Origin of the sequence: Gilliamella sp. W8123 (assembly GCF_016101085.1) — a bacterium.
Lineage (GTDB): Bacteria > Pseudomonadota > Gammaproteobacteria > Enterobacterales > Orbaceae > Gilliamella > Gilliamella apis.
Genome location: NZ_JACFRE010000010.1, coordinates 1 through 54,480, shown reverse-complemented (window position 1 = coordinate 54,480; position 54,480 = coordinate 1). Strand labels below are relative to the sequence as shown.

Below are 54,480 nucleotides of genomic sequence, written 5' to 3'. Positions count from 1 at the left end.
GTTTGCCATGCTAACCTCACTCAGTTGTCAGCACGTTGCCAATGTCGCTAAATTAAATACACCAAACTTATTTGCCAAAATAAACGTTTATGTTTATAGCAAGCTAATTTTAGTTTTAAAACCAATTTCGGTGAATTGTGGATGGGATTTTGGCTTTAAAAACCCCGTTCCTCAATTTTTTTATAGCTCTTTTTTTACAGTAAATCACTTCAAAACACCATTAAACCTAACTTTAACGACTTAATTTTTTTATTGGCTATCGTTATTAATGATAATGTCTTCTTGTTTATAGACTTATTTCATGGCATGATTTAGCGCTTTATTGATCTAATAAAAAAATAGTTAGGCTTTTGCTGATACTAAAGTTAAATATTTAATCATAACTCTAGGGAAAATAAATTCATGAGTACAGGTACTATGAAGAAAAGTCATTCACAGTGGAGCTCTCGCATGGGATTTATGCTTGCAGCTGCTGGTTCTGCTGTGGGATTAGGTAATATATGGAAATTTCCATATATGGCAGGTGAAATGGGTGGTTCAGCATTTGTGCTCACCTACTTACTATTTATGTTTGTAATTGGCTTGCCTATTTTAGTTTTAGAATGGTTAATCGGCCGTCGCGGACAAAAAAATCCAATTCATACCATGGAAGATGTTGCAGCATCAGAAGGCCGCTCAAAATTATGGCGTTGGGTTGGCATTATTGGTGTACTTGGCTCGTTTTTGATTCTCTCGTTTTATAGTGTAATTGGTGGCTGGGCAACCGATTATATCTTTTTAGCTATTAATGGTACGTTTAATGGCGTAGATGGCAAAGCCACTGGTCAAATCTTTGATAGCTTCCTTGGCAATACCAATAGCTTATTAATCTGGCATACCGTATTTATGGCAGCTAATACCATTATTGTTGCAATGGGTGTTGGCGCTGGTTTAGAGCGTGCTTGTAAAGTAATGATGCCAGGTTTAGGGATTCTATTATTAATCTTAGTTGCTTATGCGGCAATTGTAAGTGGACCATCATTTGGCAAAGCATTTGATTTCTTATTCACACCAAACTGGTCTGCATTAAATGGAACAGCAATTTTAGCGGCTTTAGGGCATGCATTCTTTAGCTTGTCATTAGGTATGGGGATCATGATGGCTTATGGTTCATATCTTGGTAAAGATGTAAATTTACTATCAACAGCTCGCACTGTAGTTATTTTAGACGTTATTGTAGCCATGTTATCTGGCATGGCGATTTTCCCACTCGTATTTGCCAATGGTTTACAACCAGATGAAGGAGCGGGTCTTATTTTTGTTACTTTACCAATTGCCTTTGGTAATATGGCTGCCGGTTCGATTTTAGGTTGCTTATTCTTTATTTTTCTAACTTTTGCCGCATTAACTTCGTCAATTTCACTACTTGAACCAACAGTAGAGCTTTTAGAAGAAAAAACTCACATGGGCCGTAAAACGGCAACCGTAGTAAGTAGTGTGTTAATTTGGGCTTTAGGTATCGCTTGTATTTTATCATTCAATAAATGGGCGGATGTTAAACTATTTGATAAAGGTATTTTTGATCTACTTGATTATCTAACTAGTAAAATTATGTTACCTGTGACAGGATTAGGTACCGTTATCTTCGGTGCTTGGATGATGAATCAAAAAGTTATTCGTAAAGAACTTAACTTAAGCAACTTCTGGTTTGGTGTGTGGACAGTGTTAACTCGAGTCGTTATTCCAGTTGCCGTAGTTCTAATTTTAATTTGGGGATTTTTACCAAAAACTCGATAATTTAATTATCAACAGTAGCCCTGATAACTATCAGGGCTTTTTTTTGCATAATGAATTAAAAAATCAGCAATCAATTATTTATAACCATATTGTCTCTTGAAATTACTTTTTTCATTCCCATATTGCAATACAACAATTAATCAAATTATTATGTCAATATTAATCAATTAATATTAACGAGATAACATGTTATTTATCACTTGAAAGTGAGCGTTTTGTGGTTAATATTAATTGTATTTGCAAATATAGCTGAGGTATTAGTCAATGAGTAAGCAAGGAACTGAAACACGTGGATTTCAATCCGAAGTTAAACAAATTCTTCATTTAATGATTCACTCTTTATATTCTAATAAAGAGATTTTTTTAAGAGAATTAATTTCAAATGCTTCAGATGCAGCTGATAAGCTTCGTTTTAAAGCACTTGAAAATCCTGATTTATACGCTGGTGATGCCGAGCTTGGGGTTCGTATTTCAACCAACAAAGAAGCCGGCACCTTAACCATTGCCGATAATGGTATTGGTATGACTCGTGATGAAGTCATTGAGAATTTAGGAACAATTGCTAAATCAGGCACCAAAGCATTTTTAGAATCAATTGGTAGTGATCAAGCTAAAGATAGTCAACTTATTGGTCAATTCGGGGTTGGTTTTTACTCAGCATTTATTGTTGCTGATAATGTTACCGTGACAACTCGTGCGGCAACGGCCAAAGCCGATGAAGCTGTTATGTGGCAATCTGCTGGTGAAGGTGAATACACCATTTCTGATACTAACAAAGAAACACGTGGTACTGAAATCGTCCTACATTTAAAAGATGATGAAAAAGAGTTTTTAGATGATTGGCGCTTACGTTCAATTATTAGCAAATATTCAGATCACATCTCATTACCAGTTGAAGTACAAACTACTGATGAAGAAAGCAAAGAAGTTAAATGGGAAAAAGTTAATAAGGCGCAAGCACTTTGGACGCGTAGCAAATCAGAAGTAACTGATGAAGAATATAAAGAGTTTTATAAACATATTTCCCACGATTTTGCCGATCCACTAAGCTGGAGCCACAACCGTGTCGAAGGTAAACAAGAATATACTAGTTTGCTCTATATTCCATCTAAAGCACCATGGGATATGTGGAATCGTGATAATAAACACGGTTTAAAACTATATGTGCAACGTGTATTTATTATGGACGATGCTGAACAATTTATGCCGAATTATTTACGTTTTGTGAAAGGCCTAATTGATTCAAATGATTTACCATTGAATGTATCGCGCGAAATCTTACAAGATAACAAAGTCACGCAAAACCTACGTAATGCATGTACTAAGCGTGTTTTACAAATGCTTGATAAACTTGCTAAAGATGACAAAGAACAATATCAACAATTCTGGAGTGAATTTGGTCTGGTGTTAAAAGAAGGGACTGGTGAAGATTTTAGCAATCGTGAGTCGATTGCTAAGTTATTACGCTTTACTACCACTAACAGCGATAGCGAGGTACAGAGCGTATCATTAGATGATTACATCAGCCGTATGCAAGAAGGTCAAGAGAAGATCTACTTCATTACTGCCGATAGTTATGGCGCAGCCAAAAATAGTCCTCACCTTGAATTATTCCGTAAAAAAGGTATTGAGGTATTATTACTTTCTGATCGTATTGACGAATGGATGATGAGCAATTTAACTGAATTTGCAGGTAAACAGTTCCAATCTATCAGTAAATCTGACGAATCAATCGAGAAGTTAGCCGATCAAAATAGTGATGAACAAAAACAAGTTGAAAAAGAACTTGAGCCATTTATTGAGCGTGTGAAAAAAGTTTTAGCTGACAAAGTTAAAGAGGTTAAATTAACCCATCGTTTAACTGATACACCGGCAATTGTGACGACGGCTGCTGACGAGATGTCTACCCAAATGGCTAAATTATTTGCTGCAGCAGGACAGAAAGCACCAGAGATCAAATATACATTTGAGATTAATCCTGATCATCAATTAGTTAAACGCATCGCTAATACTCAAGATGAAACAACATTTAGTGACTGGGTTGAGTTATTGTTAGATCAAGCGCTTCTTGCTGAAAAAGGATCATTAAGTGATCCAAGCAAATTTATTCAGACTATGAATAAATTATTGGCTCAATAGTTAATTTTCTATTTCTAATATTCAACCCGACAAGGCTTGCCTGTCGGGTTGATTGCTATTTTTTACTGCAAAAGATCAATAAATTTTAAGCCAAATTTTGATACCTATCACACTTTTTCATTTTATTACTTTCTATTTTTGTTAAGCCAGACATAATAATTTAACCTTTAATTTAGACTGTAACAGATGAAAGTTCATAAAATATTAAATAATAATGTTGTGGTAACATTAGATGCAAAGGGAAATGAATTAATTGTTACTGGACGTGGGGTAGGATTTAAAAAAAGGGAAGGAGACAAAATTGACCCCCAACTTATTGAAAAGCAGTTTTCATTGAATAATCAAGAATTACTGCCAAAGTTTGCTGAGTTGCTTTCGGAAATACCTATCGAAATTCATACAACTTCAGATATCATTATCAATTATGCTAAGAAGCAGTTAGGTGGCAAATTACAAGATAGTATTTATATTTCTTTAACTGATCATATCTATTTTGCTATTGAAAGGCATAAGCAGGGATTTGATATTCCGAATAATTTTATTTGGGAAATAAAAAAATTCTATCCAAATGAATATCAAATTGGTTTACATGCTTTATCAGTGATTAAACAGCGCTTAGGCGTCGAACTGCCCGAAGACGAAGCAGGTTTTATTACCTTACATATAGTCAATGCTCAACTAAATGATACTATGCCGAATATCGTTAATATGACGAAGATCATGCGCGAAATTTTGAATATTGTTAAATACCATTTTAGATTTGAGTACGATGAAAACAGCCTTTCTTATCAACGATTTGTCACGCATTTAAAGTTTTTTGCTCATCGTATTTTGAGTCATGGCAAACCAGCGCAACAAGATACATCATTATATGAAATTATTCGGCATAAATATGAACAAGCCTATTTGTGTACAAAACAGATAGACTTACATTTAATCCAACAATATCAGCATCCATTATCCGATGATGAAAGTTTGTATTTGACTATTCATATTGAAAGATTAAGAGCCGAGCTAAAAAATAATAGTGTGATCGAAATCACAAAATAATTAACTAGTTGCAACAATATTATAAAATTTATGTTAATTTAATTAATACTAAAATTTTGGATTGTTATTGCATCAAATGTTTTTTTGATGCAAGCAAAACCTAAACTCTCAATGGAATGGGGGTTTAGGTTTTTTTTTGCGCTTAAATAAGGATAAGCTATGAAAAACAAACAACTTGCCGAAGTAATTATTGAGCATGTAGGTGGTAAGGATAACATTACCAGTCTAGTACATTGTGCAACTAGACTTAGATTTGCGTTGAAAGATGAATCAAAAGCAAACGCTGAATTTTTGAAAAAACAAGCGGGTATTATTACCGTTGTACAAAGTGGTGGACAATTCCAAGTCGTAATCGGTAACAACGTTGCAGATGTGTTTAATGACATCATGCAATTAACTAATCTTAGTGAAAAACCGACCAACGATGTTCCATCCGCTGCACCTAAAGGTATTGTATCAAAACTGATTGATTTAGTTTCAAGTATCTTTATCCCTGCGCTAGTTGTACTTGTTGCTGGTGGTATTTTTAAAGGAATAGTAGCAATACTACAGGTTATGGAACTTGTTCAAGCCGGCTCACCAACCCTTAACTTTTTAAATGCGATTGCAGACGCTCCATTCTATTATTTACCAATCATTCTAGGCTTTTCAGCGGTTAAAAAATTCGGTGGTAATCCTTATGTAGGTATGGCATTAGGTGGTGCATTGGTTCATCCTAGTGTGGTTGGCATGTTAGGTAATGCATTTGAATTACAGACAGAATTTTTTAGCATTCCAATTAAATTAATCCCTTACCCTTCTTCGGTTTTTCCGATAATTTTAGCTGCATGGTTTTATTCATTATTAGAACGCAATTTTAACAAGATTATGCATGATTCGTTCAAAAAGTTTATTGCTCCATTATTTGGTTTGATAATTACCGTACCATTAACCTTTGCTGTTATTGGTCCAGTTGTGTCATTCTTAAGTGATACAGTTGCTAATGGTATCATCTATGTTTATCAACTTAACTCTGTCATTGCTTCTATGATTTTAGCTGCTCTTTGGCAAGTGATGGTGGTATTTGGTATCCATTGGGGATTAGTACCATTTGCGATGAATAATATCTCGGTTTATCAAGAAGATTTTATGATCCCAATCTTATTCCCTGCAGTATTTGCTCAAGTTGGTGCGGTATTAGCGGTTATGTTACGCAGCAAAGATCCACAAGTTAAAACATTAGCAAGTTCATCGGTATTATCAGGAATTTTTGGGGTAACCGAACCGGCCATTTATGGTATTAACTTACCATTAAAACGTCCATTTATTATCGGCTGTATTTCAGCAATGATTGGTGGTGGTATTGTTGGTTATTATCATTCGGTTATCTATTCATTCAGCTTTATTAGTATCTTCTCATTTTTACAATTAATTCCACCTACAGGCATTAATGAAAAGTTTTATGCGGTAGTATTTGGTTCACTTATTTCATTTGCAGTAGCAACATTAGTTACTTATCTATTTGGTATCCCAAAAGATAAAAAACAAAATAATGGAAATGAAACAGAAAATTCTGATTCAAATAACAATAAAACTGATAGTGATGAACTTGTAAAAACAATCACTATTGCCAGCCCATTAACTGGTCAAATTATAGACTTAAAGGAAGTTAATGATGCTACTTTTGCGAGTGGTTTAATGGGTAAAGGTACTGCAATTATTCCAACTATTGGCGAAGCTGTCGCACCAGAAGATGGTGAAGTAGTGTCACTATTTAGAACGAAACATGCTATCGGTTTCCAAACTAAATCAGGTGCAGAAATACTTATCCACATTGGTGTTGATACAGTGAAGTTAGATGGCCAACATTTTGAAGCTCATGTAGAAAGTGGTCAAAAAGTGAAAAAAGGCGATCGCTTGGTAAGCTTTGATATTGAAGCAATAAAACAAGCCGGCTTTGAAGTCACTACACCAATCATTATCACTAACAGTGATGACTATATCGATGTGCAGTGCATATTTAATCAAGATAATATTCAACATGGTGACGCACTATTAGCGTTAAGTGCAAACAAGGAGTAAAAAATGGCTAATACTTTTCCTAATGATTTTTTATGGGGTGGCGCAATTGCTGCTAACCAAGTCGAAGGAGCATATAATGAAGATGGTAAAGGTCTTTCAACATCTGATTGTACTCCTAATGGTCTATTTGGCGATATAGTTGATCGTAATAATGTTGAAATTACTAGTATTAAAGATCGTGCTATCGACTTTTATCATCGCTATCCAGAAGATGTAGCCCTGTTTGCTGAAATGGGATTTAGTTGTTTAAGAACATCAATCGCATGGACACGTATTTTTCCTAATGGCGATGAAGAACAACCAAATGAAAAAGGTTTAGCATTTTACGATAAACTGTTTGACGAAATGTTAAAACATAACATTACGCCTTTAGTCACCTTATCACATTATGAAATGCCCTATTACCTAGTTACTCAATATGGTGGTTGGGGAAACCGTAAAGTGATTGAGTTTTTTACTCGCTATGCCAAAACTGTTTTCGAACGCTATAAAGATAAAGTGAAATACTGGTTAACGTTCAATGAAATTAATATGTCACTACATGAACCATTCACCGGTGTCGGTTTAGCTAGAAATAGCAGTAAAGCAGAAATCTATCAAGCTATTCACCACCAATTAGTAGCCAGTGGTCAGGCTGTTAAACTTTGTCATCAAATTATACCCGATGCAAAAATTGGTAATATGTTACTTGGTGCTATCGCTTACCCTCTTAGTCCAAAACCAGAAGATGTTTGGGCAACGCATTTAGAAAATCATGGTTGGTTGTTCTTTGGTGATGTGCAAGCACGTGGCTATTACCCAACTTATATGAATCGTTATTTTAAAGAAAACAATATTGAATTAACGATTACCGATCAAGACCGTGAAGATTTGAAAGAAACTATCGATTTTATCTCGTTTAGTTATTACATGAGTTGTTGTGGTACAGCTGACGACTCACTTCGCCAAAAAGGTAATATTCTTGATATGGTACCTAATCCACATCTCAAAGCGTCTGAATGGGGCTGGCAGATCGACCCAATCGGTATCCGTTACTTATTAAACTTGCTTTATGAACGTTTTCAAAAACCACTATTTATTGTTGAAAATGGCTTAGGTGCTAAAGATAAGCTTGAAGCAGATGGCACCATTAATGATGACTATCGAATTAATTATATGAATGATCATTTATTGCAAATTCGTGAAGCGATTAATGATGGTGTTGAAGTGATGGGATATACCAGTTGGGGGCCAATTGACCTAATTAGTGCATCTAAAGCAGAAGTAACTAAACGATATGGTTTTATCTATGTGGATTTAAACCAAGACGGCTCTGGTACGTTAAAACGCTATAAAAAGAAAAGTTTTTATTGGTATCAATCAGTCATTTCATCGAAAGGTGCTAATTTAAAATAATGATGATTCCGGTAGGTCCTCTGCCCTACCGGTAATTTTACTCATCATACTAATGACAATGCTATATGAGGCTAATGATGAAAAATAAAACAATTAAAGCAGTATTCCTTACTAGTGCACTATTATTAACAACGCTTGCTACTGGTTGTAGCAATAAAGCAAATAATGCCACAAGCAATAATAGTGATGATGCCATTAACATTTATTTTGCTCGACACGGTAAAACTTTATTTAATACCTATGATCTTGTACAAGGCTGGGCTGATTCACCATTGACTGACAAAGGTATTGAAGTTGCTCGTTATTTAGGTGAAGGTTTTAAACAGCAACACATTCAATTTGATGCTTATTACACCAGTGATGCCGGACGTCAGCGTGAAACAATGCAAGTTTTGTTACAACAAAAAGGGGTTAAAGATTACCAGATCCAAGAATTAAAGGGTTTACGTGAAGTTTTTTATGGTGGATTTGAAGGAGGAAGCAATGCCAAGATGGTATCTGCATCCATGAAATCTCTTGGTTTTAAATCTGTTGATAGCTTTTATAAAAGTTATGTGCAAGGACAAATTCCCGTGGCAACTCTAACTAATGCCATCGCTAAGAGTGATCCTAAACAGCAAGCGGAAAATTTTGACCAGGTTAAAGAGCGTACCCAAAATGCTCTACATAGCATTGTAAAAACAGCTCAGGATAAACATCAAAAAAATATTTTGGCTATTTCATCTGGTATGTCAATGCAAGCTATGATTTCTGATTTAACCGATAACCCAAATAAAAACAAACCATTGTCAAATGCTACTGTGGTTAAAATTGTGTATCAAAATGGTAAATATAGTGTAGTTGAAATTGGCAGTATGGACTATGTTAATCAAGGTAAATTATCACTAAATAAATAAACAACTGGAGGCAAACAAATAACCATAATCTGAATAAAATTAGATGATTAGTAATTAAATTAGTAAAATAGGATTGTTACTGCTTAGGCAGGCAAAACCTAAATATCAGCCCAACCGATAGGTTTGTGGGCGGTATTTAGGTTTTTTTTTGGGAAAATAAAGATAGGATATAACAATGAAAATAAAGTACCTTTCGCTAGCACTTCTTAATATTATGTGTTTTTCAGCTGTTGCGGCTGAAGCAAATTCGCTAAATACTGATAATAGTTTTTTCAAAGATAGCAAATTTGAATTTTCAACACGTAATCATTGGAAGTATTTAAAAGAAAATGCATCGCAACCCAAAGAAGTTCACAGTGCATGGGGACAAGCATTAACACTTAACTATAAATCAGGTTATTGGTTAGATATCTTGGGATTCGATGTTACTTATGACAATGTCATCAAACTTGGAGCCAGTGATTATTTTGCAACTCGTAACTTACTTTATAATGATGGTAAAAAAGCTGATAAACACAATGCACACGGTTTTAACAAATTTACACAACGTTATGCTAAAGTCAAATTTGGCAATAAAGATGTCAATTTTAATGGTAAAGCTGGTTGGCATAGTTTAAAAGACATGGGGGTAATTAGTTCATCGCAAAATTTAACCCGTAACAGTTATCTCGGTTATAGTGGAACATTTAAATACTCTAATTTGGCGTTATCGCTAGCTTATATTGATAGTGCTCTACCACGTGAATCGGCCAAAAAAGTGCATTTTTATAGTTTAGATAGAAAATCTGAAATTGATAATATCAAAACAGCTGAAATCGCCTATAAAGATAAAGTAATTAAACTTGACTACTCTTATGGTGTAGCAAAAGATTATATTAAACGTCATGCGATTGAGTTTTCTTATAAACCGATAGAAAAACTAACCGTTGGCTCACAAATCTATGGCAGTACTGCTCTTAAAAATCATGACAAAATGAAAGCCAATGTGCGTGATTTTGATGATTCAGCGTGGCATTATGCAGCCGATGTTGAATGGAAAGAAGCAGACTGGAGTGCCAAATTCGGTATCGCTTATACCGACGCCAATCGCAAAGGCGCTATCGGTTATTATGGCCGTCACATAGGTAAAAATAACCGTGGACGTTATAATGGTATGGCTGCGGCTGGTGCAGACTATATGCGTGACGGCGAAGTAGTTTTATCAAGCGTGTTAGGTTATGACTTCTTTAAAGATAATACCACTGGTTTATATCTAAACTATGGTGAATTTAACTATAAACACGAAACCCTAAAAAATGGTGAAATCAACGTGTTTAATATCTGGAAACCAACCAGTGGAACATTTAAAAATCTATCTATTTTGTCAAAATTTGGTTATGGTTGGTCTTATAAAACCATGAGCAGTAAAGACATTACCCCTAAATTGAGAGACGGCCATGCGCAACGTTCACCAACATTATCAGCAGAAACCGTTATTGATTATCGATTCAACTTGTTATAAAAGGACGAAACTATGAAAAAACTTATTAAACTTATTGGCTTAACCGCAATTCTTACCGCATCACTAGCACAAACTGTTGCTGCCGATGTGAATATCTATTTTACTCGTCATGGTAAAACTATGTTTAATAACGTGCATCGTGCACAAGGGTGGTCAGACACACCTCTTACTAAACCTGGTATTGAAGTTGCAGAGCAACTTGGCCGAGGTTTAAAAGATGTTGATTTTATTTCGGTATATTCAAGTGACTCTGGTCGGGCCAGACAAACAGCAAGAATCGTACTTGAATCTAAAGGTGAAACTAAATTAAACATTAATGAAATGGAAGGCCTGCGTGAAACTTGTTTTGGTGATTTTGAAGGTGATCTTGATCCAAACATGTGGAACCCAGCAGCACAACATCTAGGTTATGAGTCTGACAAAGCCCTAATGGCTGATTTAGCTAAAGGTAAAGTTACCCTTAAAAAAATGATGGATGCGATCAAAGCTGTTGAGAAATCAGGTCAAGCTGAAGACTATAATGCTGTTAAAACTCGTATGCAAGCATCATTAAAAGCTATTGCTAAATCTGCTCAAGAACAAGGTGGTGGTAATGTATTGGTGGTCTCTCACGGTATGGCTATTATGGCAATGGTTGAAGAGATGTTAGACAAACCAATCACGAGTGGACTTGGTAACGCTAGCGTAACCAAAATCCGTTATACCGATGATGGTAAATTTATCGTTGAATCATTAGGCGATATGAGCTATGTAGAAAAAGGCAAAGCTAGCAAATAATCTTTACAAAAAGACTCACTAACGTGAGTCTTTTTTTATTATTGTTGAGTCATATTGTATTCACTCTACTTTGTTTAATCACTTTACTTTCGATATTAATACATAAAAATAATAAGTTAGTTTACTCATACTCATTATTCGTAATAGTCTTATAATATTTTTATTAATCAATTTGTTAACAAAAATAATTTTAATAACTACTGAATTGAACAATCTAAAATAAACAACTATTTTTACTACTTAAATTACATTAACTGGTTATAATAAAGTATCGCTTAATCGGTAATATTAGGATTTTTCATGTTTTATATTAGCCACTATTCGTCACCAATGGGATTGATAACTTTAGCTAGCCAGAACAATAAATTAATTGGTGCTTGGATTGAAGGACAAAAATATTTTGGCCAAATTGTTAATTCTGTCAAACAAGAAAAATCTAATTTAGTAATATTTAATCAGACTAAAAAATGGTTAGACGACTATTTTCTAGGAAAAAAACCATCTATAAAGCAATTATCACTGGCTCCTCAAGGTAGCGCATTTAGGCATATGGTATGGGACATATTAGCGCAAATTCCTTACGGTGAAGTCATTACCTATGGCTATATCGCAAAACAAGTGGCATTGCAATGTAATAAGCCACATATGTCCAGTCAAGCCGTTGGTGGAGCGGTTGGTCACAATCCTTTATCAATTATTATTCCTTGCCATCGGGTTATTGGTGCCAATGGTAACTTAACTGGTTATGCCGGTGGAATTGATAAAAAGATCTGGTTGCTAGAACATGAACAAGTAGATATGCAGAAATTTTTTCTGCCTAAGAAAGGCTCTAAAGCTCAATAATAATGGTATTCTTGCGAATTAGAGATTTCAAAAAAAACAGATTCTCAACTTATTTAGTCTTTATGTCGCAGCTTAAATCCCACCATAATTAAACAGAGTCATAAATATTGGCATTATTAACGTTAATAAAAAACCTTGCACGATGGCTGGTGGTACAATACTTACCCCTGCACCTTTTTGCAGCATAGGTAAGGTAAAATCCATAGAAGTTGCGCCACATAAACCTAGTGCAGTAAGTTTATATCGTTTGATTAAGGTAGGAATTAAGATAATGGCACATAATTCTCGTAGAATGTCATTTAAGAAAGTAGCACTACCAATGATTGGACCATGAGCTTCGGTCATTAGTATTCCTGACAATGAATACCAACCAAATCCTGATGACATTGCCAGCCCCACTCGTACTGGTTGTGCCAATATCAAGGCGGCAATAATACCACCTAAAAAGGTACTTAGGATGACAATAATGGCCGTAGCAATACCCACTTTATTCAATAAAATCTGTTTTAACGAAATATTATTACTACGCAACTGAATACCAATAAGTAATAGTAAAAAGACTAAAACCACTTTGGTAATATCTTCACTATATTGCCAAATAAAAAGTGGAAAAAGTCCTGCAACAAATCCTACTATCAATGCAATACAGACCCGCAAAGATTCCAAGATCATTTTAAATCGTGATTGATAAGTTGCATCATTATGTGAAGTACGCCATGGTAAAAAAAGATCAACAATAGCTAAAAAAATAAAGTTACCGCCAAAAGTGCAGATAAAAATAATACCAGTATAAAATAAGATAATTTTTAAATTAGCGGCAAGATTATCTAAATGAGCTAGTTCGGTTCCCATTATAAATAATATAAAATAGACCATCCAGCTTAGGACTTGGTTTATTTTGGCGATCCATTTTTGCTCTTTAAATCTAATCAAATAACCTAGACATAACGGTACTAAAGCAATAAGAATACCAAAATACATATTTCATTCCTTAATTATCATTTTTATATTAAAAGTATTAGATAGATTTGGATCTTGATTAATATCGCTTGCAATATAATGCAAGCGATAGATTAAAAGATTATTTTAATAATGCTAATTGTGTTTCAATATTGTTCTTGAGCTCATCTAGTAATGCATAACGATTGCGATACTCAGAACGCTTTTTACTGGCAACCTCTTCAAGTGATTTGCGGTTAATCTGGTTTGGCAATATAAATAACGATCTTGAATCTTGCTTACCATCAATAGTTAACCAAAAATCATCATAGTCAGATAAGATTCTCTCTTGTCGGCTATTATAACGCCAGTTGTTGTAGACATGAGTTTTATTACCCACCGCTATAATCTGTTCAAGTTGAAAATAACCAGCAATAATTAACGCAGCCTCAACTGCCACACGTTTAGGAAAAAGCCCATAGCACTGTTTTGTTGCCTGTTGTACTCGGGTTCGAGCTTCATGATGCCCTGTTCCTTGTAAGCCGGAAATAAAAAGTGTCGACTTTTGTTGATATTGCGCGATAGTAAAAGTTAACGTCGCTAAATCAATGCCATCATTATCATAAAAATAGAGGCTGAGTTCCCCTTCCCGAGCATATTTATTACGTGCTTGAATCGCAATTTTTATATTGGCGTCATTTTTTGCCCTAATACTAGCCAATTCAAAGGGAGTATCTAAGTTATAGAAGGCTTTTGTCATGCTATCAGGACGATTAGCTAAAAAATCATAATGATAAGCTAATGCCTCGTACCGCTCTTGTTGACTCAAACAAGAAGCTAAATAAGGTCGTTGTAGTTTACATGGTAAATTAGTTTGGCATGATAAATAGTAACCAAGTAATTTGTATTGTCTTAATTTGTCTAATAATTTAAACGTAATAGGACTTAAAAATAGAGTTCGAAGAAAAAATTTATAACGATAAGTCGGTTTAAGCCATAATTCGTTAAGTGGTAATTTACCTGAACAAAGCCAGTTAAAAAGTTGCCATTTACTTTTAGGCTGGGACATATTCGTAATATTATTCATAAGCAGAAAAAAGTATTCGTATTAGTTAATATATAAAAGAGTTATATGTGGTTAAATTATAAATTATCAATTAGATATTTATGATTATTTTCAAATTTAAGGCACCATTTAACGTAAGAGCCTAAGAGTACAACACAACCCAAAGCAACGCAACCCTTATGGTGTTATGTCACCGCTTGAGTAATAAAAATAAGCAATAAAAAACGGTGAACTGAGTCACCGTTTTATTAAAAGGCATCGTTTATAAAAACGAATTATTGACCTTTAACTTCTTTTAAACCGTTAAATGGTGCTTTTGAACCTAAAGCTTCTTCAATACGGATTAATTGGTTGTATTTAGCAACACGATCAGAACGGCTCATTGAACCAGTTTTGATTTGACCAGCAGCTAAACCAACAGCTAAATCAGCGATAGTTGAATCTTCAGTTTCACCTGAACGGTGAGAGATAACCGCAGTATAACCCGCATCTTTCGCCATTTTAACAGCTGCGATAGATTCAGTTAAAGTACCGATTTGGTTAACTTTAACTAGGATTGAGTTAGCGATACCTTTCTCAATACCTTGTTTGAAGATTTTAGTGTTAGTTACAAATAGATCGTCACCAACTAATTGGATTTTGTTACCTAATGCTTTAGTTTGGTATGCCCAACCTTCCCAATCGCTTTCGTCTAAACCATCTTCGATAGATACGATTGGATATTGTTCAGTTAAACCTTCTAGATAGTGAGTAAATTCTTGAGCTGTGAACTCTTTATTACCTTCACCTTTTAATACGTATTTACCAGTTTCTTTGTTATAGAATTCAGAAGCTGCACAGTCCATCGCTAAAGTAATGTCTTTACCTAATACATAACCAGCTTTTTCAACTGCTTCTTTGATGCAAGCTAATGCTTCAGCATTTGAACCTAAGTTAGGAGCAAAACCACCTTCATCACCAACAGCTGTGTTCATGCCTTTAGCGTGAAGTACTTTTGCTAAATTGTGGAATACTTCAGAACCCATACGGATTGCTTCACGTACTGTTTTAGCACCAACTGGTTGAATCATAAATTCTTGTAAGTCGATGTTATTATCAGCATGTTCACCACCATTGATGATGTTCATCATTGGTAATGGCATAGAGTATTGACCTGGAGTACCATTAAGATCAGCGATATGTTGATAAAGTGGTACACCTTTAGCTGCTGCTGCTGCTTTAGCTGTCGCTAAAGATACAGCAAGAATTGAGTTAGCACCTAAGTTTGATTTGAAATCAGTACCGTCTAAGTCAAGCATTACTTGGTCGATAGCTGCTTGATCTAACGCATCTTTACCAACAACTGCTTTAGCAATTGGGCCATTTACGTTTTCAACAGCTTTAAGTACGCCCTTACCTAAAAAGCGAGATTTGTCACCATCACGAAGTTCTAATGCTTCACGTGAACCTGTTGATGCTCCTGATGGAACGATAGCAAGACCAACGAAACCACCTTCTAAATGAACTTCAGCTTCAACAGTTGGGTTACCACGAGAGTCGATGACTTCACGACCATGTACTTTAACGATTTTTGCCATGTTATTTTCCTCTATATGACAGATATGTAACTATAATGTAAATATAAACTATTTTTACTGCTGATCTTGATGATCTTTGGCAGCTTTAATAAAACTACTAAATAATGGATGTCCATCACGTGGTGTTGAAGTGAATTCCGGATGGAATTGACACGCAACAAACCATGGATGATCAGGAATTTCAATAATTTCTACTAGTTTTTTATCAGTTGATAATCCTGTTACTTTTAATCCAGCTTTAACCACTTCTGGTAATAAATTGTTGTTTACTTCATAACGATGGCGATGACGTTCGGTAATCGATTCTTTTTTGTACATACCTGCAACTAATGAATCAGGCTCTAAATGACAAATTTGAGAACCTAAACGCATAGTACCACCAAGATCACTATCTTCACTGCGTTGAACCACTTTTCCTGATTCATCGCTCCATTCAGTAATTAATGCAATTACTGGATTTGCGCAATCTTTAACAAACTCTGTTGAATTAGCATCTTTTATGCCAGCAACATTACGAGCATATTCAATTAATGCCACCTGTAGACCAAGACAAATACCTAGGTAAGGGATCTTGTTTTCACGAGCATAACGTGCCGCCATAATTTTGCCTTCAACGCCACGATAGCCAAAGCCACCTGGGATTAATATTGCGTCTAAACCTTGTAATATTTCGCTGCCGCGAGATTCAAGATCTTCTGAATCAATGTAACGGATGTGAACGGTTAAACGATTTTTTAAACCACCGTGTTTTAGTGCTTCATTCACTGATTTATAAGCATCTGGTAAAGCAATATATTTACCAACCATACCGATAGTTACTTCACCAACTGGATTAGCTTCTTCGTAAATCACTTGTTCCCATTCAGATAGATCCGCTTCTTTGCATTCAAGATGGAAGCGATTGCACACAAAAGTATCTAAATTTTGTGATTTTAATAATGCAGGGATTTTGTAAATCGAATCAACATCTTTAAGTGAAATTACCGCACGTTCAGGCACATTACAAAATAGCGCAATTTTAGCTCTTTCGTTAGCTGGAATAGCCCGATCTGAACGACAAATTAATACGTCAGGTTGAATACCAATTGATAATAACTCTTTCACTGAGTGCTGTGTTGGTTTAGTTTTTACTTCACCAGATGAGGCAAGGTAAGGCACTAATGTTAAGTGCATAAATAATGTGTGTTCACGACCAACATCTACCGCTAGTTGACGAATTGCCTCTAAAAATGGTAGTGATTCGATATCACCAACTGTGCCACCTACTTCAACGATAGCAACATCATAACCTTTTGCACCATCAATAACTCGATCTTTGATGGCATTAGTGATATGAGGAATAACTTGGACTGTCGCGCCTAAATAATCTCCACGACGTTCTTTGCGTAAAACGTCAGAATAAATACGTCCAGTTGTAAAGTTGTTTTTTCGGCTCATTTTAGTGCGGATAAAACGCTCATAATGCCCCAAATCAAGATCGGTTTCGGCACCGTCTTCAGTCACAAAAACTTCACCATGTTGAATTGGGCTCATTGTTCCCGGATCGACGTTGATATAGGGATCAAGTTTTAGCATGGTGACTTTTAAATTGCGGGCTTCTAAAATTGCAGCTAGAGATGCTGCGGCAATGCCTTTACCTAAAGAAGAAACGACACCGCCTGTTACAAAAATATAATTCGTGACCATTAATACCAGACCATTATTAATTTAATTGAACAATATCACATAAGTTTAAACCATAAAAACTAATGCAATATATGATGAATCAGACGGGAAAATAGTATAACAGAATATGGCTTAGCTCACAATTGAATAATTATGTTTAATCGATAAGTTACTCACTTTGCTTAATGAAATAAGATCTATTATTTAGATAATCCGTCTAATATTAATTCCAATATAGTTAATATTTTTTTGATATCTTTTTCAGTAGAACGTTTTATTGGCGATTAACGATATAATTTAAATTACTTAGCGAATTTCCCCTTAAATTCGATAAACTCTTTAAGGTTATCGATATTTTTAATTTCTAATTTACCTGCAACTTTATGTACGATATCTAAGTTAATTAACTCATTAACAGCACGACGATAAACACGGTCAGTAGTACCAAAACGTTCTGCTTCTAAATAGTTTTTTTGAAAATTATTAACCGGGTGAATATTAAGGTGATGTTGATACATATCAAAAGCAATGTTGTAACAAATTGAATATAATGTTCTTTTTAAGAAGATATCTAAGGTTTCTTGATAATCAAAGGCGATAGCACTAGCGAAAAACAGTGCTAATTTAGGATGTTCAAGTAATGATTGATATAATTTATCAATACTAACGACAGCGATAGTTAATGCTTCTTCGGCGATAATATCAAATTGACATAAATAGTTGGTGAAGAACTCCATTTCGCCAAATATATGCTCATCGCAATCTACCGTACCTATATGAAATCGACGTCCATTATTGGCCTGATAACGTATTGAAATCGTACCATTATAAACAACAATTAAATTATCGACTTTACATCCTTGACGAAAAAGCGTAGTTTTTTCATCTACGATTTTTTTTTCAACAATACATTGCTCAATAATTGAAGCAAACAACTTATTATTATCTTGCCAATAATGACTAAAACGACCTTTATTTAATGATTTTAATTGCATATCACTCACACATTAATATTCGATAACGTATAGATACTTAATGATCTACAGCGTTATCTTTTTCTAATTTGGTACAATTATTTTCAATAATAATAAAAGATATGCCATTTCAATCTAATCTATTATTTTTAATTATTGACCCTTTTCTTTAAAAGAATTGAAATCACCAACATAACAATAATAACAGCATAAAGTATAGGTATCGCATTCATGATAATTTGAATACCCAAATAGTTATATAATTTCGAGCTTATAGCTGGACTAAACATAGCCCCAGCACTACCACTAATTAAAATGAATGAAACATTTTTACTTGATGCTTTTTTTACAAAGGTCACGCCATAAGCCACAAAAGCGTTATATAAAGCAGAGCATACAAATCCATATCCATAAGTATAGTAACCAATATAATCAATATGTTCAGTATTGACGATCATCAGTGTCATTATGAAGGCTAATAAAATGATAGAAATAAAAAAGTGCTCAATTTTAACTCGCGTTACAATCGCCGTCGAAACTAATGCTCCGATTAAGGCTGCTGTCCAGTATTGAGTAATAATGTTGCCTGCATCTTCAAACGAAATTAAAAATTTTTGGCTAACAAATAGAGGAGCCCAAGTTAAAAACGTATATAACGCTAACATCGCCAAAAATAAACCGAAACCAGAAGATAAAATACCAAAGTTCCATTCAGATCGCTGATGCTTCTCTTGTTTTGCTTTAGGCTGATTAATTAAATCAAAATTAGTAAATAAAATAATGATTAACATCAATACTGCAACTATTCCAACCGTTAAATAGCTACTAGCCCAAGATAGATTATGAGTTAAAGCATAGGTAGTGATTAGCGGGAAAATGATGCCAGCAATATTAAATGTAGCATCTTGTACCACTAACATTGTACTTTGTATCTTATCTTGCCAAGTCGATACCACAATAGTACCCGCGATACACAACCCTATTCCACCACACAAGCCTATCAAAGTCATACAAACTTCAAGTATTATTAGCGAGTTGGTGATATATAAAATAAAGGAACTAATAACAATAATTGTATAACTAAGTAAGGTAATTCGTTTAATCCCAATAATATCGATTAAAAAGAAAGCCAAAATAGTTCCTATTAAAGCCCCACCATTTAATAAAGAAAAAATGAATGCAACACTGTTTACATCTGCATTAAAATTTTGCGCTATTGGTTCTATTAGCATACCAAACTGAGAGGCAAAACCAGCCATAATAAAGTTAGCTAAAAAACTAATAAGTGTGAGCGATAATTTATTTTTCATATTTCCATCCGAAAAAGGCAATAAATAACCAATTAAGATTTAATAGCCACGTTTAAAGCAAGTTTGATCATATTATTAAATGTCATTTGCCTTTCTTCCGCCGTTGTCTCTTCACCAGTTAAACAATGGTCTGAAACCGTTAAAATGGCTAACGATTCGACATTAAACTGTTGCGCAATTCCATATAAACCAGCAACTTCCATATCAATTCCTAGTACTCCTGATTTTTCTAATGTGTTAATCAACGTTTCATCAGGGTCATAATAAAGATCGCCACTAAACACATTACCTACTTTAACTGGTAAATCCATAGTATTAGCCATTTCATAGGCACGATGTAATAACGAGAACGTCGCCGATGTGGCAATATTATAACCATTAGCTCTTTTTTGATTAGTCATTGAATCCGTCCCTGCAGCCACGGCTAATATGACATCACGCATTTTAACGCTTTGCTGTGTGGCACCTAAAGAACCCACTCGGATAATACGTTTAACATTAAAGTCATTAATTAATTCATGCGCATAAAGGGTTATTGATGGAATCCCCATGCCATGCCCCATTACTGACACCGCAACGCCCTCATACAATCCAGTATATCCTAGCATATTACGTACATTACAAACCTCTTTAACATCGGTTAAGTAATTTTCTGCAATAAATTTTGCGCGTAAAGGATCGCCGGGCATGATAACAGTTTGAGCAAAGTCATTGGGATTAGCATTAATATGTGCAGTCATAATATTTCCTAAATAATAAATAAATTGCTCCAATTATAATAAAGATATTTTTGTTTCAACTAGGACATAAGTCCGAACCTGATGCGTTATACCACATTTTTAGGAAATTATTTGACGATTACTTTTTCATTTATAAAAAAAGCGCCTAGCGCGCTTTTCATTTTATTTAGATGATAACTTATTTGACCGTTTTTTCACTGCGTGATAAACCAATAATACCAGAGCGAACAATTTCTACTATATTACAAGTCTCACGAATAGAGGATAGAAATGATTCTAATTTTTCACTAGTACCTGATAATTGGACAATATAATGTGTTGCTGTCACATCAACAATCGAACCTCTAAAAATATCAGCACAACGTTTAACTTCATCACGTGCATCAGAGCTTTTAGCGGCAACTTTAACTAACATTATTTCACGTTCAACATGTGGGCCTTCAGTGAGGTCATTAACGCGATAAACATTGACTAATTTATGTAACTGTTTTTGGATCTGCTCCAAAACATGTTCATCACCTGAAGTTTGAATCGTCATACGACTCATTGTTGGATCTTCAGTTTGTGCGGTAGTAATGGATTCAATATTAAACCCACGCTGTGAAAATAAACCGATAATTCTTGATAATGCACCAGGTTCATTTTCAGTTAAAATTGATAATATATAACGCATTAGGTTCTCTCCGTTTTACTAAGCCACATCTCATTCATTGCCCCACCGCGAATTTGCATTGGATAAACATGTTCTGTGGCATCAGTCATGACATCAATAAAAACTAAACTATCTTTTATAGCAAGCGCTTTTTTAAGCTTAGGTTCCAGATCTTCTCGTTTATTAATTACCATCCCAACATGACCATAAGCTTCGGCAATCTTGGCAAAATCAGGTAGTGACTCCATATAAGATGATGAATGACGACCAGCATAAATCATATCTTGCCATTGCTTAACCATGCCTAAAAAACGGTTGTTAAGGTTTAATACAATTACAGGTAAACCATATTGCAAGGCTGTTGAAAGCTCTTGAATATTCATTTGAATACTACCATCACCTGTTACACAAACTACATGCTTCTTAGGGAATGCAAGTTTAACACCCAATGCAGCAGGTAAACCAAAGCCCATGGTACCCAGACCGCCAGAAGTAATAAAATGACGAGGTTTGTCAAAGGGATAATAGAGCGCAGTAAACATTTGATGTTGACCAACATCGGTTGCAATATAAGCATCACCTTTGGTCAGCTTATATAAAACTTCAATCGCTTCTTGTGGCTTGATACTTTCACCTTCATGGCTATAAGCAAGACATTTGCGAGCTCGCCAATGCTCAATCTGCTTCCACCAATCAACTAAAGCATCTAGGTCACGTTCAGTACTAAGATCTTCAAGTTGTGTTAACATGGTTTCAACAACTTGTTTTGCATCACCTACTACAGGTATAGTTGCAGAAACAGTTTTGGATATAGACGTTGGATCAATATCAATATGAATAATTTTGGCTTTTGGACAATATTTTTCAACATTGTTAGTAGTTCTATCATCAAAACGAGCACCTATTGCAAAAATAACATCTGCATTATGCATTGCCATATTAGCTTCATAGACACCATGCATACCAATCATGCCTAAATATTTTTTATCTGTTCCGGGAAAAGCACTAATTCCCATTAACGTTGAGGTCACAGGCAGATTGAGTTTATCTGCTAGTGATTTAACCACATTGCTAGCGTCAGCACTAATTACCCCACCACCAATGTATAACACAGGTTTTTTAGCTGCTAATAAGGTAGTTAATGCTTTTTTAATTTGCCCTTTATGTCCTTGAGTCGTTGGATTATAAGATCGCATTGTCACTGACTTTGGATAATTATAATTATATTTGTTAGCTGGATTAACTATATCTTTCGGCAAATCAATAACAACTGGACCGGGGCGACCAGTAGAGGCAATATAAAACGCTTTTTTAATCGTTTCTGGAATATCTTTACTATCTTTGATTAAAAAACTATGTTTAACAATTGGACGTGAAATCCCAACCATATCACACTCTTGGAAGGCATCATTACCAATTAAATTACTCGCAACTTGGCCAGATAAAATTACTAATGGCACTGAATCCATATAGGCTGTTGCAATACCAGTAATAGTATTAGTTGCCCCAGGACCTGAAGTAACAAGTACCACACCAACATCACCTGTTGCTCTGGCATAACCATCAGCCATATGTACTGCAGCTTGCTCATGACGAACTAAAATATGCTCAATACCACCTAAGGTATGAATTGCATCATAGATATCCAGAACACTACCACCTGGATAACCAAATATCTGCTTAACTCCCTGATCAATCAACGATTGAATGACCATTTCTGCGCCTGACAGTTTTGCCATGGTTGTTGCCTCCATTTATAACTTATTTGTCATTTTTGATTTATTTTGCATGAACTAATACAGAAAATCAATAAAGTCAATAATATGTGCGATATACTTATCTTTTTTGGATACTAGGCCTCATTTTTGAAAGAAATAACTTGTAAATATTCAATTAATCGATTTTAATTGGATTAATGTCAATTTTTAATTGATTGATAAATAATATCCTTATGATTTATTAAGAATTATTTATTATTTTTTGTTTGTTTTTTTTATGCATAACTTATACTAGTTATTTTGTACTCGAGTCCTTTATATTAAAAAGGTGTTTTTAATGAACAATTCTTATTGTAAACCAACTTCCCTATCTGATTGGCAATTAGTCAAAGTATCAGGTACTGACAATCGTACATTTTTACAAGGACAAGTGACTGCTGATATTAATCATCTTAATGAATATACAGCACTATTTGCAGCCCACTGTGATGCAAAAGGCAGGATGTGGAGTAATTTAATATTATTTCAACGAGGTGCAGATATTTTTTATATTGTGCGAAAAACAGTTGCCGAAAAACAAATTGCCGCTCTTAAAAAATTTGCCGTTTTTTCAAAAGTGACAGTTGAACCAGTTACTGATCTTAACCTAATTGGCTTAGAAAATAATGCCATAGAACAATCGATTATTGCAGAATTAGGTGATAATAGTTGTCTCACAAGGGGAGATGTAACGTATATCAAAATTCCATTACCTGAAATTCGAGTAATAAAAGTATCAAATGAACCATTACCAACCGACTTACAATCTGCTGATCATTGGTTAAAACTCGATTTAGAAGCAGGTTATGCCATTATTGATGAGCCAAATATTGAAAGTCTTTTACCACAGGCTTGTAACTTACAACATTATAATGCCATTAGTTTTGATAAAGGCTGTTATTGTGGACAAGAGATGGTAGCTAGAGCTCAATTTCGCGGCGCAAATAATCGTGGACTTTATCTGTTGGTTGGAAAAAGCAAGACTTTGCCAATAATTGGTGACAAGCTTGAATATGAACTTGATGGAAATTGGCGAGAAGGTGGTCAAGTATTAGCTGCATTAAAACTTGAACAAGATAATCAAATCTATGTGCAAGTAGTGTTAGCCAATGGCATTGATATTGAAACAAATTTCCGTGTTAAAGGCCAATTAGATAGTCTGTTGAATTTCTAAATTGAACTTCTAGATGGTTTAGAACCAATAATATTAATTCAGCTGGAATAAACCTATTCCAGCTGATTAAAATTTACTGTCCTAATTCTTGATATACAATTTCGATAAAATAGCGCGCACCAGTTGTCAGAATTTCATCATTAAAATTATATGAAGGATTGTGAACATTTGTGCCTTCACCTGCACCAATTTTAATATAAGCGCCAGGTATTTTTTGCAACATAAAGGCAAAATCTTCTGATCCCATCGTTGGTGGTGAATCCACAATAATCTTATCGTCACCAACAATTTTTTGTGCAGCTTTAATGGCAATATCAGCTTGTTTAGCGTGATTAATAGTTGCTGGATAACGTCGCTGATAATCGACCTCTGCTCTGGTATTGAAGGTTAAAGCAATACCTGTCGAAATATGTTTAATGCGCTCTTCTGCTAAATTTTGATCTTCAGTATTCAATGCTCTAACAGTACCGCGAATCACCGCATGTTGAGGCAGTACATTCCAAGTATCGCCACTGTGAATTTGTGTCACACTAATAACCAATGAATCAATTGGATTTAGATTACGACTAACAATCGTCTGTAAACTATTAACAATTGTGGTGGCAGTTAAAATCGTTTCTTTGCCTAAATGTGGTGCAGCTGCATGGGCACCCACCCCGGTTATTTTTATTTCAAAAACATCATAAGATGCCATCACTGCACCATGATTAATTAAAAAATGGTTTAATGCTAGATTAGGTTGATTATGCATACCATAAACAGCTTCGATGGGAAATTTATCAAATAAACCATTTTCGACCATGACTCTACCGCCACCTTCGTTTTCTTCAGCAGGTTGGAAAATAACCACAACTGTGCCAGAAAAATCTCGATGAACGCTTAAATATTTTGCTACACCTAATAAAGTTGCTGTATGTCCATCATGTCCACAGGCATGCATTTTGCCATGAATCATTGAACAGTAATCAATATCATTTTCTTCAATAATATCTAATGCATCAATATCCGCTCGTAATGCAATAGTTCGACCATTATTTTTACCATGAATAATGCCTACCACCCCTGTCGGTGCAAATTCTGTATATAGTTCAGTAATACCAAACGATTTTAATTTTTCGATAATAAACTCGGTAGTTTGTTTTTCTTCAAAAGCGGTTTCTGGATGAGCATGAATATAATGACGCCATTCGGTCATTTCATCTTTTAATGCGTTAATGCTGTTGGCAATAATATTCGTCATTGATCATTCCTTAATTACTTAACTACAAATCTGAAAGAGTTAATTGCACTATAACGTTTATTGAAAGTGAATATAAATAACGATTTTTACTAACCTTATCATTTTTAGTTATAAGCAAAATTTGACAATAGAATCAAAAAATAACTAATTAAAATCATTTAAGATAGAAACAAGAAAATTGTTCAGTTTAAGTAGAGAATAAAATACCCTGAGATTAATAAAAAGGGACCAAAAGCGATTAATTGATAGCTTTTTTTAAATAGATATTTTGAGAAAACGTAATAGATGATAGCCAACGTCGATGCAATGATTAACATTAACGGTAATAACTGGTAAGGTAACCACGCACCTAAAGCAGCAATTAACTTTATATCACCACCACCTAATCCCTGTTTACTTGTTATACAAAAAAAGATGATTGCCGGTAATTTAAGCATTAAATAGCCGAACAAAATACCTACTAGTGCATCATTGATAGTAAATGAAGATAAATTAAAGTAAGCCATTATCAACCCACCCCACATTAATGGTTGAGTAAAAAAATCTGGCAATAATAAATAGTTAATATCAATTAGTGCTAATAACAAGAAAATAACTGCAAGTAACATAAGTAAAGCACATCTAAAATTTAGCCCCTTATCCAAATAAATCAGCAAAAATAATATTGCTATAGCTAGCTCAAAAATAGCATAGCTATTGGTTATTTTATGGTAACAATAATAACAACGTCTTTTTAACATCAACCATGACAATACAGGAATTAACTGCCAAGCACTAAGTTTATGATGACAATTTTGGCATGAAGAACGAGGAATAGTAATAGCGAGCAGATATTCATATAAAGACTGCGTAGGTGAATAACGATGATAAGCAACTCGCAAAAAACTACCTATAGCAAGTCCGAGGCAAAAAAAGAGTATAGCCATTAGCTGATCACATCAGCCATTTGGAATATAGGTAAATATATCGCAATAATTAAACTGCCGATTATTGTAGCTAAAATTAGCATTAATGAAGGTTCAAATGCTTTGACTAGATTATCAGTTAAGGTTTGGTTTTGTTGTTGATAGTAAAGAGTAATATTATCCAACATAATATCTAATGAACCAGACTCTTCACCGGCATGAACTAGTTGCACACAAAGCTTCGGTAAAGCTGGATAGCTAGCTAACATTTGACTAAAGCTATTCCCCTGTTCAATCCCCGTCATAATTTGCTTGATGATATCACGGTAATAAAAATTACTTATAGTTTTAGAAGAGGCTGTTAATCCTGTCAAAAGTGGGATACCTGCTTGTTGAGTTATTGCTAATGTATGAAAAATTTGCATTAGACATTGAGATTGGATTATTTGACCAATTAAAGGGAGCTGTAATTTATGCTTATCCATAATAAATTGATAACGTACTTTAACAACATAATGAAAAAACAAATAACATAACGTAATAGCTAATAATATAAATAACCCATCTTGTCTAACATTATTAGCTACATCAATCACTAATTGCGTAAAATAGGGTAACTCTGCATCAAAGCTCTGATAAATGTCGGCAAATTTTGGCAGGACAATAAATATCATAACCATAATCACTATCACCGATACAAATAATAAAAAAAGTGGATAACGCAGCGCCTTTTTAATCTGATTTTGTATTGATAATGTTCTTTCTAGGTGATAGGTTAATTGTTCAAAACTCTGTTCTAATCTTCCCGTCAATTCACCAATGGCAATAATTTCACAATAAAGTTCTGAAAATACTGAATGGTGCTGTTTTAATGCAATCGATAGTGATTCACCTTTGGTTATTTTCTGACTAATATCGGTTAACAGATATTGCCATTGCGCTTTAGGTTGATCATCAATCAGTAATCGTAAACTCTCTACAATTGATAATCCGGCTTTTAACATTGTAGCTAACTGTTTAGTTATAATAAGCAGTTCACTAAGTTTAAAACTTTGTGAGGTAATTAAGTTACCGGAACTAATTTTAATCGCAAGTTGGCCTTCTAATAACAATTTTCTTCGCACATCTTGCTTAGATATGGCGATAATTTTATTTTGATGAAAGTTAATATCATACCAATAATAGAGTCGCTTCATGCATTATCTCCAAACTATCACTCAATTATTACCTAAAACACGATTCAATTCCGCTAGCGTAGTAATGCCTTGTTGAACGAGTTTATTGCCTACTTGCCTAAGCGATACCATATTTGGTGAGGTAATCGGTTGATTGGTTAAAATCTGTTGTTGTACTTGTGGTGTGATAATTAACAGTTCATATAAGCCTATCCGCCCTAAATAACCACCCACACATTTTTCACAACCCATGGCGATAAAATGTGGTGACGGTTCGTTATTTATCAACGTAAGCTCACTGGCTACCATTTTACAATGTTGGCACAATTTACGAACTAATCGCTGCGCAATAACTAGTTTTAAACTGGATGATAACAAGTAATTTTTAATCCCTATTTGATTTAAACGAATGATAGCCTCAATACTAGAATTGGTGTGTAGGGTTGATAACACTAAATGCCCCGTTTGCGCTGCTTGAATGGCAATCTCAGCCGTTTCAGGATCACGAATTTCACCAATCATCATCACATCGGGGTCTTGACGCAAAAAGGCTCGTAATATCACAGAAAAACTTAAACCTGCCTTAAGATTAACTGCTGTTTGATTAATACCATCTAATGGAATTTCGATCGGATCTTCAACACTACAAATATTACATTTGGGTTTATTTAATCGCTTTAAAGCACTATATAACGTCATAGTTTTACCACTGCCAGTCGGTCCTGTTACCAAAATCAAGCCTTGTGGATAATCTAATATTTGTTTAAAGGTTAATAGATCTTCCCCTGTTAATCCTAAATCATCGATGCTCAATTCTGAGTCATGATTATCCATAACCCGTAATACAATCTTTTCACCATTAATGACAGGTAAAGTAGCTATGCGCATTGCATAATTATTAATCACCAGTTGACCATCTTGCGGTAGCCGTTGTTGAGCAATATTTAAATTAGCCATAACCTTTAGTCTAGCTGCAATCTGTTTAGCTAACATTAGCGGCGGTGTTAGCATATTTTGCAAAACGCCATCAATTCTCATGCGAATTCGATAATGATTTTGATAAGGCTCAAAATGAATATCTGATGCCCGCTTATCCAATGCTGAAAGCAATAATTTGTCTAAGCTTTCGACGAGATTCTCTTCTTGCATAGCGGTTATCCTATTTATACGATATTAATCACAATTAAAATTTAAAAATATCTTCACAAGCTGTAACTAAAGTTGGCTCTGGTGGATTTGTTAGACATGTACGTGACCAATCTAAATTACCTAAATTAGCATTCAAAGTAGGGGTTAAGGTTACAGTTAGACTTGATAAAGCGCTTTTACCGACTAAATTTATTATCCCATTGGTGACATTAATTGAAGTCACATAATTGGTCGTTCTAGTCGTTGGCACACCGTTATTACCACTACTACATTTGCTTAAAGCGCCTTGCTCTATAGCACAAATTTCAATGGCTGTTTTATATGCAGTCATTGATTGCAACATATCGGTTAAGGCTGCTTTTTTTATATAACCTTGGTAAGCAGGTAAACCGATAGCAGTTAAAATTGCTATCACGACAATAGCGATCATTAATTCAAATAGAGTAAATCCAGATTGGTATTGCATAACAGCCTCACAAATCAAATAATTGTTTGATAGTGTGACTTTATAGCTAATTTAAAAAATGAAATAATATATAGAGAAAATTTTAGAACTTGAAATACAAAATGATCACCACAATCATCACAGTGGTAATTAAAATTGTGAAACAGATCGAAATTTATAGCAAATCTAAATGTATCGGAGCTATTATGCCTTTAAAAATTGTTGATGGTTGGATTAAAAATATTAAGCAAATAAAATCGCCTTATTATAATGACCGTCCAGAAGATCAACCCATCTCATTACTGGTTATTCATAATATTAGCCTACCACCTAAGCAATATGGTGGTCCTTATGTCGAACAACTCTTTACAGGTAAACTAGACCCAAACGCACACCCCTATTTTGCTGAAATTTATCAATTACAAGTATCAAGCCATTTGTTCATAAGACGTGATGGTGAAATTATTCAATTTGTCCCTTTTGATAAACGGGCTTGGCATGCAGGCAAATCTATCTTTGCAGGCAAGGAAAATTGTAATGATTTCTCAATTGGTATTGAAATGGAAGGTTGTGATACTGAGGACTTTACCGAAATACAATATCAGCAACTGGCCATAGTAACCAAATTATTACAACAAACCTATCCAATTAAACATATTACTGGCCATAGTGATATTGCCCCAACAAGGAAAACAGATCCAGGACCTTATTTTAATTGGCAGTATTACCGATCACTAATTAATTATCATAAACAAATAGATTTAATGACTAATCAATTAAGATTGATTAAAGATGAATTACAAAGATTGACACTTTGGCAACCTTCGCCTCCAGCAGCTGAGGCGTTTTTGAGTGAACAGCCATTTGCGCTTGATACCATGCAACCCTATGAATGGTTACAGTGGATATTTATCCCACGAATGCAAGCGTTGATTGATGCTAATGCTGAATTACCAAAATTTGCCCTTCATCCTTATTTTGAAGAAGCATTTAAACAGCAAGAAATGGATGTTGATGACTTATTAAAGTTGATAAAGGAACTTGATGAATTATCAACTAACCAAAGAATGGATAATTGAAAGTATTTTAGCTAAAAAAACAGCCACAAAGTGTGGCTGTATTATTGAATAAATTAATTATTATTCGTTAGTCGACGATATTCATTCACCGCTTGTTGATGGTTACTATAAGTGCTGCTGAACGTATGCCCACCGGTTCCATTAGCAACAAAAAACAGATATTTGGTTTTTGCCGGATGAGCCGCTGCCTCAAGTGAAGCCAAACTAGGCATCGCAATCGGTGTCGGTGGCAATCCTTCAATTACATAGGTATTATAAGGATTATTGGTATCAGTCAAATCAATACGCCTAATTGTGCCAGTATAATTCTCACCCAAACCGTAAATAATGGTTGGATCAGTTTGTAACTTCATATTTGCTTTTAGACGGTTAACAAAAACAGAGGCAACGTTCGCACGTTCAGAACTGATACCTGTTTCTTTTTCAATAATTGAAGCAATAATCAACAATTCATAAGGGGATTTATAAGGTAGATCACTATCGCGATTATCCCATACTTTTTGTAGATTAGTCTTCATAGTTAAATATGCCCGTTTCAAAATATTGATATCAAGACTATCTGCAGTATATTGATAAGTATCAGGTGATAACCAACCTTCTAATGGGCCATCAATACCTAACAACTTAGCAATTTCATCATGAGACTTACCTGTTAATGTTTGCTGAATATAAGGCGTATTACTAAGCACATTTAACCAATCTTTAGCACGCTTTCCTTCAACAAATTGTACATAAAAACTGCTTTCTTTACCCGATACAAGTAACTTTAAAAATTCTTCAACGGTCATATGAGGATGTAATTGATAAGTACCTGCTTTTATGGAGCTTAATGATGGATCGAGTTTATATAAATACGGAAGCAAGTAAGCTTGTTGCATCAAATTACTAGTCTTTACTTGCTCAACTAATTGATGTAATGAGGTTCCTTTTTTTAATACAAACATTTGATTATCCGTAGTGATATTCATATGTTGTTGTGAAAATTTCTGTAAAAAATAGTAACCAATACCTAATGAACCACCGACAATTAAAACTAACGTCAGTAATGTGTACACAAATAATTTTTTAATCATAACTTAATCTTTATAACGAATTTTTGCGCGTGATGTTAAGCGCGTTAATAACTCATAAGCACTAATCCCTGTATGCTCGGCAATTTGTTCAACGGGTAACTCTTTGCCCCAAAAAATAACTTCATCACCCGGTTTATCTTGGCTATGTTGTCCTAAGTCTACCACAATCATATCCATTGAAACGCGACCGACAATAGGTACAATTCGACCATTAATACATACAGGGGTATTAGCGGGAATACCTCGTGGATAACCATCACCATATCCCATTGCAACAACGCCTAAAGTGGTATCACTTTCACTAGTCCAAGTTTGTCCATAACCGACCGATTGTCCTTTTAGGTGTTTACGAACCGTAATTAACTCTGATTTAAGTGTCATAACTGGTTCGATATCTGCAACCTGATCAGTAAATGGTGAAACTCCATATAAAGCAATACCTAGTCGAATCATATTACGATGAGAATTAGGCCAAGCAAGTATACCGCCAGATGCAGCTATTGATTGCTGACTACCCACCAAATTAGCATCAAGTAAATGAATAAACTCATCAAACAATGCCATTTGTTTATTGGTTTGTGTTGAGCTTAATTCATCAGCGCTACTAAAATGGCTAATAATATTGATTGGATGACGAATAACATTGCAGTCGGCCAATCGATTAAATTCTGTCACTGCTTCATCAAGATGAAAACCTAAACGATGCATGCCTGTATCAATTTTGAACCAAGCTGTAATTTCATTTGCAAAGGGAATGGTATTTAATGCATCAATTTGCCAACTAGAATGAATAACTGGTTGTAGATTAAAATCCAGTAAATCATTGATATCATCGTGAGGAAAAAAGCCTTCTAAAAGTACAATAGAACTTCGAATACCTGATTGTCGTAACGCTATGGCTTCAGAAATACGCGCAACGCCAAAACAGTCAACCCTATCTTCAACTAACTTAGCTACACCTTCCATACCGTGGCCATAAGCATTTGCTTTGACCACAGCCATTAAAGTGCTATTTGGAGATTTTTTCCTAAAAAATTCAATATTATGTAGAATCGATTTACAATTCACTTCTACAACAGCAATAGACATTTTATATAACCTAACATATAAATTAAGTTTCTATTGTAAAATTAGTTACCAATAATCACAAATAAAAAATCAGTAATTTACAAGATTTTGTCTGAATAAATAAAATAATTATAAAAAACTCATTTAGTAATAATGCTAGTTAGTATTTTGTTAAATAACGATAATTTTCAGCCAAAATTTTTACTCCACAAAATTTTGATAAAAGTTATAAACTAATTTTTTGGTAACTGTTGTTTTATACTTTCTATAAAATTTTCCATGATAATTGGCAAACAATTCCCTCTTTGCCATTTGTATAAAAATTTCAATTGTTGTTGGGTTAGTTGAATATTAAATTAATCTCTACAGCCCTCTTGTTTGCCGTCTTTTATGATTAGCTGTTATAATCAATTTTTTCTATCTCTTTTTGGGTATATAGCTATGTATATTATTTATGGCATTAAAAATTGTAATACCATGAAAAAAGCGTTTACTTGGCTTGATGAGCATCAAATTAATTATCAATTTCATAATTATAAAACTGATGGCTTATCAGCAGAATTATTAAACGATTTATTAAAATTAGTTGATTGGCAAAGTTTACTAAATACTCGAGGTACAACTTGGCGTAAATTGGATGAAGCACTACGCAATCAAATTGATAATCAAGATGCTGCAATTAAAGTTATGTTAGCCAACCCATCAATTTTAAAACGACCATTGCTTATCGATGGTAAACGAGCATTATTAGGCTTTTCTGAAGAAAGCTATTCAGAATTTGTTAAACTTCAACAATAAAATCGAGATCACCATGACTGAACCCGTTATTGCCCTAACCAAAGCATTGATTGCTGAAAAATCAATAAGCCCTGATGACAAAAATTGCCAACAAATAATTATCGAACGCTTAAAACCACTCGGTTTTGTTATTGAAGAAGTCAATATCGGCAATACTAAAAACCTATGGGCCTATCATGGTGATTTAGCAGGAAAAACCCTGATGTTTGCTGGTCATACTGATGTTGTACCAGCTGGTGATGAAAGTAAATGGAACTACCCTCCTTTTGAACCTACTATTGATGAAAATGGCATACTCTATGGTCGTGGAGCTGCAGATATGAAAAGTGGTGTAGCTGCTATGGTTTGTGCTGCTGAATCATTTGTCAAAAAATATCCTGATCATGCCGGACGAGTCGCTTTCTTAATTACTTCAGACGAAGAAGCTGATGCCTGTGATGGTACTGTTAAAGTAGTTGATTTATTGATAAAACGCCAAGAACATATTGACTATTGTATTGTCGGTGAACCATCAAGTGATAGTGTATTCGGCGATCAAATTAAAAATGGTCGACGAGGTTCTTTAACGGCAAATTTAGTCGTGCATGGTATTCAAGGCCATGTTGCTTATCCTCATCTTGCAGATAATCCAGTGCATAGATTTGCACCAGCGCTAAATGAGTTAGTCGCAACAGTATGGGATAATGGTAATCAATATTTCCCTCAAACCACGATGCAAGTGGCTAACATTAATGGTGGAACTGGTGCTGAAAATGTAGTACCTGGTGAGTTATCTGTTCAATTCAACTTCCGTTATAGTAGTGAGTTGACCGATGAGATGATTAAGTCAAAAGTCGATGCTATTTTACAAAGACACAACTTAAACTATACCTTGAACTGGCGATTGTCTGGACAACCGTTTTTAACCCCCCAAGGTGAACTGACCAATGCAACAGCTAGTGCCATTAAAGCATTTACAAAGATTGATACCAAACTATCAACCAGTGGCGGTACTTCTGACGGCCGTTTTATTGCTAAATTGGGATGTCAAGTTATTGAATTTGGTGTAATCAACAAAACCATTCATAAAGTAAATGAAAATGTTAATTGCCAAGATATCATTACATTACAAGCTATTTATATCGATATTTTAGAAAAATTGTTACTTGCTTAAATATTTGCTCAGTTAATTGACATTTGCGTGTTGCGTGAATCTGAATGACAATACACGCATATCAACTAATTAGTAGTAAACTTATAATGCTAAGGAGATAGTAATGGAATGGCTTAAAGATTACTGGTGGCTAATTATTATCGTGTTGATTGGAATTTTTATTAATACCATTAAAGCACTAAATAAACTGAGCTATAAACATTATTTAGAAAAAAAGAAAGGGATAAAACCTATCCCATATAGTGATGATGATGAAGATGACGACTGGCCATCTCAACCTAAGCAAAACTAGTTTATCTATTGTCGAAAATCATTACTTTGACTAGCAAAAACAGCTTGGTGACGATAACGATCTACCCACATTGCTGTCGCACCACAAACCGCAATTGGCATAATAATTAAATTAAATAACGGCACCATGGTAAAAAAGCTAATTAATATGCCAAATAATAAATTATCTCCTCGATGTTGTTTTAATAATTGGCGCATACGCACAAAAGATACCTTATGATTATCAAATGCATAATCAGCATATTGAATATTGATCTGCCATGCGGTAAATAAAAACCAAACTATTGGGGTAACTGATTGGCCTATGACAGGAATAAAGTAGCTAAGTAAAATTGGAATTGCCCACAACAAATAATTAGCTAACTTTTGTAATTCCCGTTTTAAAATTCGTGGCAGATCTTTAATCAAACTGATCCATGAAGTATCAGGTGCCGGAATTCCGGTTAATTGTGCTTCGACCTGCTCAGCAAGCAAGCCATTAAAAGGAGCTGCAATAATGTTAGTGATAGTACTAAAAAAATAACAAAATAAGATTACCAAGGTCAAAATCACAATAAAACTGATAATATAACCTAACCAATGTAGCCAACTAGGTAAAAATGATAAACCCCAGTCAACCATGCCAGTAATTGAGACAAAAAACCAATAAAAAAGTGCCGACATAATAATGATATTAGCAAGTAATGGTAAGAAGACAAACCGTTTTAGGCCAGGGCTAAATGCTAATGTCCATCCTTCAAAAAAATATTCAATACCACTTTTTGGTTTTCGACTTTGGTTAGGATTTGAATATTGATGATTCGATTGTTGTTCTAACATAGATGTTGTCACAATTTATTCCTTTTACATTAATTTGGCGACATTTTAAACGTAGATTAAATTCGACAGCAATACACTTTACGCTTTTTAGTATTAAATTAATTGATTTACATACAGTCAGGTTGGTTATTCGTAAACCATGATTTGACTTCATGTTTAATTGACTTAATTAATTGATTACGGCCAGTTAATTGATATTGTTTTATTAATTCTGACTCACTAATCTTGTGCAGCACTAATGCTTTAAGTAATGGCATTGGTGTTTTACTATGGTTAACATTTGTATTAGCCAAACGACACAATGAAGCATAACAAGCTTCAAACGGTCGATGATAATCACAAAATCCCTGTAAAACTTGATAATCATCTAAAGATAAATTTTGCTGATCATCAATTGTTAACAATTGATTAAACGGCAAATCAATAATCGACGCAAGCCAATAGGCATTACGTTGTAAACGTTGTACTAAACGTTGTGTAAGCAGATGGCCTTGCTGAGTAATTGGCTTTATTGCCATCATAGAATAACTACCTGAATTAGCTTGTTTATGGCTAGCAATGTGTACCAATACAAAACCACAAGCAAGCCAAAACTGATAATTTGCTTCACTGTAAGCAAAACTAACTGAAATAAAATCATTATCATTTATCGTTGCATGTTGATAAATATGCTGTACTAAATGTCTTGCTATCTTTTGACGTCGATAAGGTTCAATAACCGCAATACGGTTAATTCTAACCGACTTAAGTTTAGCTGCCAGTTTTTCACCTGCATGAGCTACCAGTGATTGTGCAACTAAATTACCTTTAGGTCGGCGAATACCTCGCCATACATCATCAATTAACTTATTTGGCAAATTACCTTCATTAATCGTTACTGCTGCTGCAATAAGTTGTTCGTTATGGTTGACTTGCCAAGCCGATAAATTTTCTGCATCAAATAACCTTCTTAAATCAACTAATGTTGTTTGATAATGCGCCATTTTCAATAAATAAAAAATTGATTTTAGTGCGTCAATATCATGCCTTTCAGTGATAGAATAGCTAATTGTATGTTCATCAATTTCCGATTTTATATCGCTAGTTGATACGCCATTGAGTAATAACTTATCAGTTAACCGTTCTAAATCATCGTTATCTTGCCAACGGATTGGTTTATCTAAATAAAATTTCTTAGTGAATTGTGTTTTCAATAGCTTTAATAAAAAACCTTGCCCAGTACCTTCATAACCTTCTACTGTGGTTGTCAGTAAAATTTTGCTTTGTTTAGACAATGCCAATTGCAATATTTTTTCTAGCATTGGTAATGGAATCATGGCAGCTTCATCAATAATTATCCAATCAGGAAATTGATGATCATTCATGACCGTTAATTGATCAGGTGCATAGAATGATATATCAGCCTCAGCAAACTGGAAAAAAGTAACTAATGCATTTTTATTGGGTGCTGTTACCCAACATCTCCGATGATGAGTAAACAACCCTGCTAATGCTGATTTTCCACGACCTCGTTTAGCTATTAATATATTTAGTGAACTATCACTTTGCAATAATTGTGTTAATACTATTTGCTGTTGAGTTACATCACTATCTTGATTATCCAAGGATTGAATAATTGGCATATCAACATCTGCAAATTCCAACAATGTTTGCTGTAAATGGCGAATAAAATTAGGTACCATAATTGGGGTGATTGATTCATTCCAACGTAAACTATCTCGATCAACCCAATTAGAATAACTTTCAGGTAGAAGTAAAATAAGGACACTATTTTTAATTAAGGTACCTGCTAACATAGCAAAAGCATCCAGATTAAAACCGTCAGTAGCATCAAAAATGGCATGCTTGAACTCTTGCCCAAGTAAAGATTTAGTTTGATTTGGATTAATATAATGGTGAATAGAGTCCGATAAATCAGTCTGCATAGTGACCGTAATCCAATCACCAGGATATTGATTAATTATAGCGTTAATTTGATTAAGTAATTGGGTACGACAACCTTGTAACACCCATAATTTTCTGGTGCTATTAGGATTTAGCATTAATTAACTTTTTCCAATTAGTAGTGACAATATACCAGCTGCAATTAAAGGTCCAACTGGCACGCCTTTGAAAAAAGCAACCCCAATCAAGGTACCAATAATTAAACCATTAACAATAGTGGGATGTGCACCAATTAATGATATTCCTCGAGTACCTAACCATGACACCAAGATACCAACTAAAATCGCTAAAATCGATTGCCAAGTAGTAAATGATTTTAAAATTTCAGTGATTTTTAATGATCCATCAGCCAAAGGAACCATCATTGCTGCGGTTAAGATAACAATACCAATGGTTAAGCCATATTGATTTAAGAACGGAAAATAGCTTGCTAGTGGTGTTAATTTAAATAACAACAGTAGCAACACCGCAAAGGTCACTGTGTTATTATTCGTAATATAACACAGTGCAGCTAAACCTAATAAAAGAAAGAAAGAGATATCAAATTGGGCAAACATTAAAGTGGAACACCAATACGTTTGGCAACCTCTTCATAAGCCTCAATAACACCACCAAGGCCTTGACGGAAGCGATCTTTATCCATTTTTTTCAAGGTTTCTTTTTCCCATAGACGACAACCATCTGGCGAGAACTCATCACCTAAAGTAATTTCACCCTTAAATAAACCAAACTCTAACTTATAATCAACCAGAATTAAGCCCGCTTTATCAAATAGTTCAGTTAAAACGGTATTGATTTTAAAGCTAAGCTCCTTCATGGTAGCTAACTGTTCGTCAGAGGCCCAACCGAAGGATTTACAGTGTGACTCATTAACCATTGGGTCATGTAGTGCATCATTTTTTAAGAAAAGTTCAAATGTTGGTGGATTAAGGATTTTGCCCTCTTCAACACCTAAACGTTTAACTAATGAACCAGCAGCACGGTTACGCACCACACATTCAACTGGTACCATATCAAGTTTTTTAACTAATACTTCATTGTCTGATAATAGGGCTTCAACTTGAGTTGGAATACCTGCTTCTCGCAACTTTGTCATAATAAAATAGTTAAATTTATTATTCACCATCCCCTTACGATCTAACTGCTCAATGCGCAGTCCATCAAAGGCCGACGTATCATTACGAAACTCAAGTATTAATAAATCAGGATTGTCAGTGGTGTAAACAGTTTTTGCTTTACCACGATAAAGCTCAGCCAACTTCTTCATGTTTATAACCTTATATCAAATTGCCAATAAATAATTAAGGAGCTATTCGCCCCTTAATTTCAAATCAAGTATTGTTACCTTATTGTATAATCTTCCATTATAGTATCAATAAAGTTAACCAAAAGTTACTCCACTATTGGGTTAAATAGGTTTTATGCTGTTTTAACTCATTTAGATGATAAATAATCGGATCGTTAAATTAGCGATCGTTTCTGATGCTATCACGGATCTCATCTTTAAGATCTTCTTTTAACGTTTTATTTGGATCTGATTCTTTATCATCTTTTTTGTCTTCATCTGTTTTTTCTTTAACCGGTACGGTTCGTAGCGATTCAGGAGCGACATCATCCATTATTTGATTAAATAATCCAACGACATAACGCTGAACTTCGATCGGTTGCGACATAAGATTTTCATTACCGCGTGTTAATGTATCCAACACCATGGTAATTGTTTCTGTTTCACCTAATATTTGACGTTTAAAAATATATGATGCATCAACCGGTTGTTGTTCATCACCTCGAGCAATAATAGAATTACCTGTTTTAATCGTATTATTGTCACTTGTGATAATCGAAATATTTTGTTTCGCTAATGAGTTTGGGATATTATTCCAAATACCATAACTAATTGGTGCATTGAACGTTACCGTTCCATTATTATAAATCACAAACGCATCATCAATTGTAGGAATCGGCACCGTCGGTGGACGAATATCAAGTTGTTTACCTAATGCACCTTCAATATCGTTGTTATCGACATAAAAATCACCGGCTTCTACTGGTACAGAAACACCTTCAGGAATAACTAACGCTTTTAAGGGCGGTGAGTTAAGGTAGTCATCATTACCTTCAACTTCTCGTTTATAACTTTGATCACTACTACAGCCAACAAGAAATATAGAAGCAAATGCAGATAAAATAGCTATTTTTTTAAAGGCTTTGCATTTTAATACAGTTTTATTCAACATAAATTCCTGCTTATAAATTAAGGGTTATAGTTAATTTTACAGTAAATTAGCATCTTTTAATGCTTGCTCAACTACCGGAATAGCTGCATCACTTAATGGGACTAATGGTAAACGTATAGTGCCATTTGCCATTAAACCTAATCGGGTACAAGCCCATTTTGCAGGAGTTGGATTAGGTTCAATAAATAAATTTGTATGTAACGCCATTAAAGTATCATTTAAAGCTCTAGCTTGTTGAATTTGATTATTAATTGCCAACTCATAAACCGTTGCTACTTGTTTGGCTGCCACATTAGCGGTAACAGAAATAACCCCATTACCCCCTAAAATAATGAAATCTAAGAAAGTTGCATCATCACCACTTAATAACTTAAACTCATCGCCAACCAATTTACGCGTTTTGTATACACGAGAAAGATCGCCTGTTGCATCCTTTAATGCCACAATATTGTTAATTTTTGCTAACCGACCTACAGTTTCTGGCTTAATATCACTACAAGTTCGACCTGGTACATTATAAAGGATTTGCGGTAATGCGGTATTCTCTGCGATAGCTTTAAAATGTTGGTATAGGCCTTCTTGGGTTGGTTTATTATAATAAGGTGCCACAGTTAAACAGCCTACCACACCAATATTTTCAACTTGACGAGTTAATTCGATCGCTTCTTTGGTAGCATTTGAACCAGTACCAGCAATAATATTAATGCGACCATCAGCATAATCGATAGTCCGTTTAATAACATCAATATGTTCATGATGATTGAGTGTTGCGGATTCGCCAGTAGTTCCTACTGAAACAATAGCAGAAGTACCACTTTCAATATGATATTCGACCAATTTTTTTAAGCTTACATGGTCGACATTGCCTTTCGTATCCATTGGAGTAACAAGTGCGACCAGACTTCCTGTAAACATAAAGCAACCTCTCATATTTTTGGTTGTTAAAACAACTTAAAGATTAAAAAAACTGCGAATAAGTATGCGATATTTCTTATTTAAATTCAACATTTGTTATGCAGGATTATCAATATCAACGAAAATAATTTCTAACTCATAGTGTTCTGATAACCATTCGCCTAATTTTTTGATACCACAACGCTCAGTTGCATGATGACCAGCGGCATAAAAGTTAATACCATATTCACGAGCAATATGAATAGTACGTTCAGATACTTCACCAGTGAAAAAAGCATCAACGCCTTGCTGAGCAGCTGATTCAATAAAATCTTGACCTCCACCACTACACCATGCCACTCGATTAATTACCGCTGGCGCATTATCACCACAAAATAGCACTGAAGTTTGGCCATTATGCAATTTTTGCTCGAGTTTCTGTTTGAACTCAAGCGCAGTAAGTGGATTATGTAAAGAACCTTTGAATAACAGATCGGTAATATCCTCACGCTTATCAACTGCAATATCCAACATTTGCCCTAGCAATACATTATTACCTAAAACAGGATGGCCATCTAATGGCAGGTGATAACTATATAAATTAATATCATGTTTGAGTAAGGTTTTCATACGATGATATTTAATTCCGGTAATAGTTTGTGGTTCATTCTTCCAAAAATAGCCATGATGAACCAACACCGCATCAGCATTAAGTTCCACGGCTTTATCTAACAATAATTGGCAAGCAGTGACCCCTGTCACAATTTTTTTAACTTCCGATCGTCCTTGAACCTGTAATCCATTTGGTGCATAGTCATGATATCTTGTCACTTGTAATTCATTATTAATGACTCTTTGAAGTTCAAATTGATGCAAAATAACCTCACTTTTTAAATTTAATCCGCTCTATGCATGAAAAACACAGATGGAATCAAACATTTTGAATTAATTAAACTTTTTTCACGCAAAAAACTAACTAACGACAAGCTAATTATAGTCGCTTTCTCAAAATATCTCACGTATATTATCGAAAATAGATTTCGATTTAACTATTGAAATTTATATTATACAAACATTGATATAAAGGATTTATTAAACAATGAAAACCCTCGGTGAATTTATTATTGAAAAACAAGCAGAGTTCCCTCATGCTACAGGAGAATTAACCGCCCTTATTTCGGCGATTAAATTAGGTGCTAAGGTTATTAATCGAGATATAAATAAAGCAGGATTAATTGATATTTTAGGCGAAAATGGTGCAGCAAATATTCAAGGTGAAAAACAGATGAAACTTGATGTTTTTGCTAATGAAACGTTAAAAAATGCACTTGAAGCTCGAGGAGTCGTAGCAGGTATAGCATCTGAAGAAGAAGATAATTTGGTTATTTTTGGTAAAGATCGCGCAACCGAAGGAAAATATGTCGTGTTAATGGATCCACTTGATGGTTCATCAAATATTGATGTAAATGTATCGGTCGGTACAATTTTTTCAATTTATCACAGAATTACCCAAATAGGCACCCCTATTTCAGAACAAGATTTTTTGCAACCTGGTTATAAACAAGTCGCTGCTGGTTATATTATTTACGGGTCATCGACTATGTTAGTTTATACTACAGGTTGTGGTGTACATGCTTTTACTTATGACCCTTCATTGGGCGTTTTTTGCTTATCCCATGAAAATGTCCGTTTCCCAAAACAAGCAACTACCTATTCGATTAATGAAGGTTACTATTCTAAATTTCCTACCGGAGTCAAAAAATATATCAAGTATTGCCAAGAAGAGGATGATAAGACACATCGCCCTTACACTTCACGTTATATCGGTTCATTAGTGTCTGATTTTCATCGAAACCTATTAAAAGGTGGTATCTATATCTACCCTAATACAGCTCAATACCCTAAAGGTAAAATCCGCTTGTTATATGAAGCAAATCCAATGGCTTTTTTAGCAGAACAAGCTGGAGGAAAAGCAACTAACGGATACCAACGAATTTTAGATATGGAACCAGAGCAATTACACCAACGTACACCATTTTTTGTAGGCATTAAATCAATGGTGGATGACGCCGATCGTTTTATGGCCGAATATAAAGATTGATACTTAGATGAATGATAAATTAATTTATCATTCATCATATTATTTAAATAACTTATTATTTAAATAAATTAGCCAACATTGTGTAATTTATTGTTATGTTTTTTTATAGGCTTAATTATCATAATTAAGTTAATCGTAATTATTATTCAATTCCTTTAGCGAGACATTTAATATTTCCATATATAAAAAATAACTTAGGCAATCTAAGCAAAATTTTCTCAAATAATATCTTAAGCTTCCTACGCTTCCATTTTTTGATCAAAGTGAACTGGTTAAAAATTACGGTTAATCTAGTCGAAATAAGCAAAAACTGGCATAATAGCCGACAATTTTTGCAGAAATAAGACAATGTATTGTGCCAAACGCTAAATTATGTGAACGCTTTCGTGGTTTCTATCCTGTTGTAATTGATATTGAAACATCAGGCTTTGATCCTAATCAAAATGCAATTTTAGAAATTGCAGCTATTACGTTAAAAATGGATGAAAAGGGCTTTTTAGCACCCGATGAAACACTACAATTCAATGTAAACCCATTTGAAAATGCAATTTTGGAGCCGACAGCTTTAGCATTTAATGGTATTGATCCTAATAATCCATTACGTGATGCAGTTGATGAAAAAGTTGCATTAGAAGCGATATTTAAACTCGTGAGAAATGGTATTAAGGCCAATGACTGTAGCCGAGCAGTTATTGTTGCTCATAATGCTCATTTCGACCATAGCTTTTTAATGGCAGCATCAGAACGAGCAGGCATAAAACGTAATCCTTTCCACCCTTTTGCTACTTTTGACACTGCTTCGCTTAGTGGATTAGTGTTTGGTCAAACCGTTCTCGCTAAAGCGTGTGAAGCAGCGGAAATGCCATTCGATCATAAACAAGCTCATAGTGCCTTATACGATACCGAAAAAACAGCAATTTTATTTTGTGAAATAGTTAATCGCTTTAAACGACTTGGCGGTTGGCCATTACCGCATAACGATCAGCAAACTAAAGCAGAAACTGAGCAGCCATTAGATTAAAAACAAAGTCAAAAGTATAAATAAAAAAGAGAGTTGCGAACTCTCCTTTTTACATACACTTTTTTTACATACACTCTTTTTTTACATCCTGCTTTTTTATAGACAAAATAAACAATTATGGTTTATGTTTTTCAGCAGTCTGTTTGATCAAGGTCTGCAATTCACCAGTCTGAAACATTTCTAACATAATGTCACAACCACCCACTAATTCACCTTCAACCCAAAGTTGCGGGAAAGTTGGCCAATTTGCATATTTTGGTAATTCAGCTCGAATATCGGGATTTTGTAAAATATCGACATAGGCAAAAGGTACGCCACATTGTGATAATACTTGAACCGCTTGTGCTGAAAATCCACAACTTGGTAATTTTGGCGACCCTTTCATATAAAGAAGAATCGGATTTTCGGCAATTTGTCGTTTAATCTTATCAAGCGTTGTCAATTCAGTTGTCATTAGGTTGATTCCTTAATATGTCATAACAATAAGATTGCTATTTTAACGTAGAATAAGAGCAAGTTATACAGGTTTATTTGTTTACTTTGATAGAAAAATATAAATTATGAGTTCCCTTTTTTCATAAATTTCTCGTTTAAAAAAATGCTCTCCTCAAAATTTTTTGCATAACTAATATCAATTATTAACTTTGTTATAAAAAAAAAATATAACTATATATAAATATATTATTTAACAGCTAAATTAAGTTTTTATATTATAATCACTTGCTTCATAATTTTAATAAACAAAAAAAACAATGCATAAATTAGCCAATCGACTCGATCACTTTTCTGATTCAGTTATCCGTCGGATGACTCGGATCGCTAATCAATATCAAGCAATCAATTTATCACAAGGGTTTCCTGATTTTGACCCACCTAAGCCTTTAATTGATGCGTTAAAACAAGCTGCGGATGATGGCCCTCATCAATATGAAATCACATGGGGTTCGGCCGAGTTTCGACATCTATTAGCAAAAAAACAACAAAATTTAATGAATATTGATATCAATCCAGATGAAAATGTGCTGGTAACATGCGGTAGTACCGAAGCAATGATGTGCGCAGTGATGACAGTCTGTAATCCGAAAGATAAAGTGATTATCTTTTCGCCTTTTTATGAGAATTACGGCGCGGATGCTATTTTGTCTGATGCGACGCCAATTTATGTACCGCTAATTCCACCAACGTTTGAATTTGATAAGCAACAACTACGGCAAGCTTTTGAGCAAGGAGCCAAAGCGTTAATTTTATGTAATCCTAGCAATCCTTGTGGCAAGGTATTTACCAAAGCAGAACTTGACTATATTAGCCAACTAGCTATCGAATTTGATGCTTACATTATTACCGATGAAGTGTACGAACATATGGTTTATGCACCACATCAACATCTTTATTTAGCCAGTTTTCCTAATATGAAAGAGCGAACAATTTGCTGTAGCTCACTATCGAAAACCTATTCGATAACTGGCTGGCGACTTGGCTATATTATTGCTGATAAGAAAATTATTGATGGTTGTAAGATGATTCATGATTTTCTTACCGTTGGTGCTGCAGCACCATTACAAAAAGCTGCTTGTGCTGGATTAGCTTTAGGTGAAGATTATTACCAAAAATTAACCCAAATCTATACTGATAAACGTCGTTTATTTTTAAAGGGATTAGATGACTTAGGACTTACTTATTATGAACCTCAAGGTGCTTATTATGTATTAGTTGATATTTCAGAGATTAATCCTTTTAACACTGATTTTGAATTTTGCGAATGGCTAATTAAAGAGGTTGGTGTAGCTGCCGTGCCAGGCTCCGCCTTTTTTAAGCACCCTGAATATCGCTATATTCGCTTCCATTTTGCAAAACAAGAACCAACGCTAATTGCAGCTTTAGAAAGATTATCCAAACTCAAGGAAAAATTATCATGTTTAAAAAACTAATTGTGGCTAGTTTAGCTATTTTATCGTCCCTAATTGTCTTAACTGGTTGTGACAATGCTAAAAAAGAAAATCAAATTACCGTAGGTGTTGCCGCTGGGCCATATGGTGATATGTTTAAACAAGCTATCGCACCAGGTCTTGAAAAGAAAGGTTATCAAGTAGAAATTCGTGAATTTAGCGATTATGTTCAACCAAACTTAGCACTAGCTAATAAAGAGATCGATGTTAATTTGTTTCAACATTTAACTTACCTTAATAACTTTAAACAAGCGCGCAATTTAGATATCACTGCTGTTGGCTTTGTACCAACTGCGGGGGCTGGAATTTATTCAAATAAAATTACTGACTTTTCGCAATTAAAACAAGGTGATCAAGTCACGATAGCTAACGACGTGACCAATGAAGCTCGAGCATTACGTATTTTAGAAGCTGCTGGATTAATTAAACTCGATCCAAATGTGGATAAAAATAATCTCACCCCTAACAACGTAATCGAAAATCGTTATGGTTTAAATATAGTCCCCATTGAAGCACCACAAACACCACGTTCTTTAGATAGTGCTGTTTTATCAGTAGTTAATGGCAATTATGCCATCGGTGCTGGATTAGATCTTTCAAAAGCACTTTATCAAGAAGTATTAGATAAAGATCTTAAAAATGTTATTGCGATTCGCAATGAATCTAAAGATAAATTAGGCAAAGACATTATCGAAGTACTTAAATCACCAGAATTTGCTCAAGTGATTAATGATAAAAATGGTATTTTCTATACCTTCCAAAAACCAGATTATCAGTTATTTTAATTATGCAAACTAACCCATTAATTCAGGTAAAAGATGTTTCGGTAAGATTCGAAGCAAACCAGCAAGTGATTGAAGCCGTAAAAAAGGTCTCATTTGATGTTAATCAAGGTGAGATCTTCGGTATTATCGGCTCGAGCGGTGCAGGTAAAAGTACATTAGTAAGAACCCTTAATCGACTTGCTGATCCCTCTTCCGGACAAATCATTATCAATGGCGTTGACATAAAAACCTTGCACGGTCGTCAACTGCAAGCATTTCGTTTTCAAGTTGGGATGATTTTTCAAAACTTTAATTTGGCGACATCGAAAACCGTCTATGAAAATATTGCATTTGTGCTCAAAGCAGCCGGAAAAAAAGGCGATACTGTAAAAAATAGAGTCAACGAATTACTTGCTTTAGTTGGGTTAAGTGATAAAGCTAATGCCTACCCTGCCGAACTCAGTGGTGGGCAAAAGCAGCGAGTTGGCATTGCTAGAGCGCTTGCCAATGATGCAAAAATTCTATTGTGTGACGAAGCGACCAGTGCATTAGATCCAACTACCACTAGCGCAATACTTGATTTATTAAAAGAGCTTAATCAAAAATTTGCATTGACCATAGTACTCATTACTCATGAAATCGATGTGGTTAAAAAGATCTGTCATCGAGTTGCAGTAATGTCACAGGGCGAAATAGTGGAAATGAATACTACTTTTAATCTGTTTGCCTGCCCTAAACAGCCCTTCACGCAAGAATTTCTCAATATTGATGAAAACACTCATTTACCTGATATCATCAAACAAAATGCCAAAGGCAAATTGGTACGTTTGCGTTATATTAACGAAAACACTACCCAACCAATACTATATCAATCAGCAATTGAAACTCAAGTGGCATTCAATATCTTGCATGGTTTTATAGAGTATTTTGATAACCAAGCGTTAGGTAATTTGGTGATCGAAATTATTGGGGAACCTGATAATATTCAAAAACTGATAACAAAGTTAGCACAGCAAGAAGTTATTATTGAGGAAATAAATTAATGATAAAGCTCACCATTGCCGAAATGGCGCAAATGTTATGGCAAGCAGCTTACGAAACATTTATCATGGTAAGTTGGTCATTATTAGCTGGTCTAATATTCGGTACACTCATAGGTTTATTGCTGTTTTTAATGTCAAATCAATTCTTTTTCAAAAACAGAATTATCAATAGTATCGCTAATTTTATCATCAATGCCACTCGTTCAATTCCTTTTTTGATTTTAATGGTTACCGTACTACCTTTGGGAGCGTTACTCGTCGGCACGACTGTAGGCCCCAAAGCGGTAATTTTTCCTCTTTCACTTGCAGCTATCGCATTTTATGCTAGGTTAGCTGAAAATGCATTTAGTCAAATAGATAAAGGGGTGATAGAAGCAGCGGTAGCAAGTGGGGCATCGCATATCCGCATTATATTCGGTATTTTATTTCCAGAAGCGATGGCACAATTGATTCGACACGCAACGGTTACCACCATTTCGCTTATTAGTTTTAGCTCAATGGCGGGGGTTGTTGGCGGTGGTGGTATTGGTGACTTAGCCATTCGTTATGGTTATCAACGCTATGTAACCGAAATCCTCATTTTATGTATTATTATTCTTATTTTTATTGTGATGGTGATTCAATATCTTGGCGACAAGTTAGCTAACCACTTCGATAAAAGTTATAAATAGTCGGTAATTCAGCATGAACAAACTCACAGACATTATTACAGATCCTAAACGTATCATTGCAAAAAATGCTATTCCACAATCGCATTTAACTGATGGTTTAAAATTAAAATATGGCTATGCCGACATATTAGTCTACCCCAAAACTACAGCAGAAGTAGCTGGCATTGTTAAATACGCTAATAGCAACAATCTTAATATTACTACCCGTGGTGCTGGCACTAACTTAGTCGGTTCCACTATTCCTAATGGCGGTATTATTCTTGATTTATCGATGATGAATCATATTGTGGAACTAGACAAGCAAACCTTCACCGTCACTGTACAATCGGGTATTTTACTGCAAGACCTGCAACAGTTTGTTGAACAACATGACCTTTTTTACCCGCCAGATCCGGGCGCTAAAAATGCCACCGTTGGTGGTAATATCAGTACTAATGCTGGTGGTATGCGGGCGGTAAAATATGGTGTGACTCGAGATTATGTGCAAGCAATTGAAGTTGTAATGGCTGATGGTAGTGTGTTAAATATTGGCAGTAAAAATGTTAAAGACAACACTGGACTAGCCTTAAAACACCTTTTTATCGGCAGTGAAGGTACTTTAGGTATTATCACACAATGTACTTTAAAACTGATAGCCAAACCGAAAGTATCACAAACTTTTATTGTTGGTTTTAACACTATTGAACAAGCTATTAACAGTATTACCACCGTATTACATACCCTTACACCTACTGCATTGGAGTTTGTTGAACGTAAAGTCGCACAGTGGGGTGAACAGTACTCAGGCTTTAAATTCCCACTACCAAATAGCCAAGCTTATCTAATTATTATGCTTGATGGTTCCGATCTACAAACCATTGAACAACAACGCAAACAACTGCTAGCAAATTTAGGCGGGTGTGACTATTTTGTTGCTCAAGATAGCAATCAAACCAGTCAAATCTGGACGATTCGTGGTTCGCTAGTACGTGCAGTTGAAGCAATCACCGAACAAGATCCGATTGATATTGTGGTACCAATAAATCGCATTAGCGATTTTATCAATTTCACCAAACAGCTAGAAGCACAAACTCAAATGCGCATGTTAGCCTTTGGTCATGCTGGTGATGGTAACATTCATCTATGCATTTTGCGTGATAATCGTGATGACAAACAATGGCAATCTGATCTGCAAAATGTTCACCAAGCGCTTTATCAAAAATGTCTTGAATTAGGAGGATTGCCTTCAGCAGAACATGGCATCGGAACGGCGAAAGTAAGTTATTACAATGCTGCCATTCCTGAAGCAAATCGCCAATTAATGCGTGCAATTAAACAACAGTTTGATCCTAAAAACTTACTGAATAATCAGGTCTATATGACTGCAATTTAATTGTACAACTATTAATGTTCTAATAGTTTATAGTAGATATAATGATATTAATCAGAGTTAAAACGCTTATATAAGCGTTTTAATTATTTCATAGATAAATTTGAGAACAGCGAGTTTTATATACTAAAAATCCATTTTAATTACTAACTAAAAAGCCTACACGGTAGTGAACTAGAATCCGATATACTATAAATGTTGTTGGCAAAAAGGCAAAGTCCATTTTTACCAATAAAAACCCTTTTTTTAAGTGATTTTTTAATATATTGATTTTTAATTATTTTATTTTATGTTAAAAAAAAGGGTTAGCAATAAGTAGGAATTTAAGTTTCAAAAACCCCGTTCCTCAAAATTTCTTGGTTGTTTGGGTTTCGGACGTTTTGTTGTTTTGTGGTTGTTTCTATACGGTGATTACGTCCGAGTTAAGAGGGTTGGCGCCAACCCTCTTTACAATCTCCCGCGGCGACTACGCAAGTGGTCACGATGTGACTGCCTTCCGCCTGCGTTCGCTCTTAACGCACCGACTGTGATTTGTTCCTGACAAAACACAGCCTTGGCAAACATCCCTGTTTGCCATGCTAACCTCACGCAGTTGTCAGCACGTTGCGGATGTCGCGCCACAAAATCGTTTTTTATCGCCCACTTCGTTAACGTCAACGCCATTGCCTTGACAGGGCGCAATGATCGTTTAATGTCCTAATGTTATTTTTCTTATCCTCAGCTTTAATACCTAAAAACTAAGAAATAATAGTTAAGGATAGACACAGAGTCCGCACACACGCCAGTTAGGCTCATAAGACTCAGAAATTGTTTTTATTCTACCTTCGTCGGGGTCAACCCATATAAAATATCGGTTATCATTACTCGAATCCTTATCCGCCCAATATGACTTAGCGCCGAAGTTGGCCTCAGGGTAATAATAATGTCTTGAGGAGGAAATGCCGCCATCGCCATCCGTATCCCATTCCGGGAAAAATCCTGCACCAATGTGACGCCGCATATAATTATCGGGTGACGAAGACGTTCCAACTACTACTTCTACATTATTAAAACAACCATATGGACCATTGAAATTACAACGCGCATTAGTTAATTCCTTGGCCTTTGGAAGACGGTATTCTCCAATCTTATTACACCAAGATTTCGTATTAGAATAGGTATAGGAATATCCATAATTACTACCATATCCACGATTAACAAACCACTGCTTTAACTCAAATCCATATTTGACCACCGCATTACCACTGCTATCACGACCGACTAACTCAAATACCTGAGGTAAAGATGGTCTGGCGATTCTACCTGGATTTTCTGAGGCCCATTGATTACGGTCTGTAACGGCAGGACCTGTTAGGGTGACTTTAACGCTGGTACTTGTTGAATCGGTCATAGTAGCCGTAATACCACCATGAGAAACCGTAGCCCAAGATAAGGCCTGATTAGTGCCGGTAATAAGTAAATCAAAAAACAACTTATGAGCACCAGTAGTTGGAAAGTTTAAACCATAAGACGATGGTGTAACTGACTGTGTTAGAAAACCCTTATTACGGTCCCAAACGGCAGCAGAAAGCCCCCTATTAATATGGTCTACGTTAGGTTTGGCAAAACAAACCGCTGGCGATGCCTTAGGATTAATATAATAAGTGGCATTACCTGCTGTAAAACGACTTTCATTAGGTACCCCATAACGTGTTTTTAATCTACCTTCACCATAAGATAAGGTTAATTGATATGGCGCTTTACAAATAGTCAGTACTTCATTACGGGAAACAGCTTGATTATTTTTATCGACAATGGATACCCATAAACTACCGGTAGCGGTGACACCATTATCTCCCTGACCATCACCATCATCATCACCCCAATAATTATACGGTGCGCCAATAAGTGAACTTAATGCAATAGATCTAGTATTCCTTGGTACTAACATACCAATATCCGCAAAACTCTGACCAGCAACAGGTAAAACGATAGGATTTCTTTCTGAATTATTGGTTGTCGGAGTAAATCTTCTACCATCAGAAAGCGATATCCCAAGTAGCGCTGCGGTATTTGTGACCCGGGTGCGACCACCATCAAAGGTTAAATAAGGCGCTGAACCTTGAATAATATTGGTCGTTTTAGCGGTTAATGCATAATTAGTAAAAGAGATAGACTGTAAAACAACCATGGTTAATACCAAAACCATCTGCCGGGATAAACAGACTAAATTAAGAAATTTTGAAAAATTTTGCGAGAATTTCGGAAATTTGGGAAATTGCTGAAATAATAAACTGCAGTGAAATAATAAACGGTGTGAGCTTAACTTTAGAGAGGTGAAATTATAGGTTGGGCAGGTTGCGTGTTGCGTGTTGCGTGTTGAAAATTATAATCCATATCAGATATCCTTGTCAATCCAATTTTATGATTTATTTAAAATTTTAAGCCTAACGGCATAAAATTTATCCATTCGTATAAATATGCTATAAAAGTATAGTGATTGCAAAAAACCATGCAACTTTTTTTGATGGTTTAATTGTTAACTTTTGTAAAGAAGAACACTAATAGCTCGAAAAGAGCATCGATTATTTGCTGTTTATTAGAAATAATATACCCTTTATCCCCTTTTAAAAAATCACCATTTTTAACCTACTCAATAAGCAGTGTACTTCTTGATGTTACCCATGCCACCACTTATATATTTCTTACTACCTACACGGTAGTGAACTTACTCTGCCGTTCTGTTGTTCAACGATATAATTTCTAAACTACCTACACGGTAGTGAACAGCGACAGCACCGATTATTAGTAATGCCCCGTGTTTCTAAGCTACCTACACGGTAGTGAACTAGATATCAGTCTGAGTACTGATATCTCAATATTTCTAAGCTACCTACACGGTAGTGAACTAGAATCCAATATACTATAAATGTTGTTGGCAAAAAGGCAAAGTCCATTTTTACCAATAAAAACCCTTTTTTTGAGCCATTTTCAACATATTGATTTTTAATAATTTTATTTTAAGTTAAAAAAAGGGTTAGCAATAAGTAGGAATTTAAGTTTCAAAAACCCCGTTCCTCAAAATTTTTTAGTTGTTTTAGTTTCGGACGTTTGTTGTTTTGTGGTTATTTCTATACGGTGATTACGTCCGAGTTAAGAGGGTTGGCGCGAACCCTCTTTACAATCTCCCGCGGCGACCACGCAAGTGGTCACGATGTGACTGCCTTCCGCCTTCGTTCGCTGTTAACGCACCGGCTGTGATTTGTTCCTGACAAATCACAGCCTTGGCAAACATCCCTGTTTGCCATGCTAACCTCGCTCAGTTGTCAGCACATTGCGAATGTCGCGACACAAAATCGTTTTTATCGTCCTAACATTATTTTTCTTATCCTCAGCTTCAATAGCTAAGAACTAAAAAATAATAGCTAAGGATAGACACAGAGTCCGGCGAAGGTGGCTCTATCCCAATTAGAGTAAATTATTCTACCCCATTGAGTTCTACTCATGATAACCAAAAAAATTCTTGCATTATCACCAATACTATTATTCACCCTATCTTTCGTCCAATAGCCGGAGTAGATGAAGTTGGCTCCAGTGTAATTGGGTATCCCCCCCCATTCCGCTATCAATCCTCCACCAATGTTACGCAGGAAGTGATTCCCATTATTAGGTGGTAAACCTGGTACACAAGCTCCTTCATATGTACAAGTCCCAAGAGTTAAATCCTTGACCGCTGGGAGACGGTAGCCACTAGGGCACCAAAATCTTATATCATTGTAGTTATTTTTATTATAAGTACCACGATTAACAAACCACTGCTTTAACACAAATCCATATTTGACCACCGCATTACCACTGCTATCTCGACCAACTAACTCAAATGTCTGCGGTAAAGATGGTTTGTCGAATCTACCTCCATATTGTGATTGCCATTGCGATGGTGTAGCAACAGGACCCGTTAGGGTGACTCGAACACTGGTACTTGTTGAATCGGTCATCGTCGCCGTAATACCACCATGAGAAACTGCCTCCCAAGATAAGGCCTGATTATTACCAACAATATCTAAATCAAAATACAAATTATTAGCACCAGTAGTCGGAAAGTTTAAACCATAAGACGATGGCGTAACTGATTGTATTAGAAAACCCTTCTCACGGTCATAAACGGCAGCAGAAGGACCTATATTCCCTAAGTTAGGTTTTGCAAAACAAATCGCTGGCGTTTCCTTATTAGGATTAATATAATAAGTCGCATTACCTGCACTAAAACGACTTTCATTAGGTACCCCATAACGTGTTGTTAATCTACCTTCACCATTAGATAAGGTTAATTTATATGGCGCTTTACAAATATTAAGCACTTCATTACGGGCAACAGGATTATTGTCTTTATCAGCAATAGATAAATATAAACGACCGGTAGCGGTGATACCATTAACTCCCTGACCATCGCCATCATCATCCCCCCAATAATTATACGGTGTGCCAATAAGTGAACTTAATTCAATAGAATTAGTATCCGTTGGTACTAACATACCAATATCGGCAAAACTCTGACCAGCAACAGGTAACTCGATAGGATTTCTTACTGAATTATTGGTTGTCGGAGTAAATGTTCTTCCATCAGAAAGCGATATCCCGAGTAGCGCTGCGGTATTTGTTACCCGGGTTCGACCTCCATCAAAGGTTAAATAAGGGGCTGAGCCATAAATAATATTGGTCGTTTTAGTGGTTAATGCATAATTAGAAAAAGAGATAGACTGTAAAACAACCATAGTTAATACCAAAACCATCGGCCGAGATAAAAAGACTAAACCAAGAAATTTTGAAAAATTTTGCCGAAATTTCGGAAATCGCTGAAAGAATAGATTGCAGTGAAATAATAAACGGTATGAGCTTAACTTTAGAAAGGTGAAATTATAAGTTGGGCAGGTTGCGTGTTGCGTGTTGCGTGTTGAAAATTATAATCCATATCAGATATCCTTGTCAATCCAATTTTATGATTTATTTAAAATTTTAAGCCT

Annotated in this window: 48 protein-coding genes and 1 pseudogene; 23 read left to right on the top strand and 26 right to left on the bottom strand. The window is 35.0% G+C overall.

Annotated features, from left to right (window positions below; all coding sequences use genetic code 11):
* The 10 genes from H3T56_RS11630 to H3T56_RS10915 form a co-directional block, all read left to right on the top strand.
* A partial coding sequence (locus H3T56_RS11630; RefSeq protein ID WP_232351437.1) for a hypothetical protein occupies positions 1-244 on the top strand: 244 nt, incomplete at its 5' end.
* A gap of 158 nt (positions 245-402) precedes the next feature.
* Complete coding sequence (locus H3T56_RS10955) at positions 403-1,776, top strand: sodium-dependent transporter (protein WP_198192995.1); 1,374 nt, start codon at positions 403-405, stop codon at positions 1,774-1,776.
* A gap of 264 nt (positions 1,777-2,040) precedes the next feature.
* Positions 2,041-3,915 carry a molecular chaperone HtpG gene (htpG, locus tag H3T56_RS10950; RefSeq protein WP_065578237.1) on the top strand — a complete coding sequence of 625 codons (1,875 nt, stop codon included), beginning with the start codon at positions 2,041-2,043 and terminating at the stop codon, positions 3,913-3,915.
* A 186-nt stretch (positions 3,916-4,101) separates the two neighbouring features.
* On the top strand, positions 4,102-4,965 hold the full coding sequence (licT, locus tag H3T56_RS10945; RefSeq protein WP_198192993.1) for a BglG family transcription antiterminator LicT: 864 nt from the start codon (positions 4,102-4,104) through the stop codon (positions 4,963-4,965).
* Between the two features lie 159 nt (positions 4,966-5,124).
* Complete coding sequence (locus H3T56_RS10940) at positions 5,125-7,026, top strand: beta-glucoside-specific PTS transporter subunit IIABC (RefSeq protein WP_198192992.1); 1,902 nt, start codon at positions 5,125-5,127, stop codon at positions 7,024-7,026.
* A gap of 3 nt (positions 7,027-7,029) precedes the next feature.
* Positions 7,030-8,421, top strand: coding sequence for a glycoside hydrolase family 1 protein (locus H3T56_RS10935; RefSeq protein WP_198192991.1), 1,392 nt, complete (start codon positions 7,030-7,032; stop codon positions 8,419-8,421).
* 77 nt (positions 8,422-8,498) lie between these two features.
* Positions 8,499-9,317 carry a histidine phosphatase family protein gene (locus tag H3T56_RS10930; protein ID WP_081298831.1) on the top strand — a complete coding sequence of 273 codons (819 nt, stop codon included), beginning with the start codon at positions 8,499-8,501 and terminating at the stop codon, positions 9,315-9,317.
* Positions 9,318-9,492: 175 nt separating this feature from the next.
* Positions 9,493-10,818, top strand: a complete 1,326-nt coding sequence (locus H3T56_RS10925; RefSeq protein ID WP_086319922.1) for an OprD family outer membrane porin — start codon at positions 9,493-9,495, stop codon at positions 10,816-10,818.
* A 12-nt stretch (positions 10,819-10,830) separates the two neighbouring features.
* Complete coding sequence (locus H3T56_RS10920) at positions 10,831-11,595, top strand: histidine phosphatase family protein (protein WP_065578232.1); 765 nt, start codon at positions 10,831-10,833, stop codon at positions 11,593-11,595.
* Positions 11,596-11,895: 300 nt separating this feature from the next.
* Positions 11,896-12,438 (top strand): methylated-DNA--[protein]-cysteine S-methyltransferase, encoded by a 543-nt coding sequence (locus H3T56_RS10915; RefSeq protein WP_198192990.1) that lies wholly within the window; start codon positions 11,896-11,898, stop codon positions 12,436-12,438.
* A 72-nt stretch (positions 12,439-12,510) separates the two neighbouring features.
* On the opposite strand, the gene H3T56_RS10910 is transcribed toward H3T56_RS10915, so the two are convergent.
* The 9 genes from H3T56_RS10910 to ilvI all read right to left on the bottom strand — a co-directional run bounded on the left by H3T56_RS10910 (position 12,511) and on the right by ilvI (position 23,100).
* Positions 12,511-13,419: a lysine exporter LysO family protein gene (locus H3T56_RS10910; protein ID WP_086361081.1), complete on the bottom strand. Its 909-nt coding sequence runs from the start codon at positions 13,417-13,419 to the stop codon at positions 12,511-12,513.
* 100 nt (positions 13,420-13,519) lie between these two features.
* Entirely contained in the window at positions 13,520-14,446 is a 927-nt protein-coding gene (locus H3T56_RS10905; RefSeq protein WP_165755217.1) for a VirK/YbjX family protein, read from the bottom strand.
* A gap of 272 nt (positions 14,447-14,718) precedes the next feature.
* Positions 14,719-16,020: a phosphopyruvate hydratase gene (eno, locus tag H3T56_RS10900; RefSeq protein ID WP_065578227.1), complete on the bottom strand. Its 1,302-nt coding sequence runs from the start codon at positions 16,018-16,020 to the stop codon at positions 14,719-14,721.
* Between the two features lie 54 nt (positions 16,021-16,074).
* Positions 16,075-17,706 carry a glutamine hydrolyzing CTP synthase gene (gene pyrG, locus H3T56_RS10895; RefSeq protein ID WP_065651651.1) on the bottom strand — a complete coding sequence of 544 codons (1,632 nt, stop codon included), beginning with the start codon at positions 17,704-17,706 and terminating at the stop codon, positions 16,075-16,077.
* Positions 17,707-17,987: 281 nt separating this feature from the next.
* On the bottom strand, positions 17,988-18,680 hold the full coding sequence (locus H3T56_RS10890; protein ID WP_065578225.1) for a Crp/Fnr family transcriptional regulator: 693 nt from the start codon (positions 18,678-18,680) through the stop codon (positions 17,988-17,990).
* A gap of 128 nt (positions 18,681-18,808) precedes the next feature.
* Positions 18,809-19,969 (bottom strand): MFS transporter TsgA, encoded by a 1,161-nt coding sequence (gene tsgA / locus H3T56_RS10885; protein WP_198192989.1) that lies wholly within the window; start codon positions 19,967-19,969, stop codon positions 18,809-18,811.
* A gap of 32 nt (positions 19,970-20,001) precedes the next feature.
* On the bottom strand, positions 20,002-20,709 hold the full coding sequence (gene deoD, locus H3T56_RS10880; protein ID WP_198192988.1) for a purine-nucleoside phosphorylase: 708 nt from the start codon (positions 20,707-20,709) through the stop codon (positions 20,002-20,004).
* Between the two features lie 178 nt (positions 20,710-20,887).
* The gene (gene ilvN / locus H3T56_RS10875) at positions 20,888-21,382 is read right to left on the bottom strand and encodes an acetolactate synthase small subunit (RefSeq protein WP_065578222.1); all 495 of its coding nucleotides are present in this window, start codon (positions 21,380-21,382) and stop codon (positions 20,888-20,890) included.
* The gene (ilvI, locus tag H3T56_RS10870) at positions 21,382-23,100 is read right to left on the bottom strand and encodes an acetolactate synthase 3 large subunit (RefSeq protein ID WP_198192987.1); all 1,719 of its coding nucleotides are present in this window, start codon (positions 23,098-23,100) and stop codon (positions 21,382-21,384) included. Before ilvI ends, ilvN begins: the two co-directional genes overlap by 1 nt.
* Positions 23,101-23,416: 316 nt before the next feature.
* On the opposite strand from ilvI, the gene ygfZ reads away from it, so the two are divergent.
* A complete protein-coding gene (gene ygfZ, locus H3T56_RS10865) occupies positions 23,417-24,292 on the top strand; it encodes a tRNA-modifying protein YgfZ (protein ID WP_198192984.1) in 876 nt (291 codons plus the stop codon).
* Positions 24,293-24,365: 73 nt separating this feature from the next.
* On the opposite strand, the gene H3T56_RS10860 is transcribed toward ygfZ, so the two are convergent.
* The 5 genes from H3T56_RS10860 to ppdD form a co-directional block, all read right to left on the bottom strand.
* Entirely contained in the window at positions 24,366-25,532 is a 1,167-nt protein-coding gene (locus H3T56_RS10860) for a M20 aminoacylase family protein (protein ID WP_198192982.1), read from the bottom strand.
* A 182-nt stretch (positions 25,533-25,714) separates the two neighbouring features.
* Entirely contained in the window at positions 25,715-26,458 is a 744-nt protein-coding gene (locus H3T56_RS10855; RefSeq protein ID WP_198192980.1) for an A24 family peptidase, read from the bottom strand.
* The gene (gene hofC / locus H3T56_RS10850; RefSeq protein ID WP_198192978.1) at positions 26,458-27,633 is read right to left on the bottom strand and encodes a protein transport protein HofC; all 1,176 of its coding nucleotides are present in this window, start codon (positions 27,631-27,633) and stop codon (positions 26,458-26,460) included. Before hofC ends, H3T56_RS10855 begins: the two co-directional genes overlap by 1 nt.
* Positions 27,634-27,654: 21 nt before the next feature.
* On the bottom strand, positions 27,655-28,761 hold the full coding sequence (locus tag H3T56_RS10845; protein ID WP_198192976.1) for an ATPase, T2SS/T4P/T4SS family: 1,107 nt from the start codon (positions 28,759-28,761) through the stop codon (positions 27,655-27,657).
* Positions 28,762-28,795: 34 nt separating this feature from the next.
* Positions 28,796-29,227: a prepilin peptidase-dependent pilin gene (gene ppdD / locus H3T56_RS10840; protein ID WP_065578216.1), complete on the bottom strand. Its 432-nt coding sequence runs from the start codon at positions 29,225-29,227 to the stop codon at positions 28,796-28,798.
* Positions 29,228-29,412: 185 nt separating this feature from the next.
* Here ppdD and ampD point away from each other — a divergent pair.
* Positions 29,413-29,949, top strand: a pseudogene (gene ampD / locus H3T56_RS11815) (1,6-anhydro-N-acetylmuramyl-L-alanine amidase AmpD); the annotation flags it as partial.
* Positions 29,950-29,970: 21 nt separating this feature from the next.
* Complete coding sequence (locus tag H3T56_RS11810) at positions 29,971-30,285, top strand: YqcC family protein (protein WP_370545551.1); 315 nt, start codon at positions 29,971-29,973, stop codon at positions 30,283-30,285.
* A gap of 53 nt (positions 30,286-30,338) precedes the next feature.
* Here the strand turns inward: H3T56_RS11810 and mltG are convergent, their stop codons facing one another.
* Complete coding sequence (gene mltG, locus H3T56_RS10830; protein WP_065614253.1) at positions 30,339-31,358, bottom strand: endolytic transglycosylase MltG; 1,020 nt, start codon at positions 31,356-31,358, stop codon at positions 30,339-30,341.
* Positions 31,359-31,361: 3 nt separating this feature from the next.
* Complete coding sequence (alr, locus tag H3T56_RS10825) at positions 31,362-32,447, bottom strand: alanine racemase (RefSeq protein ID WP_198192973.1); 1,086 nt, start codon at positions 32,445-32,447, stop codon at positions 31,362-31,364.
* Positions 32,448-32,867: 420 nt separating this feature from the next.
* Between alr and H3T56_RS10820 the strand changes: the two genes are divergently transcribed.
* The 3 genes from H3T56_RS10820 to H3T56_RS10810 all read left to right on the top strand — a co-directional run bounded on the left by H3T56_RS10820 (position 32,868) and on the right by H3T56_RS10810 (position 34,669).
* Entirely contained in the window at positions 32,868-33,224 is a 357-nt protein-coding gene (locus tag H3T56_RS10820; protein WP_086365710.1) for an ArsC family reductase, read from the top strand.
* Between the two features lie 13 nt (positions 33,225-33,237).
* On the top strand, positions 33,238-34,377 hold the full coding sequence (dapE, locus tag H3T56_RS10815; RefSeq protein WP_086357544.1) for a succinyl-diaminopimelate desuccinylase: 1,140 nt from the start codon (positions 33,238-33,240) through the stop codon (positions 34,375-34,377).
* A 103-nt stretch (positions 34,378-34,480) separates the two neighbouring features.
* A complete protein-coding gene (locus H3T56_RS10810) occupies positions 34,481-34,669 on the top strand; it encodes a YpfN family protein (protein ID WP_065578211.1) in 189 nt (62 codons plus the stop codon).
* A 5-nt stretch (positions 34,670-34,674) separates the two neighbouring features.
* On the opposite strand, the gene cysZ is transcribed toward H3T56_RS10810, so the two are convergent.
* The 7 genes from cysZ to H3T56_RS10775 form a co-directional block, all read right to left on the bottom strand.
* On the bottom strand, positions 34,675-35,487 hold the full coding sequence (cysZ, locus tag H3T56_RS10805) for a sulfate transporter CysZ (protein WP_198192999.1): 813 nt from the start codon (positions 35,485-35,487) through the stop codon (positions 34,675-34,677).
* A 107-nt stretch (positions 35,488-35,594) separates the two neighbouring features.
* Positions 35,595-37,529: a tRNA(Met) cytidine acetyltransferase TmcA domain-containing protein gene (locus H3T56_RS10800; RefSeq protein WP_198192971.1), complete on the bottom strand. Its 1,935-nt coding sequence runs from the start codon at positions 37,527-37,529 to the stop codon at positions 35,595-35,597.
* A 3-nt stretch (positions 37,530-37,532) separates the two neighbouring features.
* Positions 37,533-37,988 carry a DUF441 domain-containing protein gene (locus H3T56_RS10795; RefSeq protein ID WP_198192969.1) on the bottom strand — a complete coding sequence of 152 codons (456 nt, stop codon included), beginning with the start codon at positions 37,986-37,988 and terminating at the stop codon, positions 37,533-37,535.
* The gene (purC, locus tag H3T56_RS10790) at positions 37,988-38,698 is read right to left on the bottom strand and encodes a phosphoribosylaminoimidazolesuccinocarboxamide synthase (protein WP_198192967.1); all 711 of its coding nucleotides are present in this window, start codon (positions 38,696-38,698) and stop codon (positions 37,988-37,990) included. Before purC ends, H3T56_RS10795 begins: the two co-directional genes overlap by 1 nt.
* Before the next feature lie 199 nt (positions 38,699-38,897).
* The gene (gene bamC, locus H3T56_RS10785) at positions 38,898-39,668 is read right to left on the bottom strand and encodes an outer membrane protein assembly factor BamC (RefSeq protein ID WP_065614263.1); all 771 of its coding nucleotides are present in this window, start codon (positions 39,666-39,668) and stop codon (positions 38,898-38,900) included.
* A 36-nt stretch (positions 39,669-39,704) separates the two neighbouring features.
* Entirely contained in the window at positions 39,705-40,583 is an 879-nt protein-coding gene (dapA, locus tag H3T56_RS10780) for a 4-hydroxy-tetrahydrodipicolinate synthase (RefSeq protein WP_034903451.1), read from the bottom strand.
* 96 nt (positions 40,584-40,679) lie between these two features.
* Positions 40,680-41,438, bottom strand: a complete 759-nt coding sequence (locus H3T56_RS10775) for a Nif3-like dinuclear metal center hexameric protein (RefSeq protein WP_198192966.1) — start codon at positions 41,436-41,438, stop codon at positions 40,680-40,682.
* Positions 41,439-41,661: 223 nt separating this feature from the next.
* Between H3T56_RS10775 and fbp the strand changes: the two genes are divergently transcribed.
* Together fbp and rnt are read left to right on the top strand one after the other, a co-directional pair.
* Positions 41,662-42,663 carry a class 1 fructose-bisphosphatase gene (fbp, locus tag H3T56_RS10770; protein WP_034903444.1) on the top strand — a complete coding sequence of 334 codons (1,002 nt, stop codon included), beginning with the start codon at positions 41,662-41,664 and terminating at the stop codon, positions 42,661-42,663.
* A gap of 355 nt (positions 42,664-43,018) precedes the next feature.
* A complete protein-coding gene (rnt, locus tag H3T56_RS10765) occupies positions 43,019-43,684 on the top strand; it encodes a ribonuclease T (protein ID WP_199283322.1) in 666 nt (221 codons plus the stop codon).
* A 115-nt stretch (positions 43,685-43,799) separates the two neighbouring features.
* Here the strand turns inward: rnt and H3T56_RS10760 are convergent, their stop codons facing one another.
* Positions 43,800-44,126: a Grx4 family monothiol glutaredoxin gene (locus H3T56_RS10760; RefSeq protein ID WP_034903461.1), complete on the bottom strand. Its 327-nt coding sequence runs from the start codon at positions 44,124-44,126 to the stop codon at positions 43,800-43,802.
* Positions 44,127-44,436: 310 nt separating this feature from the next.
* Here H3T56_RS10760 and H3T56_RS10755 point away from each other — a divergent pair, with 310 nt between their 5' ends.
* The 5 genes from H3T56_RS10755 to H3T56_RS10735 are packed head-to-tail and all read left to right on the top strand — an operon-like array spanning position 44,437 to position 49,480.
* Entirely contained in the window at positions 44,437-45,612 is a 1,176-nt protein-coding gene (locus H3T56_RS10755) for a pyridoxal phosphate-dependent aminotransferase (protein ID WP_198192964.1), read from the top strand.
* Positions 45,597-46,415: a MetQ/NlpA family ABC transporter substrate-binding protein gene (locus tag H3T56_RS10750; protein ID WP_034904026.1), complete on the top strand. Its 819-nt coding sequence runs from the start codon at positions 45,597-45,599 to the stop codon at positions 46,413-46,415. Before H3T56_RS10755 ends, H3T56_RS10750 begins: the two co-directional genes overlap by 16 nt.
* A gap of 2 nt (positions 46,416-46,417) precedes the next feature.
* The gene (locus tag H3T56_RS10745; RefSeq protein ID WP_086361263.1) at positions 46,418-47,437 is read left to right on the top strand and encodes a methionine ABC transporter ATP-binding protein; all 1,020 of its coding nucleotides are present in this window, start codon (positions 46,418-46,420) and stop codon (positions 47,435-47,437) included.
* Entirely contained in the window at positions 47,437-48,108 is a 672-nt protein-coding gene (locus tag H3T56_RS10740) for a methionine ABC transporter permease (protein ID WP_366939966.1), read from the top strand. Before H3T56_RS10745 ends, H3T56_RS10740 begins: the two co-directional genes overlap by 1 nt.
* Positions 48,109-48,121: 13 nt before the next feature.
* Complete coding sequence (locus H3T56_RS10735) at positions 48,122-49,480, top strand: FAD-binding oxidoreductase (RefSeq protein WP_198192962.1); 1,359 nt, start codon at positions 48,122-48,124, stop codon at positions 49,478-49,480.
* A 748-nt stretch (positions 49,481-50,228) separates the two neighbouring features.
* Here the strand turns inward: H3T56_RS10735 and H3T56_RS10730 are convergent.
* Together H3T56_RS10730 and H3T56_RS10725 are read right to left on the bottom strand one after the other, a co-directional pair.
* A complete protein-coding gene (locus tag H3T56_RS10730; RefSeq protein WP_198192961.1) occupies positions 50,229-51,647 on the bottom strand; it encodes a hypothetical protein in 1,419 nt (472 codons plus the stop codon).
* A gap of 1,234 nt (positions 51,648-52,881) precedes the next feature.
* A complete protein-coding gene (locus tag H3T56_RS10725) occupies positions 52,882-54,231 on the bottom strand; it encodes a hypothetical protein (protein WP_198192960.1) in 1,350 nt (449 codons plus the stop codon).
* Between the last annotated feature and the right edge of the window lie 249 nt (positions 54,232-54,480).

Bases quoted from the DNA above. Each gene is read 5' to 3' on its own strand.
- H3T56_RS10740 (WP_366939966.1), top strand. From the start codon at position 47,437: ATGATAAAGCTCACCATTGCCGAAATGGCGCAAATGTTATGGCAAGCA.
- H3T56_RS10890 (WP_065578225.1), bottom strand. From the start codon at position 18,680: ATGCAATTAAAATCATTAAATAAAGGTCGTTTTAGTCATTATTGGCAA.
- H3T56_RS10795 (WP_198192969.1), bottom strand. From the start codon at position 37,988: ATGTTTGCCCAATTTGATATCTCTTTCTTTCTTTTATTAGGTTTAGCT.
- H3T56_RS10910 (WP_086361081.1), bottom strand. From the start codon at position 13,419: ATGTATTTTGGTATTCTTATTGCTTTAGTACCGTTATGTCTAGGTTAT.
- ppdD (WP_065578216.1), bottom strand. From the start codon at position 29,227: ATGCAATACCAATCTGGATTTACTCTATTTGAATTAATGATCGCTATT.
- mltG (WP_065614253.1), bottom strand. From the start codon at position 31,358: ATGATTAAAAAATTATTTGTGTACACATTACTGACGTTAGTTTTAATT.
- H3T56_RS10750 (WP_034904026.1), top strand. From the start codon at position 45,597: ATGTTTAAAAAACTAATTGTGGCTAGTTTAGCTATTTTATCGTCCCTA.
- H3T56_RS10800 (WP_198192971.1), bottom strand. From the start codon at position 37,529: ATGCTAAATCCTAATAGCACCAGAAAATTATGGGTGTTACAAGGTTGT.
- deoD (WP_198192988.1), bottom strand. From the start codon at position 20,709: ATGACTGCACATATTAATGCTAATCCCAATGACTTTGCTCAAACTGTT.
- H3T56_RS10905 (WP_165755217.1), bottom strand. From the start codon at position 14,446: ATGTCCCAGCCTAAAAGTAAATGGCAACTTTTTAACTGGCTTTGTTCA.
- H3T56_RS10735 (WP_198192962.1), top strand. From the start codon at position 48,122: ATGAACAAACTCACAGACATTATTACAGATCCTAAACGTATCATTGCA.
- cysZ (WP_198192999.1), bottom strand. From the start codon at position 35,487: ATGTTAGAACAACAATCGAATCATCAATATTCAAATCCTAACCAAAGT.
- H3T56_RS10755 (WP_198192964.1), top strand. From the start codon at position 44,437: ATGCATAAATTAGCCAATCGACTCGATCACTTTTCTGATTCAGTTATC.
- H3T56_RS10920 (WP_065578232.1), top strand. From the start codon at position 10,831: ATGAAAAAACTTATTAAACTTATTGGCTTAACCGCAATTCTTACCGCA.
- dapE (WP_086357544.1), top strand. From the start codon at position 33,238: ATGACTGAACCCGTTATTGCCCTAACCAAAGCATTGATTGCTGAAAAA.
- H3T56_RS11810 (WP_370545551.1), top strand. From the start codon at position 29,971: ATGACTAATCAATTAAGATTGATTAAAGATGAATTACAAAGATTGACA.
- htpG (WP_065578237.1), top strand. From the start codon at position 2,041: ATGAGTAAGCAAGGAACTGAAACACGTGGATTTCAATCCGAAGTTAAA.
- ygfZ (WP_198192984.1), top strand. From the start codon at position 23,417: ATGAACAATTCTTATTGTAAACCAACTTCCCTATCTGATTGGCAATTA.
- H3T56_RS10855 (WP_198192980.1), bottom strand. From the start codon at position 26,458: ATGGCTATACTCTTTTTTTGCCTCGGACTTGCTATAGGTAGTTTTTTG.
- ilvN (WP_065578222.1), bottom strand. From the start codon at position 21,382: ATGCGTTATATATTATCAATTTTAACTGAAAATGAACCTGGTGCATTA.
- hofC (WP_198192978.1), bottom strand. From the start codon at position 27,633: ATGAAGCGACTCTATTATTGGTATGATATTAACTTTCATCAAAATAAA.
- licT (WP_198192993.1), top strand. From the start codon at position 4,102: ATGAAAGTTCATAAAATATTAAATAATAATGTTGTGGTAACATTAGAT.
- H3T56_RS10915 (WP_198192990.1), top strand. From the start codon at position 11,896: ATGTTTTATATTAGCCACTATTCGTCACCAATGGGATTGATAACTTTA.
- eno (WP_065578227.1), bottom strand. From the start codon at position 16,020: ATGGCAAAAATCGTTAAAGTACATGGTCGTGAAGTCATCGACTCTCGT.
- ilvI (WP_198192987.1), bottom strand. From the start codon at position 23,100: ATGGCAAAACTGTCAGGCGCAGAAATGGTCATTCAATCGTTGATTGAT.
- H3T56_RS10725 (WP_198192960.1), bottom strand. From the start codon at position 54,231: ATGGTTGTTTTACAGTCTATCTCTTTTTCTAATTATGCATTAACCACT.
- pyrG (WP_065651651.1), bottom strand. From the start codon at position 17,706: ATGGTCACGAATTATATTTTTGTAACAGGCGGTGTCGTTTCTTCTTTA.
- H3T56_RS10810 (WP_065578211.1), top strand. From the start codon at position 34,481: ATGGAATGGCTTAAAGATTACTGGTGGCTAATTATTATCGTGTTGATT.
- H3T56_RS10860 (WP_198192982.1), bottom strand. From the start codon at position 25,532: ATGACGAATATTATTGCCAACAGCATTAACGCATTAAAAGATGAAATG.
- H3T56_RS10940 (WP_198192992.1), top strand. From the start codon at position 5,125: ATGAAAAACAAACAACTTGCCGAAGTAATTATTGAGCATGTAGGTGGT.
- H3T56_RS10955 (WP_198192995.1), top strand. From the start codon at position 403: ATGAGTACAGGTACTATGAAGAAAAGTCATTCACAGTGGAGCTCTCGC.
- H3T56_RS10820 (WP_086365710.1), top strand. From the start codon at position 32,868: ATGTATATTATTTATGGCATTAAAAATTGTAATACCATGAAAAAAGCG.
- H3T56_RS10925 (WP_086319922.1), top strand. From the start codon at position 9,493: ATGAAAATAAAGTACCTTTCGCTAGCACTTCTTAATATTATGTGTTTT.
- dapA (WP_034903451.1), bottom strand. From the start codon at position 40,583: ATGTTTACAGGAAGTCTGGTCGCACTTGTTACTCCAATGGATACGAAA.
- H3T56_RS10730 (WP_198192961.1), bottom strand. From the start codon at position 51,647: ATGGTTGTTTTACAGTCTATCTCTTTTACTAATTATGCATTAACCGCT.
- H3T56_RS10845 (WP_198192976.1), bottom strand. From the start codon at position 28,761: ATGCAAGAAGAGAATCTCGTCGAAAGCTTAGACAAATTATTGCTTTCA.
- fbp (WP_034903444.1), top strand. From the start codon at position 41,662: ATGAAAACCCTCGGTGAATTTATTATTGAAAAACAAGCAGAGTTCCCT.
- purC (WP_198192967.1), bottom strand. From the start codon at position 38,698: ATGAAGAAGTTGGCTGAGCTTTATCGTGGTAAAGCAAAAACTGTTTAC.
- bamC (WP_065614263.1), bottom strand. From the start codon at position 39,668: ATGTTGAATAAAACTGTATTAAAATGCAAAGCCTTTAAAAAAATAGCT.
- H3T56_RS10930 (WP_081298831.1), top strand. From the start codon at position 8,499: ATGAAAAATAAAACAATTAAAGCAGTATTCCTTACTAGTGCACTATTA.
- H3T56_RS10745 (WP_086361263.1), top strand. From the start codon at position 46,418: ATGCAAACTAACCCATTAATTCAGGTAAAAGATGTTTCGGTAAGATTC.
- H3T56_RS10935 (WP_198192991.1), top strand. From the start codon at position 7,030: ATGGCTAATACTTTTCCTAATGATTTTTTATGGGGTGGCGCAATTGCT.
- tsgA (WP_198192989.1), bottom strand. From the start codon at position 19,969: ATGAAAAATAAATTATCGCTCACACTTATTAGTTTTTTAGCTAACTTT.
- alr (WP_198192973.1), bottom strand. From the start codon at position 32,447: ATGTCTATTGCTGTTGTAGAAGTGAATTGTAAATCGATTCTACATAAT.